This window comes from Mycobacterium sp. (assembly GCF_025933915.1).
Lineage (GTDB): Bacteria > Actinomycetota > Actinomycetes > Mycobacteriales > Mycobacteriaceae > Mycobacterium.
The window spans coordinates 1-44,756 of record NZ_JAICZA010000021.1; the positions used below are offsets into that span (position 1 = coordinate 1).

41 protein-coding genes and 1 pseudogene are annotated in these 44,756 nt (G+C 67.5%); 17 read left to right on the forward strand and 25 right to left on the reverse strand.

Annotation, left to right across the window (positions count from 1 at the left end; translation table 11 throughout):
- Positions 1 to 246: pseudogene (locus tag Q0W90_RS05325) on the forward strand (acyl-CoA dehydrogenase); the annotation flags it as partial.
- 142 nt (positions 247 to 388) lie between these two features.
- Here the strand turns inward: Q0W90_RS05325 and Q0W90_RS05330 are convergent.
- From Q0W90_RS05330 to Q0W90_RS05345, 4 genes are all read right to left on the reverse strand, one after another.
- Entirely contained in the window at positions 389 to 1,573 is a 1,185-nt protein-coding gene (locus Q0W90_RS05330; RefSeq protein WP_297595657.1) for a PPE family protein, read from the reverse strand.
- A 142-nt stretch (positions 1,574 to 1,715) separates the two neighbouring features.
- Complete coding sequence (locus Q0W90_RS05335; protein WP_297595656.1) at positions 1,716 to 2,918, reverse strand: PPE family protein; 1,203 nt, start codon at positions 2,916 to 2,918, stop codon at positions 1,716 to 1,718.
- 149 nt (positions 2,919 to 3,067) lie between these two features.
- Positions 3,068 to 5,668, reverse strand: coding sequence for a LuxR family transcriptional regulator (locus Q0W90_RS05340; RefSeq protein WP_297773501.1), 2,601 nt, complete (start codon positions 5,666 to 5,668; stop codon positions 3,068 to 3,070).
- A 122-nt stretch (positions 5,669 to 5,790) separates the two neighbouring features.
- Positions 5,791 to 6,741, reverse strand: coding sequence for a DUF5996 family protein (locus Q0W90_RS05345; RefSeq protein WP_297773504.1), 951 nt, complete (start codon positions 6,739 to 6,741; stop codon positions 5,791 to 5,793).
- A 174-nt stretch (positions 6,742 to 6,915) separates the two neighbouring features.
- Here Q0W90_RS05345 and Q0W90_RS05350 point away from each other — a divergent pair, with 174 nt between their 5' ends.
- Positions 6,916 to 7,611, forward strand: coding sequence for a TetR/AcrR family transcriptional regulator (locus Q0W90_RS05350; protein WP_297595653.1), 696 nt, complete (start codon positions 6,916 to 6,918; stop codon positions 7,609 to 7,611).
- On the forward strand, positions 7,608 to 8,543 hold the full coding sequence (locus tag Q0W90_RS05355) for a R2-like ligand-binding oxidase (RefSeq protein ID WP_297699549.1): 936 nt from the start codon (positions 7,608 to 7,610) through the stop codon (positions 8,541 to 8,543). Before Q0W90_RS05350 ends, Q0W90_RS05355 begins: the two co-directional genes overlap by 4 nt.
- A gap of 22 nt (positions 8,544 to 8,565) precedes the next feature.
- Here the strand turns inward: Q0W90_RS05355 and Q0W90_RS05360 are convergent, their stop codons facing one another.
- On the reverse strand, positions 8,566 to 9,942 hold the full coding sequence (locus tag Q0W90_RS05360) for an NADP-dependent succinic semialdehyde dehydrogenase (RefSeq protein ID WP_297773506.1): 1,377 nt from the start codon (positions 9,940 to 9,942) through the stop codon (positions 8,566 to 8,568).
- Positions 9,943 to 10,022: 80 nt separating this feature from the next.
- On the opposite strand from Q0W90_RS05360, the gene Q0W90_RS05365 reads away from it, so the two are divergent.
- Together Q0W90_RS05365 and Q0W90_RS05370 are read left to right on the forward strand one after the other, a co-directional pair.
- Positions 10,023 to 11,669, forward strand: coding sequence for an acetolactate synthase large subunit (locus Q0W90_RS05365; protein WP_297599312.1), 1,647 nt, complete (start codon positions 10,023 to 10,025; stop codon positions 11,667 to 11,669).
- Between the two features lie 70 nt (positions 11,670 to 11,739).
- Entirely contained in the window at positions 11,740 to 12,213 is a 474-nt protein-coding gene (locus tag Q0W90_RS05370; RefSeq protein ID WP_297599310.1) for a DUF309 domain-containing protein, read from the forward strand.
- Between the two features lie 50 nt (positions 12,214 to 12,263).
- On the opposite strand, the gene Q0W90_RS05375 is transcribed toward Q0W90_RS05370, so the two are convergent.
- Positions 12,264 to 12,473 (reverse strand): UsfY protein, encoded by a 210-nt coding sequence (locus Q0W90_RS05375; RefSeq protein ID WP_297599308.1) that lies wholly within the window; start codon positions 12,471 to 12,473, stop codon positions 12,264 to 12,266.
- Between the two features lie 164 nt (positions 12,474 to 12,637).
- Positions 12,638 to 13,030, reverse strand: a complete 393-nt coding sequence (locus Q0W90_RS05380; protein ID WP_363319562.1) for a hypothetical protein — start codon at positions 13,028 to 13,030, stop codon at positions 12,638 to 12,640.
- Positions 13,031 to 13,231: 201 nt separating this feature from the next.
- Here Q0W90_RS05380 and Q0W90_RS05385 point away from each other — a divergent pair, with 201 nt between their 5' ends.
- On the forward strand, positions 13,232 to 13,936 hold the full coding sequence (locus tag Q0W90_RS05385) for a helix-turn-helix domain-containing protein (RefSeq protein ID WP_297599320.1): 705 nt from the start codon (positions 13,232 to 13,234) through the stop codon (positions 13,934 to 13,936).
- 104 nt (positions 13,937 to 14,040) lie between these two features.
- Here the strand turns inward: Q0W90_RS05385 and Q0W90_RS05390 are convergent, their stop codons facing one another.
- From Q0W90_RS05390 to Q0W90_RS05400, 3 genes are all read right to left on the reverse strand, one after another.
- Positions 14,041 to 14,268: a hypothetical protein gene (locus Q0W90_RS05390; protein WP_297599304.1), complete on the reverse strand. Its 228-nt coding sequence runs from the start codon at positions 14,266 to 14,268 to the stop codon at positions 14,041 to 14,043.
- Positions 14,269 to 14,481: 213 nt separating this feature from the next.
- Entirely contained in the window at positions 14,482 to 15,039 is a 558-nt protein-coding gene (locus tag Q0W90_RS05395; protein ID WP_297599302.1) for a DUF488 family protein, read from the reverse strand.
- Between the two features lie 15 nt (positions 15,040 to 15,054).
- The gene (locus Q0W90_RS05400; RefSeq protein WP_297599299.1) at positions 15,055 to 15,267 is read right to left on the reverse strand and encodes a DUF2945 domain-containing protein; all 213 of its coding nucleotides are present in this window, start codon (positions 15,265 to 15,267) and stop codon (positions 15,055 to 15,057) included.
- A 107-nt stretch (positions 15,268 to 15,374) separates the two neighbouring features.
- On the opposite strand from Q0W90_RS05400, the gene Q0W90_RS05405 reads away from it, so the two are divergent.
- Entirely contained in the window at positions 15,375 to 16,286 is a 912-nt protein-coding gene (locus Q0W90_RS05405) for a LysR family transcriptional regulator (protein ID WP_297773508.1), read from the forward strand.
- A gap of 109 nt (positions 16,287 to 16,395) precedes the next feature.
- Complete coding sequence (locus tag Q0W90_RS05410; RefSeq protein WP_297599295.1) at positions 16,396 to 17,550, forward strand: NAD-dependent formate dehydrogenase; 1,155 nt, start codon at positions 16,396 to 16,398, stop codon at positions 17,548 to 17,550.
- Positions 17,551 to 17,552: 2 nt separating this feature from the next.
- Here the strand turns inward: Q0W90_RS05410 and Q0W90_RS05415 are convergent, their stop codons facing one another.
- The 4 genes from Q0W90_RS05415 to Q0W90_RS05430 form a co-directional block, all read right to left on the reverse strand.
- On the reverse strand, positions 17,553 to 19,028 hold the full coding sequence (locus Q0W90_RS05415; protein ID WP_297699546.1) for a lipase maturation factor family protein: 1,476 nt from the start codon (positions 19,026 to 19,028) through the stop codon (positions 17,553 to 17,555).
- A gap of 87 nt (positions 19,029 to 19,115) precedes the next feature.
- Entirely contained in the window at positions 19,116 to 23,336 is a 4,221-nt protein-coding gene (locus tag Q0W90_RS05420; protein ID WP_297773510.1) for a DUF3367 domain-containing protein, read from the reverse strand.
- A gap of 142 nt (positions 23,337 to 23,478) precedes the next feature.
- On the reverse strand, positions 23,479 to 23,652 hold the full coding sequence (locus Q0W90_RS05425; RefSeq protein WP_007769006.1) for a DUF2613 domain-containing protein: 174 nt from the start codon (positions 23,650 to 23,652) through the stop codon (positions 23,479 to 23,481).
- A 91-nt stretch (positions 23,653 to 23,743) separates the two neighbouring features.
- Positions 23,744 to 23,938, reverse strand: coding sequence for a DUF2613 domain-containing protein (locus tag Q0W90_RS05430; RefSeq protein ID WP_297697828.1), 195 nt, complete (start codon positions 23,936 to 23,938; stop codon positions 23,744 to 23,746).
- Between the two features lie 125 nt (positions 23,939 to 24,063).
- On the opposite strand from Q0W90_RS05430, the gene Q0W90_RS05435 reads away from it, so the two are divergent.
- From Q0W90_RS05435 to Q0W90_RS05445, 3 genes are all read left to right on the forward strand, one after another.
- The gene (locus Q0W90_RS05435) at positions 24,064 to 25,218 is read left to right on the forward strand and encodes a glycoside hydrolase family 3 N-terminal domain-containing protein (protein WP_297773513.1); all 1,155 of its coding nucleotides are present in this window, start codon (positions 24,064 to 24,066) and stop codon (positions 25,216 to 25,218) included.
- 177 nt (positions 25,219 to 25,395) lie between these two features.
- Positions 25,396 to 26,040, forward strand: a complete 645-nt coding sequence (locus tag Q0W90_RS05440; protein ID WP_297697832.1) for a TetR/AcrR family transcriptional regulator — start codon at positions 25,396 to 25,398, stop codon at positions 26,038 to 26,040.
- Positions 26,041 to 26,065: 25 nt separating this feature from the next.
- Positions 26,066 to 27,319 carry a chloride channel protein gene (locus Q0W90_RS05445; RefSeq protein WP_297697875.1) on the forward strand — a complete coding sequence of 418 codons (1,254 nt, stop codon included), beginning with the start codon at positions 26,066 to 26,068 and terminating at the stop codon, positions 27,317 to 27,319.
- Positions 27,320 to 27,341: 22 nt separating this feature from the next.
- On the opposite strand, the gene Q0W90_RS05450 is transcribed toward Q0W90_RS05445, so the two are convergent.
- Both Q0W90_RS05450 and Q0W90_RS05455 read right to left on the reverse strand, forming a co-directional pair.
- Positions 27,342 to 28,184 (reverse strand): MaoC/PaaZ C-terminal domain-containing protein, encoded by an 843-nt coding sequence (locus Q0W90_RS05450; protein ID WP_297697834.1) that lies wholly within the window; start codon positions 28,182 to 28,184, stop codon positions 27,342 to 27,344.
- A gap of 16 nt (positions 28,185 to 28,200) precedes the next feature.
- Positions 28,201 to 29,565: a 3-oxoacyl-ACP reductase gene (locus Q0W90_RS05455; protein ID WP_297773515.1), complete on the reverse strand. Its 1,365-nt coding sequence runs from the start codon at positions 29,563 to 29,565 to the stop codon at positions 28,201 to 28,203.
- Positions 29,566 to 29,715: 150 nt separating this feature from the next.
- Here Q0W90_RS05455 and Q0W90_RS05460 point away from each other — a divergent pair, with 150 nt between their 5' ends.
- Positions 29,716 to 31,062, forward strand: coding sequence for an acetyl-CoA C-acetyltransferase (locus Q0W90_RS05460; protein ID WP_297773517.1), 1,347 nt, complete (start codon positions 29,716 to 29,718; stop codon positions 31,060 to 31,062).
- 309 nt (positions 31,063 to 31,371) lie between these two features.
- On the opposite strand, the gene Q0W90_RS05465 is transcribed toward Q0W90_RS05460, so the two are convergent.
- Positions 31,372 to 33,207: an acyl-CoA dehydrogenase gene (locus tag Q0W90_RS05465; RefSeq protein WP_297697840.1), complete on the reverse strand. Its 1,836-nt coding sequence runs from the start codon at positions 33,205 to 33,207 to the stop codon at positions 31,372 to 31,374.
- A 159-nt stretch (positions 33,208 to 33,366) separates the two neighbouring features.
- Between Q0W90_RS05465 and Q0W90_RS05470 the strand changes: the two genes are divergently transcribed.
- Positions 33,367 to 34,437, forward strand: coding sequence for a 2-oxoglutarate and iron-dependent oxygenase domain-containing protein (locus tag Q0W90_RS05470; protein WP_297697842.1), 1,071 nt, complete (start codon positions 33,367 to 33,369; stop codon positions 34,435 to 34,437).
- 95 nt (positions 34,438 to 34,532) lie between these two features.
- On the forward strand, positions 34,533 to 35,021 hold the full coding sequence (locus tag Q0W90_RS05475) for a flavin reductase family protein (protein WP_297697844.1): 489 nt from the start codon (positions 34,533 to 34,535) through the stop codon (positions 35,019 to 35,021).
- A gap of 26 nt (positions 35,022 to 35,047) precedes the next feature.
- Here Q0W90_RS05475 and Q0W90_RS05480 read toward each other — a convergent pair whose 3' ends face one another.
- The 5 genes from Q0W90_RS05480 to Q0W90_RS05500 all read right to left on the reverse strand — a co-directional run bounded on the left by Q0W90_RS05480 (position 35,048) and on the right by Q0W90_RS05500 (position 39,287).
- Entirely contained in the window at positions 35,048 to 35,212 is a 165-nt protein-coding gene (locus Q0W90_RS05480) for a hypothetical protein (protein WP_297697846.1), read from the reverse strand.
- A 124-nt stretch (positions 35,213 to 35,336) separates the two neighbouring features.
- Positions 35,337 to 36,083 (reverse strand): succinate dehydrogenase/fumarate reductase iron-sulfur subunit, encoded by a 747-nt coding sequence (locus Q0W90_RS05485; protein ID WP_297697848.1) that lies wholly within the window; start codon positions 36,081 to 36,083, stop codon positions 35,337 to 35,339.
- The gene (locus Q0W90_RS05490) at positions 36,084 to 38,012 is read right to left on the reverse strand and encodes a fumarate reductase/succinate dehydrogenase flavoprotein subunit (RefSeq protein WP_297773520.1); all 1,929 of its coding nucleotides are present in this window, start codon (positions 38,010 to 38,012) and stop codon (positions 36,084 to 36,086) included. It lies immediately after the preceding gene.
- 47 nt (positions 38,013 to 38,059) lie between these two features.
- The gene (locus Q0W90_RS05495; RefSeq protein ID WP_297697852.1) at positions 38,060 to 38,887 is read right to left on the reverse strand and encodes a hypothetical protein; all 828 of its coding nucleotides are present in this window, start codon (positions 38,885 to 38,887) and stop codon (positions 38,060 to 38,062) included.
- Between the two features lie 94 nt (positions 38,888 to 38,981).
- Positions 38,982 to 39,287, reverse strand: coding sequence for a hypothetical protein (locus Q0W90_RS05500; protein WP_297594486.1), 306 nt, complete (start codon positions 39,285 to 39,287; stop codon positions 38,982 to 38,984).
- Between the two features lie 105 nt (positions 39,288 to 39,392).
- Here Q0W90_RS05500 and Q0W90_RS05505 point away from each other — a divergent pair, with 105 nt between their 5' ends.
- The gene (locus Q0W90_RS05505; protein WP_297697854.1) at positions 39,393 to 40,154 is read left to right on the forward strand and encodes an isocitrate lyase/phosphoenolpyruvate mutase family protein; all 762 of its coding nucleotides are present in this window, start codon (positions 39,393 to 39,395) and stop codon (positions 40,152 to 40,154) included.
- Between the two features lie 66 nt (positions 40,155 to 40,220).
- Here Q0W90_RS05505 and Q0W90_RS05510 read toward each other — a convergent pair whose 3' ends face one another.
- Complete coding sequence (locus Q0W90_RS05510; protein WP_297773522.1) at positions 40,221 to 40,661, reverse strand: Hsp20/alpha crystallin family protein; 441 nt, start codon at positions 40,659 to 40,661, stop codon at positions 40,221 to 40,223.
- 227 nt (positions 40,662 to 40,888) lie between these two features.
- Between Q0W90_RS05510 and nirB the strand changes: the two genes are divergently transcribed.
- Both nirB and nirD read left to right on the forward strand, forming a co-directional pair.
- On the forward strand, positions 40,889 to 43,483 hold the full coding sequence (gene nirB, locus Q0W90_RS05515) for a nitrite reductase large subunit NirB (RefSeq protein WP_297773524.1): 2,595 nt from the start codon (positions 40,889 to 40,891) through the stop codon (positions 43,481 to 43,483).
- Positions 43,480 to 43,848, forward strand: a complete 369-nt coding sequence (gene nirD, locus Q0W90_RS05520; protein WP_297594494.1) for a nitrite reductase small subunit NirD — start codon at positions 43,480 to 43,482, stop codon at positions 43,846 to 43,848. Before nirB ends, nirD begins: the two co-directional genes overlap by 4 nt.
- Positions 43,849 to 43,859: 11 nt before the next feature.
- Here the strand turns inward: nirD and Q0W90_RS05525 are convergent, their stop codons facing one another.
- Together Q0W90_RS05525 and Q0W90_RS05530 are read right to left on the reverse strand one after the other, a co-directional pair.
- Complete coding sequence (locus Q0W90_RS05525; protein WP_297594496.1) at positions 43,860 to 44,312, reverse strand: hypothetical protein; 453 nt, start codon at positions 44,310 to 44,312, stop codon at positions 43,860 to 43,862.
- Positions 44,313 to 44,343: 31 nt separating this feature from the next.
- Positions 44,344 to 44,756, reverse strand: a 413-nt coding sequence (locus Q0W90_RS05530; RefSeq protein WP_297773526.1) for a CbiX/SirB N-terminal domain-containing protein, incomplete at its 5' end; no start/stop codon positions are given.

Below are 44,756 nucleotides of genomic sequence, written 5' to 3' on the forward strand. Positions count from 1 at the left end.
CTCATTCTGGAGGAGGCCGGGCTGTCGGGGATCGACGAGGGGTTGATCGACGAGATCTTCGCCGTGCTGGTGCGCGACTTCAACGCCTACGCCGTGGAACTGTCCGACAAGCCTGCGACGACGGACGAACAGGCCCGGTTCGCGATGCGGATGATCCGCCGCCCCGCGCACGATCCCGCGCGCTACGACCAGATTTGGAAGGACCACGTGCTGCCGCTCAGCGGCGCCTACCGGATGCGGCCCTGACGTTCGCCGCTCGGCAAGCGAAAAGCCGCCCTGAGGTTCACTGGTCGAGTGTGCGGCTGGCCGCACATTCGATGGCCACTGTGCGGCTGGCGGCACACTCGTGCGCTGCGCCCGTAGCTGGGTAGTGGGTCAGTGTGGATCGCTATTCGGCAGCGGCCGAGAGCGCGTCCATGAGCGCGTCGACGTTGAGCTGGGGTTGGATTCCCGCGGTTCCGGCCAGACCGGGCGCGGGGGCCATGGCCGCCGGTGCCGCGGCCAACGCGCTCGACGAGCTGGTGGCGACGGGGGCGAAAGAGTAGGGGGTTGCGGTGACGGGGGCGGTGATGACGGTGCCGGCGTTGATGGCGGTGACGAGGCCTGTGCTGGTGTTGATGGTGACCTCGACGCCGGCGCTGCCGGCGGTGACGGCGCCGCTGGGAACGGTGAACCCAGCGCCTCCTACCCAGGGCGGGTACACGGTAAAGGTGCCGCTCAGGATCGTGAAGCCATAAGAGTACCTAAGCAACCCAGATCCATAGCTGCCGACGAGCTGTCCCTGGTACAACCAGGTGCCGTAGCTGTCGAGTGTGAACGCGGCGCCGTAGTCGACGGTGACGGGGTTGCCGGGGGTCACGGTGAAGGTCACGCCGGGCTCGATGGTGGCGCCGCCGGGTGCGATGTTGGCGGTGCTGCCTTGAGGCAGGGGCGGGTCGACGAGGTTGCCCTGCTGAGTGGCGAGGGATTGCGTCGTCTGAACTAGGGATTGGGTCCGGCTGGCGGTGGTTTGGGCCACCGACTGCGCTTGGGCGTCTTGCCCGGTCTGGTTGGTGGTCTGCGGTGGTTCGTCGAATGGCGTCATGGTGCTCGCGGTCGCCGAATCGGCGGCGTAGGCGTACATCGCGGCGGCGTCTTGGGCCCACATCGCCGTGTACTGGGCTTCGGTGGCCGCGATCGCCGGGGTGTTCTGCCCGAAGAAATTGGTGGCGATCAACGCCAGCAGCTGCGCCCGGTTGGCCGCGATCACCGGCGGTGGCACCGTCATCGTGAACGCGGCCTCGTAGGCCGCGGCCGCCGCATACGCCTGGGTGGCCGTGACTCCGGCCTGGGCGGCCGAGGCCTGCAACCACGCCACGTAGGGTGCGGTCGCGCCCGACATCGCCATCGATGACGGCCCGAACCAGGCCAAGCCGGTCAGGCCGGAGATTTGCGAGGAGTAGTCCGCGGCAGCGGATTCCAGCTCGGCGGCCACCGCAGCCCAGGCCGCCGCGGCGGCCAGCAGCGGCCCCGATCCTGGGCCGGCATACATCAAACCCGAGTTGACCTCCGGGGGCAGCAACCCGAAATCCATGAAATCTTGCTTTCGTCACAACATCTGGCCAGCGCGTTCGTCGAGCATCGTGTGCCGAAGTGACGAGAGTTTGATCCGGGGCGAACTACTGCATTTTTTGCCCGCGTCAACGACGGACTACTGCATTCGGTGGTGCCCGCCGCTATCCGGCGGCGGAGAGCGCGTCCATGAGTGCGTCGACGTTGAGCTGGGGTTGGATTCCTGCGGTTCCCGCCAGGCCGGGCGCGCTGGTTGCCATGGCCGCGGGTGCCGCGGCCAACGCGCTCGATGAGCTGGGAGCGACGGCGGGCAGGAAGTACGGGGTGGCGGTGACGGGGCTGGTGATGACGGTGCCGGCGTTGATGGCGGTGACGAGGCCGGTGCTGGTGTTGATGGTGGCCTCGACGCCGGCGCTGCCGGCGGTGACGGCGCCGCTGGGGATGGTGAACCCGCCTGTCGACCCGAAAAAGGGGCTGGGACTGTTGACGAAGATTTGGCCGCTCGTGATCGTGGCATTGAAGTTGATGATGTAGACCCCACCGGCTTGGGAGATGCCCGAGTTTCCGGTGGCAAGGTTTATCCATGTGACGTTGGTATTGGCGGTGAACGTGGCACCGTAGCTGGCGGTGACGGGGTTGCCGGGGGTGACGGTGACGGCCGTGCCGGGCTCGAGGGTGGCGCCGCCGGGGGCGATGTTGGCGGTGCTGCCTTGGGGCAGGGGCGGGTCGATGAGGTTGGCCTGCTGAGTGGCGAGGCTCTGAACCAGGGATTGGGTGCGGGTGCTGGTGGTGTTGGCGGTGGTTTGGGCCACCGAACGGGCTTGGGCGTCCTGGCCCGCCTGGTTGGTGGTCTGTGGAGGCTCAGTGAATGAGGTCATGGTGCTCGCGGTCGCCGAGTCGGCGGCGTAGGCGTACATGGCGGCGGCGTCTTGGGCCCACATCTGCATGTACTGGGCTTCGCATGCCGCGATCGCTGGGCCGTTTTGCCCGAAGAAGTTGGTGGCGATCAGCGCCAGCAGCTGTGCTCGGTTGGCCGCAATCACCGGCGGTGGCACCGTCATCGCGAACGCGGCCTCATACGCCGCGGCCGCCGCATACGCCTGGGCGGCGGTCTGCCCGGCCTGGGCGGCCGAGGCCTGCAACCACGCCACGTAGGGTGCCGCCGCGCCCGACATCGCCATCGACGACGGCCCGAACCAGGCCAAGCCGGTCAGGCCGGAGATTTGCGAGGAGTAGCCCGCGGCAGCGGATTCCAGCTCCGCGGCCACCTCAGCCCAGGCCGCCGCGGCGGCCAGCAGCGGCCCCGATCCCGGGCCGGCATACATCAACCCCGAGTTGACCTCCGGGGGCAACAACCCGAAATCCATGGCATCTTGCTCTCGTCACGACGTGCCAGCCTGTTGCCGACCATCGTGTGCCGAAACGACGACGGTTTGATCCGGGACGCACTACTGCAATTTTCGCCCGCGCCAGTGAAGGACTACTGCATTCACCGTTCGGTGCGCTGAACGCAACGTCAGCCGGCTGCACCGCCGATGACGTCGGCCAGGCCGGCGCGGCCGGCCACACCGGCCTTGCTGCACGCGCGATAGATGTGGCTCTCGACGGTTCGCACGGACAGCGACACCGTGTCGGCGATCTCGCGATTCGACAGGCCCTGGGCAACCAACACCGCGATCTCGCGCTCTCGGTTGGTGAACGGCGGCGCGAAGGACGCTGCCTCGATGGCTGGACTGGTCGCGCCGTGACACCGTGCCGCCAGACGGTGTGCGCGCGCCGCCGCTGTCATCGCGCTGCCTGCGCGGCCCGCCCGGCGATATGACGTGGCGGCTTGCCCCGCGGCGTCGGCGCCGGCCAGCAGGTCGCCCATCGCCTCGAATTCGGCTGACACGTGGTCGAGTTCGCCGGCGTTGTCGGCTTGCAGCGCCGCCGCATAGCGCGCCGCGATCGCGACTCGCGGACCTTCGACCCGCGGCGTGAGATCCGCGAGTCGCCCGGCCGCATCGGTGTCGTCGAATTGCACAGCGGTCTGTAAACACCACACCTCGCGGGCGAGTTGATCGTGGTCGCGCGCAAAGTCCGCGGCCTGGCGGGCCAGTCGGCGCGCCTCGGTGGACCGCGAGCGGACCGCCGCCAGCCAGGCCTCGGCCAGCAGTTCGGTGGACGTGACGTACACGTAGGCCGGATGCCGATGTGCGCGTGCGGTTTTCAGCGCACGATCGGCCGCATCCGCGTCCCCGCACCGGGCCAGCGCCTGCGCCCGCAGCACGTGGAACCTGTGGAAGCTGTTCACCACATGGAAGCTCCTCGCCATCTCGGCATCGATCTCTTCCGGCAGATCGCGCAGCGCTGCGTCGAGGTCACCCGCGGCCAATGCCACCATGCCGAGGATCTCCGACGCCATCGCCTGTGCGGAGGCCGGTTCCGCGCGCTGGCCGCGGCGGTTGCGTTCAGCCACATCGAGCGCCTCGGTGATATGCCCCGCCGCCGCCAGTGCGAACGTGTGAAATTCGGTAAACGTCTGACGAAGGAATTTGCCCTGCTCGCTCAGCGCCAGCGCGTCGTCGGCCGCAAGCGCCTTGGCCGCAGCCTGAGTGGGTTGCCCGAGTTCGCCATAGGCCATGCTCTCGGCGCCGTAACCCATCGTCGCGCCGTAGTGGTCGAGGTCTCGATAATCGACCTCGGCCATCGTCGTGAGGACCTCGATCGGCCGCGCCGCCAGCGCGAGCTGATTGGCGCGAAACACGAGCAGTTGTTGCCGCCGCGCGCCGTGCGAGGCCTTGAGCGCATCGTCGATGAGCCGCCAGGAGCGGTCCGGTGATCGCATGCCCCACAACAGGTTTGACGCACGCATCACCACGTCGTTGATGAATGCGGTTTGTCTTTCTTCGTCGACTTCGACGCCGTCGAGGACCTCCAAGGCGAGCTCGCCCTTTTCCATCATGAACAGGGAATAGGCGAGAGGTATTCGCGCCTGCGCGCCGATGCCGGTGTCGGCGGCGGCGCGAAAGAGCCGCTCCGCGGTTTCGAAGTCCAGCAATGAACTCGCCGCCGTGGCGGCCGACAGCAGCACGTCCGGCTCAGGCGGCAGGTCGGACTCCAACCAGAGCAGTCCGCGCTTCATCACCGTGGCGGCGGCCCCGCCGTCCTTCATCGCCATCGCGACCTGGCCACGGAGGCGTCGCAACCGCGAGGAGCCGCAGCGGTTCAGGCGCACCTCCGCGAACATGGGATGGCCGATGTACACCTCGTCGGCGGACAACCGAATCAATTCCCGCTGCTCGGCATTCTCAATGGCGTCCTGGCCGGCGATCAGTGTCAAGCACTTCCAATCGACGGGTTCGGAAACGGCCACGAGATCGACGACGTCGCGCACGTCGCCGGGAATGGCGCCGATATGCCCGTCCACCAGCTCGGCCAGGGAACCCGACAGGTCGAGGTTTCCCCGCCAGCGCAGAACGCCGCCATCGCTCATCATGCGTCCCGCGTGGGATTCCTGTTCGACCACCTGCCGCAGGAACAACACATTTCCGCGCGTCAGACGCCACAATTCGTCGCCGCACCGCTGATCCGGTGCGCACCCCGTCACCGCCGACAGCAGGTCGTCGGTCTGGCCGCGGGTCAACGGGTCGACCTCGCGCCGCGACACCAGCCCGTCTTTCCAGAGCGCGGTCACCGCGGCCGGTGCCGGCTCGCCCGTGCGAATCGTCATGACCACCGTCGCGGCCTGCGACTGCACGAGTTGATGCAGGACCAGGGCCGACAGATCGTCGAGCAGGTGGGCGTCATCGACGAAGACCACGAGACGGTCCGGTTGCGTGCCGGCGGTCATCGCATCGACGACCCGGCGCGCCAATGCATAGGGCGCGCGCTCCACGTCGTCGGTCCATATTGCGAAGGCGCCCAGCGGAATCGGGCGGCTAGTCACGGTCGCGGCAGTGGTGCGGACGGTCCACCCGGCATCGGCGGCCGCCTGCACGGCTTCGCGGGCCAGCCGCGACTTGCCCACCCCGGGCTTGCCGGCCAGTGCGACACCTCGCAGGCCATCGGTGGTGAACAGGCGGCTGACCTCGTCGATCTCCCTACTTCTGCCGACGAGGGGCCAGTGGTCAAACACCAGCAGATATTAGCCAGCAGCGCCGATCTTCACCTGCGTTTTGGCCCTGATGAGGCTTGCTGACGCCGCCCCTTGCCTGTGGCGTGGCGCTTCGGTTCCGCCGGCCGCAGGGGTGGTCGCGCTCATGCGGGAGTTTGATGGGCCTTCCAGCGATCCGGGTCGTCTTCGAGCGCGGCGCGGTCCCAGCCGGCATGCACCGCGGCCGCTTCGTAGGTGTCTTGCAAGAACCCGAGAAGCGTCTGGTCGGGGTCGGCGGACTGCCGCACCGCCTCGTAGGGCAACAGGTATTCACCGAGATCCTTGTCGTAGCCCGCCTCCTCGGGGCCGACCGGGTGCTCGGCGAAGCCGTCGGGTTCGGGATAGGCGTAGGCGTAGAAAGCGCCCTCGTCACCCCCGCCGGGAAAGAATCCGCAGCTGCTCAGTTCTCGCGAGTAGCCCTCGATCATCACCCAGTCTCCACAATTGGGTACACCGCCCGGGTGGCGGGGCGCACGGCGCCCGGAAAATCTGGTGCACGCGAGATCCATTGCGCCCCAGAAGAAATGGACGGGACTCACCTTACCCATGAACCGAGACCGAAACTGGCCGAGCACGCGGTTCGCCGCAAGCAGCTGACGCCAGAACAGGGTCGCGGCTTCGGAGTCGTAGGACGCATGTTCGACATCCTCGGCGAACGGTAGGGCCGGGTCTACCTCGTTGGGGTGCGACTGGATGCGTGTGGAGAATCCCAGCTCGTCGAGGGCCCGCATCGTCTGCGAGTAGAACTCAGCCACCGATTTCGGTTCAAGCCGCACGCTGCGGGTCGCACCGGTGCTGCTGCGGATCAGCAGCACGTGGTCGATGAAATCGAACTCAATATCGAAGACCGCTGTCCCATACGGGATCGCCGACGTCGTCAAACCGCGCGGGGTCACATACGAGGTGACCTGCCACCAGTGGTTGACCAACGGCGAATGGGCCAGCCGGACCTTGCCGACAATCTGAGCCCACATGTGCAGTGTTTGTCTCGTTGGAGCCCAGTCGTCCACCCGCAGGCTGGGCCACGCAATGCTGTCGTCGCGGTGCGTCGTCACGATCACTCCTCGGCTGTATTCGGCGCACGGCTTTCGCCGGGCCGCTATCACCGATAGTGCTCGCTCGCCCAATTTCTCGCTGCAGTGCCGGTGCGGGAACCGCCCGGTGCGCCCCTTGAGGAGTGAGCTGCCTCACAGTAGAATGACCAGTGGTCATTCGATCGAGGAGGCGGCATGCCGACGGTCACCTGGGCGCGCGTCGACCCCGCTCGTCGCGCCGCGATCATCGAGGCCGCCGAGGCGGAGTTCGGGGCGCACGGGTTTTCCCGCGGCAGCCTGAACGTCATCGCGCGCCGCGCGGGGGTCGCCAAGGGCAGCCTGTTCCAGTACTTCGCCGACAAGCGCGACCTGTACGCGTTCATCGCGGACATCGGCAGCCAGCGGGTGCGGGCCTACATGGAGGGACGCATCCACGAACTCGACCCCAGCCGGCCCTTCTTCGAGTTTCTGACCGACTGGCTCGACGCCTGGGTGGCCTACTTCGCGGACCACCCGCACGAGCGCGCTCTGCACGCGGCGGCGACCCTCGAAGTCGACACCGAGGCCCGGGTCAGCGTGCAGAACGTCATCCACCGCCACTACCTGGAAGTGATGCGCCCACTCGTGCGCGACGCACAGGTTCGCGGCGACCTGCGCGCCGACTCCGACACCGACGCGCTGTTGTCGTTGCTGCTGTTGATCTTTCCGCACCTGGCGCTGGCGCCCTACATGCGCGGCTTGGATCCGATCCTCGGACTCGACGAGCCCAGCCCCGAGCAGCCGGCGCTGGCCGTGCGCAGGCTCGTCGGGGTACTGGCGGCCGCGTTCTCGACCGCGCCGAAAACCCCGCCAGTCAACTCAGCCCCCAAACGATCTGAGGAGGTCACATGAATCGCACCCGAATCGCCTCGATGGCAGAGGGCGGTCTCAACTGGGAAAGCTTGCCGCTCAAGCTGTTTGCGGGCGGCAATGCGAAATTCTGGAATCCGGCCGACATCGACTTCTCCCGCGACCGGGCGGACTGGGAACGCCTCACCGACGACGAACGCAGCTATGCGACCCGGTTGTGCGCCGAGTTCATCGCCGGCGAGGAATCGGTGACCCAGGACATTCAGCCGTTCATGGCCGCGATGCGGGCCGAGGGCCGGCTCGGCGACGAGATGTATCTGACGCAGTTCGCCTTCGAGGAGGCCAAACACGTCCAGGTGTTCCGCATGTGGCTCGACGCCGTCGGCGTCACCGACGACCTGCACCGCTATCTGGACGACATCCCCACCTACCGCACGATTTTCTACGAAGAACTGCCGGCCTGCCTCAACGTCCTGACGGCCGATCCGTCCCCGGCCGCCCAGGTCCGGGCGTCGGTCACCTACAACCACATGGTCGAGGGCATGCTGGCGCTGACCGGCTACTTCGCCTGGCACAAGATCTGCGTGGAACGCGGCATCCTTCCCGGCATGCAGGAGCTGGTCCGGCGCATCGGCGACGACGAGCGGCGCCACATGGCGTGGGGAACGTTCACCTGCCGACGCCACGTCGCCGCCGACGACGCCAACTGGGGCGTGTTCGAAACGCGCATGAACGAGCTCATGCCGCTCGGGTTGCGCCTCATCGAGGAAGGCTTCGCCCTGTACGACCCGATGCCCTTCGGCATTTCGACGGACGAGTTCATGGCCTACGCCGCCGACAAGGGGATGCGGCGGTTCGGCACCATCAACAGCGCCCGGGGCCGCCCGCTCGCCGAGATCGACCTCGACTACTCGCCGGTGCAGCTCGAGGACACCTTCGCCGAGGAGGACGAGCGGGCTTTGGCCGCCGTCTAACGACTGCTCGGCAAGCCAGCCGCTAGCCGACCCAAACGGTTTTGGCGTTGCAGAACGCGCGGATGCCCAGGCCGGCGAGTTCGCGGCCGTAGCCCGATCGTTTGACGCCGCCGAACCCCAATTCGGGGTAGGACACCGTCATCCCGTTGATGAAGACCTGGCCGGCCTCGATGTCGTCGACGAAGCGCGCCTGCTCGGCCTCGTCGTCGGTCCAGGCGTTGGACCCCAGCCCGAAGGTCGTGGCGTTGGCGATCTCGATGGCCTCGTCGATGTCGGCGGCCCGGTACATCGATGCGACCGGGCCGAACACCTCTTCGGTGTAGAGCGCCATGTCCTTGGTGATGTCGGTGACCACGGTCGGCGGGTAGAACCATCCCGGCCGGTCCAGCGGCTTGCCGCCGGTGCGCAGCGTGGCGCCCGCGGCGACGGCGTCGTCGACCTGCTTGGCGATCTCGTCGCGGCCCGACTCGGTGGCCAGCGGGCCCACGTCGGTGCCCGCGTCGGTCGGGTCACCGACGGTGAGTTGCTGCATCCGCTCGACGAACTTGTCGACGAACGCGTCGTAGATGTCGGTGTGGACGATGAACCGCTTGGCGGCGATGCAGGACTGGCCGTTGTTTTGCACCCGGGCGGTGACGGCGGTCTTGACGGCCTCGTCGAGGTCGGCCGAGGGCATCACGATGAACGGGTCGCTGCCGCCGAGTTCGAGCACGGTGGGTTTGATCTCGTCGCCGGCGATGGCCGCCACCGATTGGCCGGCGGGCTCGCTGCCGGTCAGGGTGGCCGCCGCGACCCGAGGATCGCGCAGGATCCGTTCGACGGCGCCGGAGGGAACGAGCAGGGTCTGGAAGCACCCCTCGGGGAAGCCGCCGCGGGTGATGACGTCGGCGAGATACAGCGCGCTCTGCGGGACGTTCGACGCGTGCTTGAGGATCCCGACGTTGCCCGCCATCAGGGCCGGGGCCGCGAATCGCACGGCCTGCCAGAGCGGAAAGTTCCACGGCATCACGGCCAGCACCACGCCCAGCGGCCGATAGCGGATGTAGGCCTTCTTCGCGCCGACCTTACCCGCGTCGGCCGGCTCGTCGGCCAGCAGCTTTTCGGCGTTCTCGGCGTAGTAGCGAAAACCCGTGGCGCACTTCAGGGTTTCCGCTTTGGCCGACTTGAGGGTCTTGCCCATCTCCAGCGTCATCATGGCGGCGACATCGTCGGCCTCGGCCTCGAGGAGGTCGGCGGTGGCGTTCGCCCACTGCGCGCGCTGCGCGAAGGTGGTGGAGTTGCGGTAGTCGAGGAAGCGTTCGTAGGCGCGGGCGATCGCGGCGTCGACTTCCGCATCGGTGGCGGGGGTGAAGGTCTTCACCGTCTCGCCGGTAGCCGGGTTAATGGTCGCGATGGGCACGCTGACATCCTCCGCTCGGGTAGTCGATGTGAAGATCCACCACCCAGCCTGCCACTACTGTGGCCAACGGGAGGTGTCGGATGAGCAAAGCCGCTGAGCTGATCGTCAAGTGCCTGGAAAACGAGGGTGTTTCCGTCGTGTTCGGGCTGCCCGGCGAGGAGAACATCCGATTCGTGCAGGCGCTGGCGTCCTCCAGCATCCGCTACGTGCTCACCCGGCACGAGCAGGCCGCCTCCTTCATGGCCGAGATGTATGGGCGGGTTACGGGCCGGGCGGCGGTGGTGTCGGCCACCCTGGGTCCTGGCGCGATCAACATGCAGCTCGGCGTCGCCGACGCCACCACCAACAGCACCCCGCTGGTCGCCATCTCCGCGCAGGTGGGCCACGACCGGGAGTTCAAGGAGTCACACCAATACGTCGATCTGGTGTCGATGTTCGCCCCGATCACCCGGTGGTCGGCCGGTATCCCGACCGCGCGCGCCATCCCCGAGATGGTTCGTAAGGCGTTCAAGCTGGCCGAGTCCGAACGTCCGGCGGCCGTCTATCTTGCGGTGCCGGAGCATATCGACGTGGACGACGCCGACTACGACCTGAGACCGTTGCCGCGCAATGTCGTCCGCCCCGACGCCCCTGCGCCCCGGCAGGTGGAGCGCGCCGTCGAAATCCTGCGCACCGCCCGGCGCCCGGTGGTGCTGGCCGGGCACGGTGCCGCGCGCGCCGACGCCACCAAGGCCCTGGTGCGCTTCTCCGACGAGTTCGGCATCCAGGTGGCCAACACGTTCCACGGCAAGGGCGTCATGCCGGACGATCACCGCAACAGCATCGGGACGCTGGGCTTCATGCAGCACGACTACGTCAACTTCGGGTTCGACAACGCCGACGTCATCATCGCCGTGGGCTACGAGTTGCAGGAATTCGACCCGATCCGGATCAACCCGCAGGCCGACAAGAAGATCATCCACATTCACCGGTTCCCGGCCGAGGTCGACGCGCACTACTCGGTCGACGTGGGGATCATCGGGGACATCAGCGATTCGCTCGACGCCCTCACCGATGCCCTTTCCGGTCACAGCTTCAGCCACGCCGCCGACGCGCCCGGGTCGGGCCTGCTCGCCGAGGAATTCGCTCGGGGCCAACAGGATTCGCGCTACCCACTGGCGCCGGCGCGGGTGGTCGCCGATACCCGCGCGGCGCTGGGCCGCAGCGACGTCGTACTGGTCGACACCGGCGCCACCAAGATGTGGATGGCTCGGCTTTACCCGACGTATGAGCGGAACACCTGCCTGATCTCAAATGGCCTGTCCACCATGAGTTTTGCGCTCCCAGGGGCTCTCGGCGTCAAACTGGCACGGCCGGAGTCCAAGGTGCTGGCCGTCGCCGGCGACGGCGCGTTTTTGATGAATTCGCAAGAAATCGAGACGGCAGTCCGCGAGCGGATACCGCTGGTGGTGCTGATTTGGGACGACGGCGGGTACGGCCTCATCGAATGGAAGATGGATCTCGAACTCGGGGCGCATTATTTCGTGAAATTCAACAATCCCGACGTGGTGACGTACGCGGAAAGCTTCGGCGCCAAGGGGTATCGGATCAACAGCGCCGAGGAGCTGCTGCCCACGTTGCGCACCGCGCTCGACGACGACGGCGTCTCGCTGATCAGCTGTCCGGTCGACTACTCCGAGAACCTGCGGCTGACCGACCGCCTCGGCGAGCTGGACGAAACGCTGTAATTGTCAACTCCAATGCGCGAGTGTGGCGGGCGTAATGACGACGCCACCCCGCGCTTGTCATGATAGATGGATGGCACAGCGTGATCGCGACGAATCCGGCCGGCCGCGAAGTGCCCGACCGCGGGACACCCTGGGGCGACCGCTTCCGCCGGGCAGCGCAGGTGTTCCACGCATTCCGGACGACCTGACGCTGGCGCCGGCCGAGACCCTCGCCTATGCCCAGGATCTGCTGGATCGAGGCCTCGCGTTCAACGCTCACGAGGTGCTCGAGGCCGCATGGAAGAACGGTCCGGCCGACGAACAGGCGCTGTGGCAAGGCCTGACGCAGCTCGCGGTGGGGATCACTCACGTCCAGCGGGGCAACCTCAAGGGTGCAACCACGCTGCTCCGGCGGGCCTCCGCCCATCTTGCCCGCGAGGATCGGCCGGCACCGCACGCAATCGACGCCGCCGGGCTGGTGGACTACGCCGATGCGCTGATCGACGACCTCGCAGCCGGGGTCGAGGTCACCGCGTCGCAACTACGACCCCGCCTGATGATCTGAAATATCCAGTCGCCCACCAAGATCGGCGCCGCATCGCAGCGGCGTCTCCACTACCAGTCTTGCTGATTTTCCAAGAGGGCGACCCGGCGAAGTTCCACAATGAACCACAGGGTTGCGGCGACGGTGGCGAGCAGCGCGATGATCGCCACCGTGGTGAGCCATTCGTAATGGTGGTAGGCGGCGACCGCCAAGCTGGCGATAATGCCGGACAACGCGACGCCCAGCAGAATGAACCCGGGCCAAAAGAAATTGTCTTTCATGGTGAGACCGGCGCGAGGATTTGCAGTCCGGTGCCGATCCGTCGGATCGTGGTGTGTGTCTCCCATGGCTGCCTTTCGTCAGTCAATTCCCCAGTGACTCAGTAACATCGGGGCCGTCTACGGCGCTCGCATCCGGGCTTTGGATGACCGGCGCTTCCGATCGATCAGGTCTTGGTCAACTTGAGCCCGACATCACGGGGAAGATAGACGTCGAACAGCAGGATCGCGCCGATCGTCGTCACGAGCCAGACGATGACCGTGGCGGCGAGCCATGATGCGCCCCCATAGATGCTGAGTCCGTGCGTTGACACCGAAGCAAGGCTCATCGCGCCGATGGTCAGGGTCAGGCCGGTGCATCCCAGCAGCAGCGACGCATATCCATGAGGCAATTTCAAGATCTTCACCGACAGGGTGGTCTGCGTTATCGAGAAAAACACCACGGCGACGATGAGGCCCGATGCCGTCAGCACAACATGGGGAACAGTCCTCGCCGCCAACGCCAACCCGATTGTCCACGTTGCCGACCGCGCAGCGGTTCGGAGCACAAAGTGGTTCACGATGCTGGCGTCTTTACTACGGCGACATCGCATCGCGGCGGGCAATGCGCGCGGGTAGCCTGATCGTCAAACCGTGTGATGAGGGCGGCGCTGGCGTGGACGGTGACCATGGCGGCTCCTGAAAACTAACAGATAAGTAATTAAATTTTAGAAATTATTGGCGGTAACGTCAAGGCTCTTGTGACCAAGAAGATAGGCGTGATGGACCAACTGCGACGCGATGCCTCCGGGATCGGCGCCCTCGCCGACCCGGTGCGCTACGAGCTGTATCAGTTTGTGTGTTCGCAACCCGGCCCGGTGAGCCGTGATCAGGCGGCCGAAGTGGTGGGAATCGCCCGGCATCAGGCGAAGTTTCATCTGGACCGGCTGACGGCTGAGGGCCTGCTGGAATGTGACTACGCCCGGTTGACAGGTCGGTCTGGCCCGGGGGCGGGGCGCACCTCGAAACTGTATCGGCGGGTCCGGCGCGACATCGCCGTCAGCTTGCCGCAGCGTCAGTACGAGTTGGCCGGGCGGCTGATGGGCCAGGCCATCGTCGAATCCCAGCAGAGCGGTGCGCCCGTCGTGGAGGTGTTGCACCGCAACGCCCATGATTATGGCCGGAACATCGCGGATGCCGCGCTGAGGGCCGCCAAGCGAACGCCGGCCGACGCGGGGGCTGCGCTGAAGTTGGTGGCACGGTTGTTGCGGGAGTATGGCTATGAACCGGGTCACGACGACGCCGGGGTGTACCTGGTCAACTGCCCATTCCATGCGCTGGCTCAAGAGCAGACCGAATTGGCCTGCGGCATGAATCATGCGCTGATCAATGGGATGGTCGATGCGTTGACCCCGCATTGCCTAGATGCCCGGCTGCAGCCGACCCCGGGCCGGTGTTGTGTAGTGGTGGCGCCGAGCGCCGAATAGTTCTCGGGGACAGCGCATCTGTTCCTCGTATGCGGGCCGCGGGCGTCGCGATACGCCAAACATCCCGGTCCAGAAGGGCTCTCGTGGCGCAAGCAGCGAGCGTCTCAGGGGCGGAGGGGATTGACGAGGACGAAGTATTCGCCCATGCTGATCCGCCCGGCCGCGAAGGCGATCAGATGCCCGATCTCATCGACAGTGGGAAACTTGCCCTGCAAGACGCTGGTGGCGATCACGCTGTGCACGGCGGACCGGTCGGCGTGCGGTAGATCCGCGGACCGTTCGTCGACGATGTGCCACATCAGCGCCAAGTCATCTGCATCGTCCCATGTCACGACCGCTCACACGATCCTTGCGGGTTGGTGAGCGATGATGACCAGAGCTCCTCAAAGCTAACGGACAATTACTCATACCTTAGAACCGCGTGGCTTCCACATCAAGGGCTTTGGTTGTGAAGTGCGAGGGTTTCGCACCGCTGCGTCGCGCAGAGCGGCGTGCGGCCGCGCCGACGCGTTCGGGCGCAAGTTCCGGGCGCCGCCGGCGGGGTTTCAGGCACTGCTGGCGTTCGCTGGGTACGTTACGTGCTTGCGTTCGTCGACGACGGGTGTGGCGCCCCATTGGCCGAGCCGGTGCTGACGCGGGGCGGATCCGCTCATGAGGTGCCACACCGTCCATCCCCGCGCGACAAGGGTATTCGCGATCAATAGTCGATGGCATCGCCATGGCAGGGGCTCGCCGCACATGATCGCCAGTCGGTGCGAGCGGGCGAGGGTAAGCAGCCGTGTGAGGCCGCGCTGGTATTCGCTGGTGAGGGTGTAGTCCGCGTAGTTCTTGAAGCTCACGTTTTGCCAGCCTGCGTTGATGCCGGGATCGACGTTTTGCCGACGGCGGCGCCCCCCGAGTTCGGGAAGGTGGACGTAGCGGATACCGGAGTCGTTGAGCCAGCGCGACATCTCCGCACTTCCGAACTGGGGGTTGCGCCGCGAGCCGGGCTGGGCGCGCACGTCGACGAGCAGGTTGATGCGGGCGCGATCCAAGGGTTCCAAGAAGGTCGGCACCGGGCATGTCCAGTGTCCGATGGTCCAGATCTCACCGGGGTCGCTCATGGTCGTGTGGTGCCTCTAGTCGATCTTCTCCAGGGCGTCGCCCTTGTGCATCGCGATGTGGTCGGTTTTGTCGCTCTTGATCTCGTATTGCGGGTCGTCTTTCGTGCAATGCCGTTTGTGGCCTTTGTACTCGGTGTCACGGGTGTGCTTTTTCACGATGACGCCGCTGACCCGTCCGGCTTCTGAATTCCAGCGGACGTGATCTCCGACCTTGAAATGTTTCGGCACCGTGCGTCTCTCCTTCGTGTGCGTTCCGGTTCGCGTCCTCAATCATTGCGCGGAATTGTCTCGGGTTCGATCGCCGCCAGCGGTCGGCCACGTGATCGAATGGGCCCATGCTGTTTCGTCAGCTGGAGTACTTCGTCGCGCTCGCCTCCGAGCGCCACTTCGCACGCGCCGCGCGGGCTTGCTATGTGTCCCAGCCCGCGCTCTCGGAGGCCATCCGCAAGCTCGAATCCGAGCTCAACGTCCCGCTGGTGCGGCGCGGGCAGAGGTTCGAAGGACTCACACCAGAAGGCGAGCGGTTGGTGCCCTGGGCGCGGCGTATCCTGGCGGACCGCGACGCGCTCAAACAGGAAGTCACCGCGTTGCACGCCGGGATGGCCGGCGAGCTGCGGCTCGGGGTGGTCCCGGCGGCCTCGACCACCGTTGCGCTGCTTACGGATCCGTTCTGTGCCGCGCATCCCCTGGTACGGGTCCGGCTCGAGGTCAATCTGCGTTCGGCCGGCATCGTCGACAGGGTCCGCAAGTTCGAATTGGATGCCGGCATCCTCTATCCGGACCAACAGGACACGGCCGATTTGCTGGTCACCCCGCTCTACCACGAGCAGCCGGTGCTCATCGCCGCCGCCGAACTGCTCGACGGTAAATCGGACACCATCGCGTGGTCGGACGCCGTGCAGCTACCGCTGTGCCTGCTGACCCAGGGCATGCGTGGCCGCCGGATCATCGACGACGCGCTGGCCACTCACGACCTCCAAGTGACACCGCAGCTGGAAACCGATTCGGTGGCAGCACTTTTCGCGCACGTCCGCACCGGCCGGTGGGCGAGCATCGTGCCCCAACCGTGGATCCACACCCTCGGCATACCCGCCGGGGCCAGGATGCTGCGGTTGCGACGCCCCTCGGTCACCGCCTTGATCGCGCTGGTCACCAACCGGGCGGAGCCGGGCTCGTTGCTGGCCCGCGCGTTGCGACGGACCGCCCGCGAGGCCCGCATGGGCGCCGCGCTCAGTGAGCCGTCCTAGCCAGCGCCTCGGCTGATCGGTGTTGCCTATCAGCCGGTCGGAATCGCGTCTTGGACAGCCCGTGGTTGTCCCCCGAGACTGGCTTGATCGCCAGTCAAAGGAGAGTTCGATGGCCACGTGTGTGATGGTGCTCTATCCCGACCCCGTCGACGGATACCCGCCGACCTATGCGCGCGACAGCATCCCGACGATCCACGGATATCCCGACGGCAGCACGGTGCCGACTCCGTCGAAGATCGACTTCACCCCCGGTGAGCTCCTCGGCTGCGTGTCGGGCGCGCTCGGGCTGCGCAAATTCTTCGAAGACGCCGGGCACGAATTGGTGGTGACGTCGGACAAGGACGGTCCCGACTCGGAGTTCGAACGCGCGTTGCCCGACGCCGAAATCGTGATCTCACAACCCTTTTGGCCGGCCTACTTGACCAAGGAACGCATCGCCAAGGCACCCAAACTCAAGCTGGCGTTGACCGCAGGAATCGGCTCGGACCACGTGGACCTCGATGCTGCGCAAGAGCGCGGCATCACCGTGGCCGAGGTGACGTACAGCAACAGCATCAGCGTCGCCGAGCACGCGGTGATGCAGATTCTGGCGCTGGTGCGCAATTTCATCCCGTCGCACCGCTGGGCGGCCGAGGGGGGCTGGAACATCGCCGACGCCGTCGAGCGCGCCTACGACCTCGAGGGCATGGATGTGGGTGTGATCGCCGCCGGACGGATCGGGCGTGCTGTGCTGCGCCGGCTGGCGCCGTTCGACGTCAAGCTGCACTACACCGACACGCGCCGGCTGGCACCGGACGTGGAGACGGAACTGAACGTGACGTTTCACCCCTCGGTGGAGGCGCTGGTGCGGGCCGTCGACGTGGTGTCCATCCACTCGCCACTGTACGAAGACACCCGCAGGATGTTCGACGAAAAGCTGATCTCGACGATGCGGCGCGGCTCCTACGTCGTCAACACCGCCCGCGCCGAGGAGACCGTCCCGGAAGCGATCGCGGAAGCGCTGCGCAGCGGCCGGCTCGGGGGCTACGCCGGAGACGTGTGGTACCCGCAGCCGCCACCACCCGAACACCCGTGGCGGACCATGCCGAATAACGCGATGACTCCGCACGTTTCGGGCACCACGTTGTCCGCTCAGGCGCGCTACGCCGCCGGTACCCGGGAGATCCTGGAAAACTGGTTCGCCGGCAAGCCCCTTCGCCCGGAATATCTGATCGTCGAGGGCGGAAAGCTCGCGGGCACCGGCGCACTGTCCTACCAGAAGTAGTCCTACCAGAAGTAGTTATGGGACCGCGGATTCGCCGTCGACAGGGCCATGGGCGGCACGTAGCCACCCACCAGCGCGCGATGCCACCACGCCCGATCACGCCGCAGCTCGGCTCCGGTGGTGAAGCGGTACTGGTAGAGCTGTGCGCGCACATACCGGGGCGGCGAATCCGGGAAGGGATTGTGGCGCAACAGACGCAGCGTCGGCCGGTCGTTGCGCAGCAGCCGCTGCAGCAACGGCCCCAGCCACGGCTGCGCGTAGCCCGGCGAGATCGCGGCGAACCACATCAGCCAGTCCAGCCGCAGGTGATAGGGCGCCCACTGTCGCGGCAGCCTGCGCAGACCGCCCGGCTTACCTTTGAATTCGTATTCCCGCCAGACGGTGTGGTCGGTGAGGTGGGTGTCGTCGGTGCCCTCGATCACCACCTCGCGGCGGATGCGCCCGATGCTGCCGAACGCCCCGTAGGTGTTCACCAGGTGAAATGCATTGAACGACATGTTCATTCGCTGACGCGAGGAGAGCATGTTGCGAATCGGCCAATAGCTCATGAACAGCACGGCGGCCGTGACCGCGACGACCAGGCCGACAAACCACGGTGGCTCCGGCACGTCAGGCGCCATACCGCCGTGCGCCGGGTGAAGGCTCCTGGGCAGTAGCAACGCGACCGACGAGTCGTCGATGGCGCTGCACGCCAACAGAATCGTCACCCAATTGAGCCAGGCGAAGTTGCCCGACGCGACCAGCCACAGCTGGGTGACGACGATGATCGCCGCGGCCACGCTGGCCACCGGCTGCGGCGCGAACAATCCGAACGGCACGATCAACTGCGCGAAATGGTTGCCCGCCACCTCGATCCGGTGCAGCGGTTTGGGCAGATGGTGGAAGAACCAGCTCAGCGGCCCCGGCATGGGCTGCGTTTCATGGTGGTAGTACAAGCACGTCAGGTCGCGCCAGCACGGGTCGCCGCGCATCTTGATCAGCCCGGCACCGAATTCGACTCGGAACAACAGCAATCGGACCATCCACAACGTCAGCACCGGGGGTGCAACGTCGTGGTTGCCGAGAAAGATCATCAGGAACCCGGTCTCGAGCAGCAGCGACTCCCAGCCGAACGAGTACCAGGTTTGTCCGACGTTGACGATCGAGAGATAGAGCACCCACAGCGTGAGCCACATCGCCATCGCGGCCCACAGCGGCACCGCATCGGCAGCTCCGGCGACGACGGCCGCCGACAGCGCCGCGCCGAACCAGGCGACCGCCGCAAACAGCCGATCGGAATAGCGCAGGTGAAAGATGCTCGGCGTGCGCCAAAAGGACTGACCCGCCAAGAACCGCGGAATGGGCAGCATCCCGTGCTCGCCGACGAGCGCGCGGAACTGTGCTGCGGCCGCGACGAACGCCAGCAGATAGATCGCGGCGGCGCCGCGCTCGAGCACCAGTCTGCCCACCCAATATTCGGGCGCGGAAAACCAGCTCACGGCGCTCACTCCTCGGTCGGTGTCGGTTACACCACCCCGCGTATCCAGTCAATCAGCCGGTAACCGGGTAACCAATACCCCGGCGAATTATTCGTCGCCCGGCCCGCGCGCCCGATGGGACACCGCCACCACCGAGGCGGTCAGCACCGCAAGCGAAACCAACGCCAGCAGTTGGATATTCGCGGAATGTCCGGCGTAACCGTCGACCGAGCGCCAGGGCTGCCGCGACAGCGCCGCTCCGGCCAGGATCAGCCCGCCGGCGCTGCCGACGAGCGCGAGTCGCTCCCAGCGCCGCCCGTGCAGCGCATACCGCAGGCCCAGGGCGGCGCCCATCACCACGGCGCCGCCGACACCGGCGATCACTGCCCCCGCGGCCACCGCCGGGACCGCCGCCCATGCCCCGGGCCGCCATGGCTGCGCGGGGGTGTCCTCGGAACGCCTTCTGGTGCGCCAGAACGCGAGCATCGCCAGCAGTGGCAGCAAGGCCAGGCCCACTGCGAGACCGGTGCGGTAGAGCGAGTTGGAGGCGAACGTCAGCGTGATGGTGCCGGGGTCGCCCGCGGGAACCACCCAGCCCTGCTGCCAGCCGTTGACGGCGATCGGCGTCAGCCGGGTCCCGGTGCTGGTGTGTGCCACCCAGCCGGGGTTGACGCTTTCGGGGATGACCAGGACGCGGGAGGTGGCCGAGGGAGCGGCCTGGACTTCGCGCCGGTCCGGGCCCCACGCTCGCCAGGACGAAACATGTTGGGCCCGAGCTTCTTTGACGGGGGCTGCGGTGGACAGTTCGGCTCCGTCGACGACGAACTGGGCGCCCGGGCTGATCAACAGCTCCTGTTGGCCGGCGGGCAGCGCGATCGGGTCGCGGTCGCACGGCACCACCGCGAGAGGCTGGTCATCCAGTATCGCCCCGACGGTGGTGTGAATCGCGGTGTGCACGAACCGGCCCGCGACCGCGATGACGGGGCCATCGTCGCAACCGACGGTCAGTGCCCGGCCGCGATTGCGGGCTCCGTCGGCGGGCGCGATCGGATTGCCGTCGGCGCCGAGTGCGGCCACCTCGGCCAGGCCGGGCGGCTTGAGCTGGTCGAAGCCCAACGCGTTGCGGTCGATGACGTCGTCCCAGTCCAGCAGGCTGATGGTCACGGTGTCGGTGACCCGGGGCTTCAGCGCGAGCGTGTGCGCCCGGCCCGCCCCGCCGGAATCGCTGCGGTCGGGCTTGACCGCAGCGACCTGTGGGCCGTCGCCGAGGTTGACGGCCACCACCGTCGGATGCACGGGCAGAGCCGCCCGGCTGGGAACCAGGCGCAGCCCGGTGACCTCGGTCGGACGTGGCAGGGTAAGCGTCAGGGTGGGCGGCGTCTTGTGCTGCACTACCCGCTGCGGCGCCGTCCAGGCGGTGGCCGGGTCGCCGTCGGTGGCCGCGTAGGCCGAGCCGAGCACGTCCACAGAATCCGAATCACCATGAGCGACAGTGGTATCGGGTTCAGCGATCAGGGCGGCAAGCTTGGGGCCCTGCCGGGGCCGCACCCACACCGTCGGGGTCACGGACACCGGTGCCGGCACCGTCAGCGTCCGGCTGAAGGTCACCGGCTCCTCCGGGGCCAGGGCCATCGACGGCGCGCACCGCACGCTGTCGGGCGCGGGGGCGCAGCCCGGCCTGCCGAGCAGTTCCGATCCCAGGTCCCACCCCGTGATCGGCGAGCCGGGCGGCGGTCCGGGCACCCGCACGGTGTGCCGCAGGTCGACCTGGTGGGCGAAACCGGACGCGTCGTACTGGGTGATCGTCAGGTCGGTGATGCCGAATTGGACCCCGGCGGATCCGTCGTCGGTGCCCGCGGCCGTGATCCGCACCCACGGGGTTTCGCCGTAGGGGAGCGCCGCGGCGAGCGGCTTGCCGGGCTCATCGAACCGCAGCGTGGTGCTGCCGGTGGCGGTTTCGATCAGGATGCGGCGGACTTGGGCGCCGACGGCTGTCGCGCTGGGCGTCAACGTGATTGCGGCGTTGGTCACCGGGTGGTCGAAATCGATCTGCATCCACTGGCCGACGGCGGACTGCAACGAGTTGGACACCCAGGCGGTCGCCGAGTCCCCGTCGATCGCGGCGGCCGCGGAGGTGGCCGGTGCGACGTCGGGCATCGCGGTGGAATCCGACGACGAGCTCGACACCGTGATCCGGCCGGCCGCCCAGGCTCCGGCCGCCGGCTCGGCGCCGGGGACGGGATAGTCGGGCACCCGGTTGTAGGTGTGCCGCGCATCGCCGGGGGCCCGGACCGCCGACGAATGTTGGTCCACCCGGCCGTAATCCGTCTCCCGGGCCACCGGTGTGTCGGTGACGGTCACGCCGGTCCCTGGAGGCAGCGGCAGCCCGGCGGCGCGCGCATCGGCGGTCATCAGCACCGGGCCCAGCGGCGGCTGACCCAACAGCCGTCGCCGTTCATCTAGGCGCAGCACCACTTCAGGCCCGCCATCGACCCGGGTCAGCCGGTCGGCATCGGCGAAGTAGGGCGTGGCGGGGCCACCGGAATCGCCGAAATTGGTGTCGCCGCCGACCCGATAGATTTCGACCGCGGGGTAGCGCGGCCGCAATCCGCCGTCCGCGACGAAGCCCGCCAGCGTGCCGGGCCCCACCGGGGCGCCGAACTGCGCCACCTTCCGCAGTCCCGGCGACCCGTCGACGGCGCGGTGCACCAGGATCGGCCGCGCCGAGCGCGATGTGTCGGGATCCAGGTCGTTGCGCACCACCAGATACGAAATGCCTTGACGTGCAAGGGTATCGGCGAGACCGGCCGAGGGCCGGCCGGCGGCAAACAGGCGCTGCACCGAATCCAGCGCCCGGATGGTTTGCGGCGGGGTCAGCGGGATCGAATCCCGCACCCCCCACGGGCTGCTGCCCAGCACCTGCAGCGGCTCGTCGTGGCTGGTGCCCCACACCTGGGTGGCGAACGGCGCCCCCGGGACGACGAGCACCCGCCCGGGTGTGGGTGCGCCCGTGTTGTGCTCGGTGAGCCAGTCGGCGGCTTCATGCCAATAGGGCGGGATCGCGCTGAACGTTCCAGGCGGAGTGAGCCGACCGGTCCACGCCAATGACGTGCTGACCATCAGCGCGGTCAGGACCACCATCGCGGTCGCGACCCGTTTGTCCCGTTCCGGGTGCGCGAACGCCCGCAGCCACACCGGCGCCGGCGCGCTGCCCGGCAGCGGTATCGGGCCCAGCAGCTGGGCGATGCCCAGCGCCACCGGGATGCTGATCGCCGACCCCAACTTGTGCACGTTGCGCAAGGGGGCGCCACCGGCGTCCAGGAGGGCCTGCACCGCGTGCGCCACCGGCGAGCCCAGCCCGCCGCTGTAGCCGGCGGCCATCAGCACCACCCCGACCAGCAGCATCGTCACCAGGCGGCCGCGCGCCGCCATGGCCGGGCCGGCCAGCCCCGCCAGCCCGGCCGCCGCGACCAGGCAGGTGCCCAGGATGGCGGCAGATCCGGTCACCAGCGGGGCGCCCGCGGTGGCGGTCGGCGCCACGTACGGGGTCCAGCTGTCGGTGCCGCGCAACATCTCGGTCAGCGACGACCATTGCGTCGTCACCCCCGAGGATTCGATGAAGTCCAGGAACGGGGGGCTGATGGCACGCAGCATCACCAGCGCCACCACCCACCACAGCGTGGCCAGCAGCAGCGCCACCACCCACCACCCGGTGTAACGCCACCACAGCCGGTTCGGTCGGTGACATGCCCACCAGATCACCGCGGGCAGGCAGCCGGCCAGGGTCGCGATGGCGTTGACCGCGCCCATCAGGGCGACGGCCAGGCCCGCTCGCGCGGCCAGCGCGCGTACGGACCGATCCGTCGACGCCCGTAACGCGAGGATCGTGGGCAGCAACACCCACGGTGCCAACATCATCGGCAGGGTTTCCGACGAGATCGATCCGAGGGTGGTCAGCACCCGCGGCGACAGCGCGAACGCGGCGGCGGCGATCACCCGCGAGGCCGGGCTGCCGATCCGCAGCGCCTCGGCGACCCGCACCAGCCCCCAGAAGCCGACGGTGAGCAGCAGCGCCCACCACAGCCGCTGGGTGATCCACCCGGGCACCTCCAGGGCATGACCGATCAGGAAAAAGGTGCCGTGCGGGAACAGGTATCCGTAGGCCTGGTTCTGCGCCTGCCCGAACGGCAGCTCGCTGTTCCACAGATTGGTCGCGCGCGCCAGGAAACGCAGTGGGTTCGCCGTCAGGTCGAGTTTGGTGTCGGGGGAGATCCGCCCGGGTGATTGCGCGAACGTCAACGCCAGCGCGATCGCACCGACCAACCACAACCAGCGACGCGAAAGGGGGACCGTCGAGCATGAGACCGGCGCGGTCGGCGACCCGCTGCGCCCGGCTTCGCCGCGCTTGCGATCGCCGTGATCCGACGGCGGCGACCCGCTGTGCCCGGCTTCGCCGCGCTTGCGATCGCCGCTAGCTACGGTTGCCGTACTCGACCCGGTTGAGCACTGACGACTGCGGATCGCCCCCGGGAAGTGGCGGTTTCGTGTCTTGCTGGACCATCAACGTGATCCCGAAGATCGCGGCCGCGCCGAGCAACAGGCCAACCACAACGCTCGCTGCGGCGGGCGCAACGATCCGGTTCATCGACGGCTCCTGAGTTTTTGCGGGGCTTGCGGTCGTGACTTCAACCTAGCGCCAACCTAGCAGAAGAGCGGTCGGCCAACCGGAGCGCTATTCACCAGTGCAGACAGTGTCCGTGGACGCAGCGGTCGCCGTATTCCACCTGATAGGGCAGTGCCGGCCGCGGCGGCGCCTGCACCGGTACCACGGTGTCGTCGGCCACGGCCAGCGTGATGCCGACGGTCGTCGCGACCCCGGCGGACAGGCCCACCGCGATGCTGACCGCGGCCGCCACCGTGAAACCGGCCATCGCTGGCTCCTCCCTGCCAGGCAAAGGTGGCCGTCGACCAGTGCCGGCCCTCCCCTGATCAGCAACGTACCGCTGACCGCCCCCTGGGGCCGGTCACGAAACGCCCCGCGTGAAAACATGGCCCGATGGCATTTTCGCGCATGTTCGCTGTGCTCGCGGCCGCGTCGGCGCTGGTGGCCGGCTGCGGCCACCAGCCCGCGCACCCGCCCGGTCACTCCTCGACGTCGAGCAAGCCGGTCGCCGCGCCGGCGCCGCCGGTGTGCGCCGACCCGACGGCCGTGCCGGCCACGCTGGGCATTCGCGACAAGCTGGCCCAACTGCTGATGGTGGGCGTGAAGAACGCCGACGACGCCCGGGCCGTCGTCAACGGCTACCACGTCGGCGGGATCTTCATCGGCAGCTGGACGGACTTGGCGATCTTCAAGGGACCGTTGGCGGACATCAGCGCCAAGGCCGGACCGCTGCCGCTGGCGGTCAGCGTCGACGAAGAGGGTGGCCGGGTGTCGCGGTTGAAGACCCTGATCGGGACGTCCCCGTCGGCCCGGGAACTGGCCCACACGCAAACCGCCCAGCAGGTCCACGACTTGGCGGCGGACCGCGGCAGGAAAATGCACGACCTGGGCATCACCGTCGATTTCGCTCCCGTGGTCGACGTCAGCGACGAGGCCGAGGACGCCGTGATCGGGAACCGTTCGTTCGGCGCGGACCCCCAGACGGTGACCGAGTATGCCGGGGCCTACGCGCAGGGACTTCGTGAGGCCGGGCTGCTGCCGGTGCTCAAGCATTTCCCCGGCCACGGGCATGGGTCGGGTGATTCCCACACCGGCGGTGTGGTCACGCCGCCGCTGAGCGACCTGCAAACCAGTGACCTGGTGCCCTACCGGTCCTTGGTGGCCGCATCGCCGGTCGCGGTGATGGTGGGCCATCTGCAGGTTCCGGAGCTCACCGGTGATGTCCCCGCCAGCCTCAGCCCCGAGGCGGTGCAATTGCTGCGCAGCGGGGTCGGCTACAAGGGCCCGCCATTCACCGGTCCGGTGTTCAGCGACGACCTGTCCAGCATGGCGGCCATCTCCGACCGGTACGGGGTGTCGGAGGCGGTGCTGCGTACCCTGCTCGCGGGTGTCGACGTCGCGTTGTGGGTCACCACCGACGAGGTGCCGGCGGTCCTGGACCGGCTCCAAAAGGCCGTGGCCTCAGGCGAATTGCCGGCCCAGCGGGTGGACGAGGCGTTGGTGCGGGTGGCGACGATGAAGGGTCGGAGCCCTACCTGCGGCCACTAGCGGTGATCGCGAGCGCGGCGTAGCCGGGCGCCGCGGGCCGCCACTACAGGCCGGAGCCGGGTGAAACGGGTCGCCGCCGTGGGGACTAGCTGGTCGCCGCCCTAAGGGACTGATGCGTGTGCGGCCCGGGCGCATTGCTTACTCTTGAGTCAGATAGACGGTCTAGAGAGGCGAGCGATGGCGGGTGGTACCAAGCGCTTACCGCGTGCCGTCCGCGAGCAGCAGATGCTCGACGCCGCCGTACAGATGTTCTCGGTCAACGGTTACCACGAGACTTCGATGGACGCCATCGCCGCCCAGGCGCAGATCTCCAAGCCCATGCTGTACCTGTATTACGGCTCCAAGGAGGATCTGTTCGGCGCCTGCCTGAACCGGGAGATGAGCCGGTTCATCGACGTGGTGCGCGCCGACATGGATTTCGGGCAGAGCCCGAATGACATGCTGCGCAACACCATCGTGTCGTTCATGCGCTATATCGACGCCAATCGGGCGTCCTGGATCGTGATGTACACCCAGGCCACCAGCTCGCAGGCGTTCGCCCACATGGTGCGTGAGGGGCGCGAGCAGATCATCGACCTGGTGGCCGGGCTCGTGCGGGCCGGCAGCCGTACCCCGCGGCCGGACCGCGAGCACGAGATGATGGCCGTTGCCCTGGTGGGCGCGGGCGAGGCGGTGGCCAATCGGCTGTCCACCGGCGATATCGATGTCGACGAGGCGGCCCAGCTGATGATCGACCTGTTCTGGTACGGCCTCAAGGGCTCGCCCGAGGAACGGGAAGCAGCCCGGTCGCAGCCGGGCGGCTCGGACGCCGCCGGCGACTAGACCTACAGTCCTTCAGGTGGCCCGAATGCCCGCCCCGCGATCGGACCGCGGCAACCTCGAGTTCTTTTGCGCGGTAATCATCGTCGGGCTGCTCGCCGGTGTTGCCGGATTGGCGACGACGTTCGTGCTGGGCGTCGTCCAGCACGCCACCTACCACTACAGCTTCGGCTCGCTGCTGGCCGGGGTCGCCTCCAGCAGCCCGATCCGCCGTGCGGTGGGCCCGATGATCGGCGGCGCGTTGGCGGCGCTCGGCTGGTGGCTGCTGCGCCGCAGAACGGACGTGCCGCCCCTGGCGGAAACCATTGCCCGCTCCGAACGCGTACCGCGGTTTTCGTGGAGCGTCGACGCCCTGCTGCAGGTGCTGCTCGTCGGATCCGGAGCATCGCTCGGGCGGGAGGGCGCCCCACGCCAATTCGCCGCGGCGCTGGGCGATTTGGGAACCGCATGGCTCAAGCGACTCTCCCCGCCTGACCGCGAGGTCCTGCTGGCCTGTGCGGCGGGGGCGGGGCTGGGCGCGGTGTATGCGGTTCCGCTGGCAGGGGCGCTGTTCTCGATCCGGATCCTGCTGCACACCTGGCGGCCGCGCGCGGTGGGTGCGGCCTTGCTTTCCTCCGGCTTGGCGGTCGCCGTCGGCTCGGCCATCACCCGCGATCAACCGAACCTGCCGTGGCCGATCGGCGAGTCGACCTATCTGCTGACCGCACACGGATTGTTGTTGGCGCCGGTGACTCTCGCGGTGGGTTTGGCCTTCAACCGGTTGATGGCCGCGGCGCGGCCGGCCCGCCAGCTGCGGAGCTGGGTGCTGATCCCGGCGCTGGCCGGGGCGGGCCTGGTGATGGGCGTCTGCTCGCACTGGTGGCCCGAGTTGCCCGGCAACGGCCGCAGCATCCTGACGGTCAGCCTGGCCAGCGGCATGACTTTGGTGTCGGCGCTGGCGATTCTGGCGCTGAAACCCCTACTGACCGCGCTGTTCCTGCGCGCCGGCGGGGCCGGCGGACTCTTGACACCGTCGCTGGCCACCGGCGCGGCGGCCGGGACCGCGCTGGTGCTGATGATCAACTGGGCGGGCGGGACGCACCTGCACGTGCCGGCGGTGTCGCTGGCCGGGGCCGCGGGTGTGCTCGCGGTGACCCAGGGTTCGCCGATCTGGGCGGCGATCTTCGTCTGGGAACTCGCCCGGCCGCCGCTGTGGCTGTTTGCGCTCTTCCTGCTCACCGCCACCAGCGCGTACGCGCTGAAAGTGCTTGTCTGCGGCCGCGATACAACGCACGCGGGCTAGTGGCGGGTCGCCACCGTCAGCACTAAAGCGGCCGGACGGTGCCGGTCAGGTGCGGATAGCCCTTGGCGACGTTGCGTAGCGAAATGTCCCAGCCGTCGTCGTGTTCGTCGATGTAGAGACCGGCGGTCGCGGGCAGCACCATCGGCTTACCGAATCGCACCGAGTATCGCACCGCGTCGGGAATCGCGGCTTCGATGTTAGCCAATACGGCTGCGGCGCTGAACATTCCGTGTGCGATCACGGTGGGGAATCCGAACAGCTTGGCCGCGATCGGGTTGGTGTGGATCGGGTTGTGATCGCCGCCGACGACGGCGTAGCGCCGGATGCGGCCCGGGCTGATGCGCAGCACGGTGGGCGGTGGCGCCAGCTTGGGCTGCTTCTGCGGGGGCGGTTTGGGTTCGTCGGACAGGCTGGTGCGTTGCTGGTGCAGGAACGTCGTCACCTGATGCCACGCGGTGTCGTTGCCGACGCTGACATCGGTCACCAAGTCGACCAGCAGACCTTTGCGGTGTTCGCGCAGGTTCTCGGCGTGCACGTGCACGCCGACGGTGTCGGTGACCGCGATCGGGCGGTACTGGGTGATGTGGTTTTCGGTGTGCACCGATCCCATTGCGGCAAAAGGAAAGTCGAACCCGGTCACCAGCGACATCAGCGCCGGAAAGGTCAGCGCGAACGGGTAGGTCAGCGGCACGCAGTTGCCGTAGCGCAGACCGGTGACCGCCGCGTACTCGGCCACGTTCGTGCGGTCGATGGGCAGGTCCTCGATGGTGACCGTGCGGGTGGGCAGCGCGCTGCCGCGGGACACCACCGGCAGGGCCCCGGCGGCCGCGCGCAGCATGTTCTTCAGGCCGCTTGGCTGGTTCATCACGTTCTCCTGACGCTCATGCGCCCAGCATGGCCTGGCCGCAGACGCGAATAACGTTGCCCGTCACCGCGTTTGAGGCCGGGCTGGCGAAGTAGGCGATGGCTTCGGCGACATCCACCGGCTGTCCGCCCTGCAGCAGCGAGTTCATCCGGCGCCCCACCTCGCGGGTGGCCAGCGGGATGGCGGCCGTCATCTGGGTTTCGATGAATCCCGGTGCGACGGCGTTGATGGTGATGCCCTTGCCGTAGAGCTCCGGCGCCAGCGCCTGCGTCAGGCCGATCATCCCGGCCTTGGTGGTGGCGTAGTTGGTCTGGCCGCGGTTACCCGCGATGCCGGCCATCGACGACAGGCCGACCACCCGGCCACCCTCGGCGATGCTGCCGTTGCCCACCAGCCCCTCGGTAAGGCGCAGCGGGGCAAGCAGATTGACAGCCACGACAGCGTCCCAGCGCGCATCGTCCATGTTGGCCAGCAGCTTGTCGCGGGTGATCCCGGCGTTGTTGACCAGGATGTCGGCGCGGCCGCCGTGCTGCTCGCGCAGGTGTTCGGTGATCTTGTCGACGGCATCGGAGGCGGTGACGTCGAGCCACAGTGCGGTTCCCCCGACCCGGCTGGCCGTTTCGGCCAGCGCCTCGGCGGCCGACTCGACGTCGATCGCGACGACGCGGGCGCCGTCGCGGGCGAACACCTCGGCGATGGTCGCACCGATACCGCGGGCCGCGCCGGTCACGATGGCGACCTTGCCGTCCAGCGGCCGCTCCCAGTCGCCCGGAGGGGTGGAGTCCGCCTCCCCGACGTAGAAGACCTGCCCGTCGACGTACGCGGACTTGGCCGACAGGATGAACCGCATGGTCGATTCCAGGCCCGTCGCAGCGGGTTTGGCGTCCGGCGACAGATACACCAGCGCCACCGTGCTGCCGTTGCGCAGCTCCTTGCCCAGCGAGCGGGTGAAGCCCTCCAGCGCCCGCTGCGCGATCCGCTCGTGCGGGCTCGCGGCGGCGTCGGGCGTGGTGCCGACCACCGCGACGCGCGCCGAATGGCCCAGGTTGCGCAGCAGCGGTGTGAAGAACTCGTACAGCTCTTTGAGTCCTTCTGGCGTGGTGATGCCTGTGGCGTCGAACACCAGCCCGCCGAACTGGTCGGCCCAGCGCCCGCCCAGGTTGTTGCCCACCAGGTCGTAATCCTTGGCCAGCGCCGCGCGCAGCGGCTCGACGACTCTGCCCTCCCCGCCGATCAACAGCGACCCGGCCAGCGGCGGATCACCCGCGCGGTAGCGGCGCAGCGTCTCGGGTTGCGGAACACCGAGCTGCTTGGCGAGAAACGAGCCAGGACCGGAGTTGACGATCTGAGAGAACAGATCGGACGAGACCTTGGGAGCCACCGGAGCTACCTTCCATGTTCTTGCGAAGTCGGGTATGCCTACAGCACAACCGTATCGAGGACGAACTTACTGCAGAGTAAGAACAGTGGGTAGTATGGCCCCAGACGGGCGAATCCCAAACCGATAGACCGCGAAAGCACGGAGAAAACAGTGGCCCCTGCAGGTTCTGAGGCAAGTACACCGGCTGCTCAGCGCAGCTCCGAGCGGCGTCGCGTCGCCATCCTGGGTGGGAACCGCATCCCGTTCGCCCGATCCGACGGCGCCTACGCCGAGGCCTCCAACCAGGACATGTTCACCGCCGCACTGGGCGGGCTCGTGGATCGCTTCGGGCTGGCCTGCGAGCGACTCGGGGTGGTAGTCGGCGGCGCCGTTCTCAAGCACAGCCGGGACTTCAACCTGACGCGCGAGTGCGTGCTGGGTTCGCAGCTGTCGTCATACACGCCGGCTTTCGATCTGCAGCAGGCCTGCGGCACCGGGCTGCAGGCGGCGATCGCCGCCGCCGACGGCATCGCGGCCGGCCGCTACGAGGTGGCCGCCGCCGGCGGGGTGGACACCACCTCCGACGCGCCGATCGGCCTGGGCGACAACCTGCGCCGCACCCTGCTGAAGTTGCGTCGGGCCAAGTCCAACGTCCAACGGCTGAAGCTGGTGGGCACGCTGCCCGCGACGCTGGGCGTCGAGATCCCGGTCAACAGCGAACCGCGCACCGGGCTGTCCATGGGGGAGCACCAGGCGATCACCGCCAAGCAGATGGGCATCCCGCGCGTCGCCCAGGACGAGCTGGCCGCCGCCAGCCACCGCAACATGGCCGCCGCCTACGATCGCGGCTTCTTCGACGACCTGGTCACACCGTTTTTGGGGCTGTACCGCGACGACAACCTGCGACCGGACTCGTCGGCGGAGAAGCTGGCCAAGCTGCGGCCGGTGTTCGGGGTGAAGGCCGGCGACGCGACGATGACGGCCGGCAACTCGACCCCGCTGACCGACGGCGCGTCGGTGGCCCTGCTGGGCACCGACGAGTGGGCGGCCGCTCACTCGCTGACCCCGCTGGCTTACCTGGTGGATGCGGAGACGGCGGCGGTCGACTACGTCAACGGCCGCGACGGCCTGCTCATGGCCCCGACCTACGCGGTGCCGCGGCTGCTCGCCCGCAATGGCCTGAACTTGCAGGACTTCGACTTCTACGAGATCCACGAGGCGTTCGCGTCGGTGGTGCTGGCCCACCTGCAGGCCTTCGAGTCCGAGGAGTACTGCAAGGGACGCCTGGGCCTGGACGCCGCGCTGGGCTCGATCGACCGGTCCAAGCTGAACGTCAACGGCTCATCGCTGGCCGCCGGCCACCCGTTCGCGGCCACCGGCGGGCGGATCCTGGCGCAGGCCGCCAAGCAGCTCGCGCAACGCAAGGCCGAGCAGAAGGGCGCGGACAAACCCGTGCGCGCCCTGGTCTCGATCTGCGCGGCCGGCGGCCAGGGAGTGGCCGCGATCCTGGAGGCCTGACCGGTCGGGCCCATGAAATGGGTCACATCGGGTTAGTGATCAGAGGCGACGGGTATCCGTGACCCCGGATAGCCCCGTGTTGTGGTCTGACCCCCGACCCCGACGGCAATACGGGGCATCCCGGGGACGACCGCCTGTCAGTTCCACCGATGGGCGAACGAAAAGGGCCGCCGCTGGAGTGAGGGGATCCAGCGGCGGCCTTTTTGGCTGTTGCGCCGGGTTGGCTGCCGCCCAGCCGCTGGGCCGGCCAACGCAAAATCCCCCGCTTCGCGAGCGAAGCGGGGGATTTGTGCGTCCGTTCGAGGCGGCCTAGAAGGCGGCCTCGTCGAGCTCCATGATGTCGTTGTCCAGCGTGTCGATGACCTCGCGGGTGCTGGTCAGCATCGGCAGGAAGTTCTTCGCGAAGAACGATGCCACCGCGATCTTGCCCTCGTAGAAGGACCGCTCCTCGCCGCTGGCGCCGGCGTCGAGCGCCGCCACGGCCACCGCGGCCTGACGCTGCAACAACCAGCCGATGACCAGGTCACCAACGCTCATCAGGAAGCGCACCGAACCCAGGCCCACCTTGTACAGGCTGGTCACGTCCTCCTGGGCCGCCATCAGGTAGCCGGTCAGCGTGGCCGCCATCGCCTGAACGTCGGTCAGGGCCTTGGCCAACAGCTCCCGCTCGGACTTGAGCCGGCCGTTGCCGGACTCGTTGTCGACGAACTTCTGGATCTGCTCGGACACGTGGGCCAGCGCCACACCCTTGTCGCGGACGATCTTGCGGAAGAAGAAGTCCTGCGCCTGGATGGCGGTGGTGCCCTCGTAGAGCGAGTCGATCTTGGCGTCCCGGATGTACTGCTCGATCGGGTAGTCCTGCAGGAAGCCGGACCCACCGAAGGTCTGCAGGCTCTCGGTGAGCTTGGCGTAGGCCTGCTCGGAGCCGACACCCTTGACGATCGGCAGCATCAGGTCGTTGACCTTGACGGCCAGGTCGGCGTCCACACCGTGCAGTGCCTTGGCGACCGCCGCGTCCTGGTAGGTCGCGGTGTACAGGTACAGCGCGCGCAGACCCTCGGCGTAGGCCTTCTGGGTCATCAGGCTGCGGCGCACGTCCGGGTGGTGCGTGATGGTCACGCGCGGCGCGGTCTTGTCGGTCATCTGGGTCAGGTCGGCGCCCTGCACCCGCTCCTTGGCGTACGCCAGAGCGTTCAGGTAACCGGTCGACAACGTCGCGATGGCCTTGGTGCCGACCAGCATGCGAGCGTTCTCGATGACCTCGAACATCTGCGCGATGCCGTTGTGCACCTCGCCGACGAGCCAGCCCTTGGCCGGTACGTCGTGCTGGCCGAAGGTCAGCTCACACGTAGCCGAGACCTTCAGGCCCATCTTGTGCTCGACGTTGGTGACAAAGACGCCGTTACGCTCGCCCAGTTCACCGGTCTCGAAGTCGAACAGGAACTTCGGCACGAAGAACAGCGACAGACCCTTGGTGCCGGGTCCGGCACCCTCGGGACGGGCCAGCACCAGGTGGAAGATGTTCTCGAACATGTCGTCAGAGTCACCCGAGGTGATGAACCGCTTCACGCCGTCGATGTGCCAGGAGCCGTCGTCCTGCTGAACGGCCTTGGTCCGGCCGGCGCCGACGTCGGAGCCGGCGTCCGGCTCGGTCAGCACCATCGTGGAACCCCAGCCGCGCTCCGCGGCGATGATGGCCCACTTCTTCTGCTCTTCGGTCGCCAGGTTGTAGAAGATCTGGGCGAATCCCGCGCCACCGGCGTACATCCAGACGGCGGGGTTGGCGCCGAGCAGGTGCTCGTGCAGCGCCCAGAGCATCACCTTGGGCATCGGCACGCCGCCGAGCGCCTCGTCGAGGCCGACCTTGTCCCATCCGGCCTCGATGACGGCGTGGACGGACTTCTTGAAAGATTCGGGCAGCGTCACCGAGTGCGTTTTCGGGTCGAAGACCGGCGGGTTGCGGTCGCCCTCGACGAACGACTCGGCGATCGGCCCCTCGGCCAGCCGGCTGATTTCGTTCAGCATTTCGCGGGCGGTGTCGACGTCCAGGTCGCTGTATTCGCCCTGGCCTAACGCCTTGTCAACGCCCAGAACCTCGAACAGGTTGAACGCCTGGTCGCGGACGTTGCTCTTGTAGTGGCTCACTACGGTCCTCCTCGTTGAGAATGCCACTTGTGGTTGGGTACTAGGTCTAAGTTACCCACCAGTAACAACACTAAAATATCGTTCGCGTCAGCGGGATGCAAGTCGATGTGAGCTAAATTTCATTACCTAATTAACCAACCGGTTGGAAAGGGCGTGGTGATGCCATCCGGGATCCGCTCTACCTGCGGCGATGCTGGAGATGCGACTGGTGTGCGGGGCGTCACTCCAGTGCCCGTCGTGGACCTGCGGGACGCTCCCGGTCGGCTGCGGGCCGGTCTGCGCGAGGCCGGCCACCGGGTCGGGTTCTTCTATCTGACCGGTCATGGGGTCCCGCCGGAACTGGTGACGCGGGTGCTCGGGGCGGCTCGCCGGCTCTTCGAGCTGCCGCAGGCGGACAAGGACTCGGTCGCCATGGTGCGCAGCCCACATTTCCGCGGCTACACCCGGCTCGGTGGCGAGTTGACCCGCGGCGAGGTGGACTGGCGCGAGCAGATCGACATCGGGCCGCAACGGCCGCCGATCGGCGGGCTGGGGAGGTCCGACTACCGGTGGCTCCAGGGGCCCAACCAGTGGCCGGCCGCGCTGCCGGAGCTGCCCGGAATCGTCGAGGAGTGGGATGCTGCGCTGTCCTCGGTGGCCCGCACCCTGCTGCGACACTGGGCGGCCGCCCTGGGTAGCCCGGCCGACGTGTTCGACTCGGCCTTCGCCGAAACCCCGGCCACGCTGATCAAAATCATTCGCTACCCGGGACACGCGGGCAGCTCCCAGGGTGTGGGTGCGCATCGGGATGCCGGCGTGCTCACGCTGCTGCTGGCGGAGCCGGAGAGCCGGGGCCTGCAGGTGCGGCGGTGCTCCGACGACGGCTGGATCGACGTGCCGCCGCGCGACGGGGCGTTCATCGTCAACATCGGTGAGCTGCTGGAGGCGGCAACGCGCGGCTACCTACGGGCCACCGAACACCGGGTCAACCTGCAGGGGCGGCCGGGAGACCGGATCTCGGTGCCCTATTTCTTCAATCCGCGCCTCGACGCGCGCGTACCGGTGCTGTCGCTGCCCCCGGAACTTTCGGCGCCCGCGGCGCACAGCGATCAACGATGGACGCCGTCCCGCGATCCCGGCGACCCCATCTTCTCGGTCTACGGCCGCAACGCCTGGAAGAGCCGGTTGCGCTCGCACCCCGATGTCGCCTCCGCGCACGGATTTTCGGCGGCCCGCGGCGACCGGGAATGACGCAGAATGACTCAGGGTGGCTGCGCCGGCGCGGCGCGCGCCGGGTAGGGTCACGTCCGTAAACACGTCTGGGGCTCTAGGGGCGAAAAAGTCCGGTGAACTCGAACAACAAGCTGACAGCGTCGTCACTTCGTGAGGCCTTCGGTCATTTCCCGTCCGGCGTGGTGGCCATCGCCGCCGAGGTGAACGGAACCCGGGAGGGCCTGGCCGCCAGCACCTTTGTGCCCGTCTCGCTGGACCCGCCGTTGGTGTCGTTCTGCGTGCAGAACACCTCGACGACGTGGCCCAAGCTCAAGGACCTGCCGATGCTGGGCATCAGCGTGCTCGGCGAGGAGCACGATGCGGCCGCCCGCACGCTGGCCGCCAAGACCGGCGACAGGTTCGCCGGTCTGGAGACGGTCTCCAGGACCACCGGCGCGGTGTTCATCAAGGGCACCGGCCTCTGGCTGGAAAGCGCGATCGAGCAACTCATTCCGGCCGGGGATCACACGATCGTGGTGTTGCGGGTCAGCGAGGTGACCGTGGACGCCGAGGTGGCGCCCATCGTGTTTCACCGGAGCAATTTTCGCCGTCTCGGCGCCTGACGCGGGCTTTTCGGGCCCCGCCCCCGCTAGGGGCGGTGGCTCAGTTCTTCCCGAAAGCCTTGGATGCGGGTCTCGAGTTCGGCGGCGTCGTTGTGCCGGCCCTCTTTGTTCGCGAGCTGGGCGCGTACCGACAATTGCCGGATAGCGGTACGAATGTTGTTGATGCTGGCGGTTTCTCGCCTCGGTTCCATGAGCTGCCTTTCCGGTCGCGGGTACACGGCCGCTCTCGGGCGGCCCGACAGGATGCAGTGTGGTTACCCGGCTACCGCGCCGGCCTAACCCCGCCGGCCGGGTGGGTGCGCGCGGCGCGTGCGATCAGCGACGGAACAGCTTGTTACCGAGCCACACCACCGGGTCGTAGCGGCGACCGGCGACGCGCTCCTTCATCGGGATGATGGCGTTGTCGGTGATCTTGATGCCTTCGGGGCAGACATCGGTGCAGCACTTGGTGATGTTGCACATGCCGATACCCGCCTCGTCCTGGGCGAGGTCGCGGCGGTCCCCCGTGTCGAGCGGATGCATCTCCAATTCCGCGATCCGGATGAAGAAGCGCGGCCCGGCGAACGACTTCTTGTTGTCCTCGTGGTCGCGGATCACGTGGCAGACGTTCTGGCACAGGAAGCACTCGATGCACTTGCGGAACTCCTGCGAGCGTTCGACATCGGCCTGCGCCATCCGGTACTCGCCGGGCTGCAGATCCTTGGGCGGCTTGAAAGACGGGATCTCGCGGGCCTTCTCGTAGTTGAACGAGACGTCGGTGACCAGGTCCCGGATCACCGGGAACGTTCGCATCGGCGTCACGGTGACGACCTCGTCCTCGGCGAACGTGGACATCCGGGTCATGCACAGCAACCGCGGATAGCCGTTGATCTCCGCCGAACACGAGCCGCACTTGCCCGCCTTGCAGTTCCACCGGACGGCCAGATCGGGCGTTTGGGTCTGCTGCAGGCGATGGATGATGTCGAGGACGACCTCACCCTCGTTGACCTCGACGGTGAAGTCCTGCAGACCACCGTCGGCGTCGTCGCCGCGCCACACCCGCATCGTCGCGTTGTAGGTCATTTACTTCTCCGTCCTGGGTGCCCGCCCTGGGTGCCCGGCGAGTTCCTCGTCGGTGTAGTACTTCTCCAGCTCGGCGATGTCGAACAGTTCCAGCAGATCGGGCCGCATCGGCGTCTGATCCTTCTTCGTGATGGTGATGTCGGGTATCACCTCGTCGCCGCCGGCCGCCTCGCAGACCAGCAACAGCTTGCGCCACGACGAGTCCATCGACGGGTGGTCGTCGCGGGTGTGCCCGCCGCGGCTCTCGGTGCGCTGCAGCGCGGCCTTGGCGACGCACTCGCTGACCAGCAGCATGTTGCGCAGGTCGATGGCCAGATTCCAGCCCGGGTTGTAGCGGCGTTGCCCCTCCACGTGGAGGTTCTTGAACCGTTCCCGCAGTTTGTCGAGCCGGGCCAGGGCCTCCGAGACCTCGTCGGCGTTGCGAATGATGCCGACCAGGTCGTTCATCGACTGCTGCAGCTCCAGCTGCAGGCTGTAGGGGTTCTCGGCGGGAGCGCCGTCGGCCGGTGCCTCGAAGGGCGCCAGCGCCCGCTTCGCTGCCGTGTCCACGGCGGGTTCGCCGATCGTCGGGCGGCTGCTCAGCGCCCGCACGTAGTCGGCGGCGCCCAGGCCGGCGCGGCGACCGAACACCAGCAGGTCCGACAGCGAGTTGCCGCCCAACCGGTTCGAGCCGTGCATACCGCCGGAGCATTCGCCGGCGGCGAAGAGCCCGGGGACGGTGGCCGCTCCGGTGTCGGCGTCGACCTCGATACCACCCATCACGTAGTGGCAGGTCGGTCCGACTTCCATCGGCTCCTTGGTGATGTCGACCCCGGCCAGCTCCTTGAACTGGTGGTACATCGAGGGCAGGCGCTTGTTGATCTCCGCCGGTGTCAGCCGCGACGCGATGTCGAGGAAGACGCCACCGTGCGGGCTGCCCCGACCGGCCTTGACCTCGGAGTTGATCGCGCGCGCGACCTCGTCGCGCGGCAGCAGGTCAGGAGTGCGGCGGGCCGAGTCGTTGTCTTTGAGCCACTGGTCGGCCTCTTGCTCGGTTTCGGCGTACTGGCCCTTGAACACCGCGGGGATGTAGTCGAACATGAACCGCTTGCCGTCGGAGTTCTTCAGCACCCCGCCGTCACCGCGGACACCCTCGGTGACCAGGATCCCCTTCACACTCGGCGGCCACACCATGCCCGTCGGGTGGAACTGGACGAACTCCATGTTGATCAGCGACGCGCCCGCCCGCAGCGCCAGTGCGTGCCCGTCGCCGGTGTACTCCCAGGAGTTCGAGGTGACCTTGAACGACTTGCCGATCCCGCCGGTGGCCAGCACTATCGCGGGCGCCTCGAACAGGACGAACTGGCCGCTCTCGCGCCAGTAGCCGAACGCCCCGGCGATCGCGTCACCGTCCTTGATCAATTCGGTGATCGCGCACTCGGCGAACACCCTGATGCGCGCCTCGTAGTCGCCGTGTTCGGCGAAATCCTCCTGCTGCAGCGAGACGACCTTCTGCTGCATGGTGCGGATCAGTTCCAGGCCGGTGCGGTCACCGACGTGGGCCAGCCGCGGGTAGGTGTGCCCACCGAAGTTGCGCTGGCTGATCTTGCCGTCCTTGAGGCGATCGAACAGCGCGCCATAGGTTTCCAGCTCCCAGACGCGGTCCGGTGCCTCCCTGGCGTGCAGTTCGGCCATGCGCCAGTTGTTGAGGAACTTCCCGCCGCGCATGGTGTCACCGAAGTGGGTCTGCCAGTTGTCTTTCGGGTTGGTGTTGCCCATCGAGGCGGCACAGCCGCCCTCGGCCATCACCGTGTGCGCCTTGCCGAACAGGGACTTGGTTACCACCGCGACGCGCAGACCCCGTTCACGCGCTTCGATGACCGCGCGTAATCCCGCGCCGCCGGCGCCGATGACAACTACGTCGTAGGCATGCCGCTCGACATCAACCATGAAACCCTCGCTAGCTAAGTTCTGATTTTCTTAAGTCAAATGGCTTTTCAGCCAACAAATCTCAGGTCGCCGATAGTGCCGCTGGCCACCAGCGCGATGTAGAAATCGGTGAGCATCAGGGTGCCCAGCGTGATCCAGGCGAACTGCTTGTGCCGGATGTTGATGACGCTGACTTTTGACCAGATCCAGTACCGCACAGGGTTTTTGGAGAAGTGCTTGAGGCGCCCGCCGGTGACGTGCCGGCACGAATGGCAGGACAGCGTGTAGAACCACAGCATGATGACGTTGCCGAGCAGGACCAGGTTGCCCAGCCCGAAGCCGAATCCACCCGGTCCGCTTTCGGAATGGAACGCGACGATCGCGTCGTAGGTGTTGACGATCGAGATGACGCAGGCGATATAGAAGAAGTACCGGTGGGTGTTCTGGACGATCAGCGGGAACTTGGTCTCGCCGGTGTAGTGCACGCGAGGCTCGGCCACCGCGCAGGCGGTGGGCGACTGCCACACCGTGCGGTAGTAGGCGCCGCGGTAGTAGTAGCAGGTCAGCCGGAACAGCAGCAGGAACGGCAACGACAGCGCCGCGTAGGGCAACCACCACACGTCCGGCAGGAACTGCGGCCAGATGTCGCCCGCCTCACCGCAAGCCTTGCTGACGCACGGCGAGTAGAACGGTGTCAGGTAGTGGTACTTCGGGACGAAGAAGTAATCCTGCTGGAACGCCCGGGCCGTCGCGTAGATGATGAACGCGGCGAAGCCGAGGTCGATCCTCAGTGGCGACATCCACCACCGGTCGGTGCGTAGGGTCCGTTGCCGGATACGGGCGCGTGTGGGTGAAAAGACACCGGACGCAGGACGGTTCGCCGTGGGTGCGCTCATCTAGTTGTTCCTCTTCGAACGGGCTGTCTGTCGAAGGGTACACAGAGAGACGCCCCCCTTCTGCGGGGGGCTTCGGTCGGGGGGTTCGGGTCGTTCAGGACCTGTGGTAACCGCCGACGCCCTCGTCGTCGACATCACGCCAGAATTCGCTGTCGTACGGGGTGTCGGGAATGACGATCTTCTCGCCGGACTGCTGCACGGTGGCGCCCGCCAGGTCCAATTCGGACACGTCCGTGTCGAGCAGGTCGACGTCGGACAGGATGCGGTCGGCGTCGATGACGATGCGGCGCATCGCGGGGCTGTCGCCGTATCGCGCCCGCAGCGAGCTCACGCACCGCCGCAGGCCGCCGATGAGGTCGTGCAGTTCGGCGAATTCGGTCGTGCCAGTCGTGCTCGTCAACGCATCTCCTCGGCAGTGTTTCGGATCACAGTACGCTCTCAATACTATCCACGGCACAGCCGAACGTCAGACCATTGAGCCCGGACGCCAAGGGAGCGAATACTTATGACGGGCCCCACCACGCCGGCCGAGCGCGCGACCACTCTCTTGAAGCTGCATCGGCCGGGCAACCCGGTCATCCTGCCGACCGTGTGGGATGCCTGGTCGGCGCGGCTGGCCGCCGGCGCCGGGTTCGCCGCCCTGACCGTGGGCAGCCATCCGATGGCGGACTCGATCGGCAAACCCGACAACGAGGGCATGTCGTTCGACGACGTCCTTGATCGCGTCGCGCAGATCACCGCTGCGGTCGACATCCCGGTGTCCGTGGACATCGAATCCGGCTACGGACTCCCGGCGGCCCGCCTGATCGAGGGCTTGCTGAGCGTCGGGGCCGTCGGCCTGAACATCGAGGACACCGTGCACTCGGAGGACAAGCGGCTGCGGTCCCCGGCCGAACACGCCGAACTGGTCGGCGAGTTGCGGTCGGCCGCCGAGGCGGCCGCAGTACATGTGGTCATCAATGCACGGACCGATCTGTTCCTGCGCCAGGATGGCGAGGAGTCTGATCGCGTCGACCGCGCCGTGGCGCGACTGAATCAGGCCGCTGCCGCCGGCGCCGACGTTCTCTACCCGGTCGGCCGCCACCACCCTGACACGTTGCGTCGCTTGACCGCCGAGCTGGTGTTGCCGGTCAATGCGATCGCGCTGCCCGACCAGGACGACCCGGCGACCTTCGGTCCGTTGGGGGTGGCGCGAATCAGCTTCGGGCCCTTCCTGCAGGCCGCGTTGACGGGCCGCGCCAAAGAGCTGCTCGCCCGCTGGGGCTGACGCCACCGATGCCATGAATCCGGCGGAGCCGTTGCGGCCCCGCCGGATTCACGCGGTTATCGGGGGTTACTTGGTGATCGAGATGCGCTGCGCCTGGTTCCCGGCGTACACACCGGTGACCCGCACCGTGAGCACACCGGCGTCGTAGGACGCCGTGATGGCGTCGCCGGTGACGTGGGCGGGCAGCTGGAACGACCGGCGGAACGAGCCGTAGCGGATCTCCCGCAGCGTGCGGCCGTTCTCCTCCTCCGAGTGTTCGTCGCGGTGTTCGCCGTGGATGACCAGACGGCCACGGTCCACCTCGACGTTGACGTCGTTGTCGACGTCAACGCCCGGGAGTTCGAGACGTACGATCGCGTCGTCACCGTCCTTGACGATCTCGGCGGCGGGCTTGAAACCGCTGGTCGCCGGGTTGTTCCAGTCCGCAGCCGCGGCGGGGCCGAAAAAGTCGCGCAACCACCGGTCGGTGTCCCAGGCCGGTCGCGACCACAGTGCGAGGTTGCTCATGGTGCTTCCCTTCCAATTCCTTGATCTTCGTTGTGAGATTCCTGTGGCCGGTGCTCCGATGACCGGCTACTTGTAGAAACATGAGTCGACCACGCTAAAGTTCCAGCTGGCCGTTCGCCCGCAGCGAACAATCACTCACAGGGATCCCTGTGAGTTGTGAGATCCTCGTCATAGGACTGTCACATTGCGCGAAAGAGACGTAATTTCTGGCCGTTACTCTCAAAGCCATGTCTGCAGACGGGATTTCGCGCGCCAGCTGTGCGCGTCGTCACATCATCGTAGTCGGACATGGCATGGTGGGGCACCGGTTCGTCGAGGCGCTCCGCGCCCGTGACACCGAGAGACGTTGGCACATCACGGTTTTCGCCGAAGAGACTGACGCGGCCTATGACCGGGTGGGGCTGACCTCCTACACCGAAAGCTGGGACCGCAAGCTGCTGGCGCTGCCCGGCAACGAGTACGAGGGTGACGAGCAGGTCCGGCTGGTGCTGAACCAGCGGGTCGCCGAAATCGACCGCGCGGCAAAGTCGGTGCTCACCGCCGACGGCCGGCGCCACAGCTACGACACCTTGGTCCTGGCGACCGGTTCCTACGCGTTCGTGCCGCCGGTGCCCGGCCACGATCTGCCCGCGTGCCACGTGTACCGCACGCTCGACGACCTCGACGCCATCCGCGCCGGTGCCCTGCGCACGGCGGAAGCCTCGCACGGCACCGCGGGCGTGGTCATCGGCGGTGGCCTGCTCGGGCTGGAAGCCGCTAATGCGCTGCGCCAGTTCGGGTTGCAGACCCACGTCATCGAGATGATGCCGCGGCTGATGGCCCAGCAGATCGACGAGGCCGGCGGTGCGCTGCTGGCCCGGATGATCGGCGACCTGGGTATCTCGCTCCATGTCGGGACGGGCACCGAGTCGATCGAATCGGTTGAGCGGCCGGACGGGTCAACGTCGGTGCGGGTGCGGCTGACCGACGGTCAGGTCGTCGACGCCGGCCTGGTGATTTTCGCGGCCGGCATCCGGCCGCGTGACGAACTGGCGGTCGCCGCCGGGCTGACGCGCGCCGAACGTGGCGGGGTGCTCACCGACCTATCCTGCCGGACAAGCGATCCCGACATTTACGCGATCGGCGAGGTCGCCGCGATCGGCGGCCGGTGCTACGGCTTGGTGGGACCCGGCTACACCTCCGCCGAGGTGGTGGCCGACCGGTTGCTGGACGGCATCGCGGAGTTCGGCGAAGCGGACCTGTCCACGAAGCTCAAACTGCTGGGCGTCGACGTGGCCAGCTTCGGTGATGCGATGGGGGTTACGGAGAACTGCCTCGAGGTCGCGATCAACGACGCGGTCAACCGGACGTACGCCAAGCTGGTGCTCTCCGACGACGCCAAGACCCTGCTCGGGGGCGTCCTGGTCGGCGACGCCTCGTCTTACGGGGTGCTGCGGCCCATGGTCGGCAGCGAGCTGCCCGGGGACCCGCTCGCGCTGATCGCCCCGGCGCAACCCGATGGCGGCGAGGCTTTGGGCGTTGGGGCCCTGCCGGATTCGGCGCAGATCTGCTCATGCAACAACGTCACCAAGGGCGATCTGAAATACGCGATCGCCGCCGGCTGCGCCGATGTCGCCTCGCTCAAGTCGTGCACGTCGGCCGGAACCTCATGCGGGTCGTGCGTGCCGCTGCTCAAGCAGCTACTGGAAGCCGAGGGCGTCGAGCAGTCCAAGGCGCTGTGCGAACACTTCGGCCAGTCGCGCGCCGAGCTCTTCGAGATCATCTCGGCTACCGAGATCCGGACGTTCTCGGGCCTGTTGGAGCGCTTCGGCCGCGGAAAGGGTTGCGACATCTGCAAACCCGTGGTCGCCTCGATCCTGGCGTCCACCGGCTCCGACCACATCCTCGAGGGCGAGCAGGCCTCGCTGCAGGATTCCAACGACCACTTCCTGGCCAACATCCAGAAGAACGGCAGCTACTCGGTGGTGCCCCGGGTCCCCGGTGGTGACATCAAGCCCGAGCATCTGATCCTGATCGGTCAGATCGCCCAGGACTTCGGCCTTTACACCAAGATCACCGGGGGCCAGCGGATCGACCTGTTCGGCGCGCGGGTGGACCAACTGCCGGAGATCTGGAAACGCCTGGTCGACGGCGGCATGGAATCCGGCCACGCGTACGGCAAGGCGCTGCGCACGGTGAAGAGCTGCGTGGGCACCGACTGGTGCCGTTACGGGCAGCAGGATTCGGTGCAGCTGGCCATCGACCTCGAGCTGCGCTACCGCGGTCTGCGGGCGCCGCACAAGATCAAAATGGGGGTCTCGGGCTGCGCGCGGGAGTGCGCCGAGGCGCGCTCCAAGGACGTGGGCGTGATCGCCACCGAAAAGGGCTGGAACCTCTACGTCGGTGGCAACGGCGGGATGACCCCCAAGCACGCGCAGCTGCTGGTCAGCGACCTCGACACCGAGACGCTGGTCCGTTACGTCGATCGGTTCGTCATGTACTACATCCGGACGGCCGACCGGTTGCAGCGCACCGCGCCGTGGGTCGAGTCGCTCGCCGGCGGCCTGGACCACGTGCGTGAGGTCGTCTGCGAGGACTCGCTGGGCCTGGCAGAGGAATTCGAGGCCGCAATGGAGCGGCATGTACAGAACTACAAGTGCGAATGGAAGGGCGTGCTCGACGATCCGGACAAGCTGTCGCGGTTCGTTTCGTTCGTCAACGCCCCCGACGCCGTCGATTCGACCGTGACATTCACCGAGCATGCCGGCCGCAAAATCCCTGTGTCCATTGGCATGCCGACGGTCCGTGACGAAAGCCCCGGAGGAACGAGGAAGGTATCATGACGCTTCTCAACGACATTGCGGTGTGGACGCGCGCTTGCTCTTACGACCACCTCATTCCGGGTCGCGGTGTCGGCGTACTGCTCGACGACGGTTCCCAGGCCGCGTTGTTCCGGCTCGACGACGGCTCGGTGCGCGCGGTGGGTAACGTCGACCCGTTCTCCGGCGCGGCCGTGCTGTCCCGCGGCATCGTGGGCGACCGCGGGGGCTGCGTCACGGTTCAGTCGCCCATTCTCAAGCAGGCGTTTTCGCTCGAAGACGGTTCCTGCCTGGACGATCCGAATGTTTCGGTGCCGGTGTACCCGGTGCGGATCACCGCCGACGGCTTCGTCCAGATCGCGCGCGACGACGAGCCCCGGGCCGCCTGAGCGCGCGGCGCTCAGCGGGTGATGTCACCGACCAGGTAGCGCTGCATCGTCGGCCCGATCGCGTCGACCAGCGCGTCCACCGACATCGAGTGCAGCGGCTCGGAGCGGATGCCATAGCGCATGATGCCCAGGCCCACGAGCTGAGAGGCGCACAACGAAGCCCGCGTGGCGGCCTTGTCGGCGCCCAGAATTTTCAGCAGTGGACCGAACACCGGGCCGACGAAATTGCTCTGGACGATCTCGGCGGTCTTGGCCATCCCCGTGGACGCGACGGCACTGGCCGCGAACGGCCCGCCGCCGGCGGCATCCCAGGTGGTGATCAGCATCCCCAGCGTCCGGCGGCCTACCTGGTTGACCCCTCCGGTGACGATCCGGTCGATGAATTCCGGTGTGCCGAACGGCAACCGCAACATCTTGGCGACCGGGTCAAGGAGCCCATGCGACGGCTCTTCGCGAGGGGGCATGGTGCCAGGATCGCCGGTTTACGACCAAAGATCAAGGAATGGGCCGCAACGCGTGCGCGTGTGCGAGCTGATGCGGGCCCGATCGGCGTGATGCCCGCCGGGCGGTGGCGGCGAGGACCGGCGGCAGGGCCCGGCGGAATCGGTTCGCGATCAAGCGCGCCAGACCCGGGTGGGTGCCCAGCGGCTGACCGACCAGGTCGGCGCCGCAGGCGTGCAGCCGTTGCTGGAACAGGCCGTCGGCCAGCAGGTAGGAGGCGACCACGACGCGCCCACCGTCGCGGCGCCCGTGCCGCCGCGCCCGGGCGACGGCCTCGTGCAGTTGCGGATCTCCGGTGGCCGCGAACGCCAGGCTCACCCGTGATCCGGTGAGCGCCGACAACAACGTCGCCGTGGTGTGCAGGTCGGCCCGCGCCTTGTCATCCGAGGTTCCCGCCGCCGCCAGAA

Bases quoted from the DNA above. Each gene is read 5' to 3' on its own strand.
- Q0W90_RS05495 (WP_297697852.1), bottom strand. From the start codon at position 38,887: ATGAGCGCACCCACGGCGAACCGTCCTGCGTCCGGTGTCTTTTCACCC.
- nirB (WP_297773524.1), top strand. From the start codon at position 40,889: ATGTCTGCAGACGGGATTTCGCGCGCCAGCTGTGCGCGTCGTCACATC.
- Q0W90_RS05410 (WP_297599295.1), top strand. From the start codon at position 16,396: ATGGCCACGTGTGTGATGGTGCTCTATCCCGACCCCGTCGACGGATAC.
- Q0W90_RS05445 (WP_297697875.1), top strand. From the start codon at position 26,066: ATGCCCGCCCCGCGATCGGACCGCGGCAACCTCGAGTTCTTTTGCGCG.
- Q0W90_RS05395 (WP_297599302.1), bottom strand. From the start codon at position 15,039: ATGAGCGACCCCGGTGAGATCTGGACCATCGGACACTGGACATGCCCG.
- Q0W90_RS05450 (WP_297697834.1), bottom strand. From the start codon at position 28,184: ATGAACCAGCCAAGCGGCCTGAAGAACATGCTGCGCGCGGCCGCCGGG.
- Q0W90_RS05335 (WP_297595656.1), bottom strand. From the start codon at position 2,918: ATGGATTTCGGGTTGTTGCCCCCGGAGGTCAACTCGGGGTTGATGTAT.
- Q0W90_RS05435 (WP_297773513.1), top strand. From the start codon at position 24,064: ATGGCATTTTCGCGCATGTTCGCTGTGCTCGCGGCCGCGTCGGCGCTG.
- Q0W90_RS05365 (WP_297599312.1), top strand. From the start codon at position 10,023: ATGAGCAAAGCCGCTGAGCTGATCGTCAAGTGCCTGGAAAACGAGGGT.
- Q0W90_RS05470 (WP_297697842.1), top strand. From the start codon at position 33,367: ATGCCATCCGGGATCCGCTCTACCTGCGGCGATGCTGGAGATGCGACT.
- Q0W90_RS05440 (WP_297697832.1), top strand. From the start codon at position 25,396: ATGGCGGGTGGTACCAAGCGCTTACCGCGTGCCGTCCGCGAGCAGCAG.
- Q0W90_RS05355 (WP_297699549.1), top strand. From the start codon at position 7,608: ATGAATCGCACCCGAATCGCCTCGATGGCAGAGGGCGGTCTCAACTGG.
- Q0W90_RS05490 (WP_297773520.1), bottom strand. From the start codon at position 38,012: ATGGTTGATGTCGAGCGGCATGCCTACGACGTAGTTGTCATCGGCGCC.
- Q0W90_RS05480 (WP_297697846.1), bottom strand. From the start codon at position 35,212: ATGGAACCGAGGCGAGAAACCGCCAGCATCAACAACATTCGTACCGCT.
- Q0W90_RS05370 (WP_297599310.1), top strand. From the start codon at position 11,740: ATGGCACAGCGTGATCGCGACGAATCCGGCCGGCCGCGAAGTGCCCGA.
- Q0W90_RS05385 (WP_297599320.1), top strand. From the start codon at position 13,232: ATGGACCAACTGCGACGCGATGCCTCCGGGATCGGCGCCCTCGCCGAC.
- Q0W90_RS05350 (WP_297595653.1), top strand. From the start codon at position 6,916: ATGCCGACGGTCACCTGGGCGCGCGTCGACCCCGCTCGTCGCGCCGCG.
- Q0W90_RS05485 (WP_297697848.1), bottom strand. From the start codon at position 36,083: ATGACCTACAACGCGACGATGCGGGTGTGGCGCGGCGACGACGCCGAC.
- Q0W90_RS05510 (WP_297773522.1), bottom strand. From the start codon at position 40,661: ATGAGCAACCTCGCACTGTGGTCGCGACCGGCCTGGGACACCGACCGG.
- Q0W90_RS05375 (WP_297599308.1), bottom strand. From the start codon at position 12,473: ATGAAAGACAATTTCTTTTGGCCCGGGTTCATTCTGCTGGGCGTCGCG.
- Q0W90_RS05330 (WP_297595657.1), bottom strand. From the start codon at position 1,573: ATGGATTTCGGGTTGCTGCCCCCGGAGGTCAACTCGGGTTTGATGTAT.
- Q0W90_RS05505 (WP_297697854.1), top strand. From the start codon at position 39,393: ATGACGGGCCCCACCACGCCGGCCGAGCGCGCGACCACTCTCTTGAAG.
- Q0W90_RS05525 (WP_297594496.1), bottom strand. From the start codon at position 44,312: ATGCCCCCTCGCGAAGAGCCGTCGCATGGGCTCCTTGACCCGGTCGCC.
- Q0W90_RS05430 (WP_297697828.1), bottom strand. From the start codon at position 23,938: ATGGCCGGTTTCACGGTGGCGGCCGCGGTCAGCATCGCGGTGGGCCTG.
- Q0W90_RS05425 (WP_007769006.1), bottom strand. From the start codon at position 23,652: ATGAACCGGATCGTTGCGCCCGCCGCAGCGAGCGTTGTGGTTGGCCTG.
- Q0W90_RS05405 (WP_297773508.1), top strand. From the start codon at position 15,375: ATGCTGTTTCGTCAGCTGGAGTACTTCGTCGCGCTCGCCTCCGAGCGC.
- nirD (WP_297594494.1), top strand. From the start codon at position 43,480: ATGACGCTTCTCAACGACATTGCGGTGTGGACGCGCGCTTGCTCTTAC.